The following is a 57671-nucleotide window of genomic DNA, read 5'->3' on the forward strand; positions in this document are numbered from 1 at the left end:
CTCGGTGGAGACCGCACTGGCCGGATACGGGGCGCGGGCGTGGCAGGTGGAGCTGGTGACGCCGGTGCTGGTCGCCGCGCTGGCCAAGAACCAGGGTCCCTGACCGCCCTAGGGCTTGAGCGCGTTCGGCGCCCGCACGTCGAGATCAAGCCATACCGCATGCCGCGGCGGTGTGACGTTCGCCGCTCCAGCGGAGGGGACTGGGCAGCAACATTACCCATGAGTAGCATGGGCTTAAGCAAGCGCTCAGCGTCCCGCACCCTGGAGGAGAGCCATCGTGCCTCGTACCGTCAGGGACGTCGTCTTCGTCGACGGCGTCCGCACCCCGTTCGGCAAGGCGGGCCCGAAGGGCATCTACCACGAGACCCGCGCCGACGACCTCGTCGTGAAGGCGATCCGGGAGCTGCTGCGCCGCAACCCCGGTCTGGACCCGAAGAAGATCGACGAGGTCGCCATCGCCGCGACCACGCAGATCGGCGACCAGGGTCTGACCCTGGGCCGTACGGCCGGCATCCTGGCCGGGCTTCCGCAGTCCGTGCCCGGCTACTCGATCGACCGCATGTGCGCCGGCGCCCTGACCGCCGTGACGACCACCGCCGGTTCGATCGCGTTCGGTGCCTACGACGCCGTCATCGCCGGTGGTGTGGAGCACATGGGCCGCCACCCGATGGGCGAGGGCGTGGACCCGAACCCGCGGTTCGTCTCCGAGAAGCTGGTCGACGAGTCCGCCCTGTTCATGGGCATGACGGCGGAGAACCTGCACGACCGCTACCCGCACATCACCAAGCTGCGGGCCGACGAGTACGCGGTGCGCTCGCAGGAGAAGGCCGCCAAGGCGTACGCCAACGGCAAGATCCAGCAGGACCTGGTGCCGATCTCGGTGCGCCGCACCAGCCCCGAGGCCGGCGAGACCGGCTGGGGCCTGGTCACCGCCGACGAGCCGATGCGCCCGGGCACCACCCTGGAGAACCTGCAGGGCCTGAAGACGCCGTTCCGTGTGCACGGCCGGGTCACCGCCGGCAACGCGGCCGGTCTGAACGACGGCGCCACCGCCTCGATCATCGCCTCCGAGGACTTCGCCCGCGAGAACGGCCTGCCGGTCAAGATGCGGCTCGTCTCCTACGCCTTCGCGGGCGTCGAGCCGGAGGTCATGGGCTACGGCCCGATCCCGGCCACCGAGAAGGCCCTCGCCAAGGCGGGCCTCGGCATCTCCGACATCGGCCTGTTCGAGATCAACGAGGCCTTCGCCGTCCAGGTCCTGGCCTTCCTCGACCACTACGGCATCGCGGACGACGACGAGCGCGTCAACCAGTACGGCGGCGCCATCGCCTTCGGTCACCCGCTGGCCTCCTCCGGCGTCCGTCTGATGACGCAGCTGGCCCGCCAGTTCGAGGAGCAGCCGAACGTCCGCTACGGCCTGACCACCATGTGCGTCGGCTTCGGCATGGGCGCGACGGTCATCTGGGAGAACCCGCACTTCGAGGGGGACAAGTGAGCACCACCGCCGAGCTTCTGAAGCAGGCCGCGCAGCAGTTCCCCGACGAGGTCGTCACCAGTGCGCACGTACGCCACTTCGACCTGCCGTTCGGCGCCGGCCGCTTCGCGCTGATCACGCTGGACAACGGCTTCGACCACACCAAGCCGACCACCTTCGGCCCGGGCTCGCTGGCGAACCTGAACACCGCCATCGACCAGGTCGAGAAGGAGGCGGCGGACGGCGAGATCGTCGGCGTCGGCATCACCGGCAAGCCGTTCATCTTCGCGGTCGGCGCCGACCTCAAGGGCGTCGAGGTCCTCAAGGAGCACGAGCACGCGCTCGCCATCGGCAAGGGCGGCCACGACGTCTTCAAGCGTCTGGCGGGCCTGGCCGTCCCGACCTTCGCCTACTACAACGGCGCGGCGATGGGCGGCGGTGTCGAGGTCGGTCTGCACTGCACCTACCGCACGGTGTCGAAGGCCGTGCCGGCGTTCTCGCTCCCCGAGGTCTTCCTCGGCCTGGTCCCCGGCTGGGGCGGCTGCACCCTGCTGCCGAACCTGATCGGTGCCGACAAGGCCGTCTCGGTCATCATCGAGAACTCGCTGAACCAGAACAAGCAGCTGGGGGGCAAGCAGGTCTTCGAGCTCGGCATCGCCGACGCGATCTTCGAGGGCGCCGACTTCCTGGAGCAGTCGCTGCTGTGGACCGCGCAGGTCCTCAAGGGCGACGTCCAGGTCGAGCGCCCGGTGATCGACCGCGGTGAGGCCTGGGACCAGGCCGTCGAGCGGGGCCGGTTCATCGCGGACTCCAAGGTGCACGGCGCGGCCCCGGCCGCCTACCGCGCCCTCGACATCATCGCGGCCGCCAAGAACGGCGACCTGCAGCAGGGTTACGACGCCGAGGACCAGGCCCTCGCGGACCTGATCATGAGCGGCGAACTGCGCGCCGGTCTCTACGCGTTCAACCTGGTCCAGAAGCGCGGCAAGCGTCCCGCCGGCGCCCCGGACAAGAACCTGGCCCGCCCGGTCACCAAGGTCGGTGTCGTCGGCGCCGGTCTGATGGCCTCCCAGCTCGCCCTGCTCTTCCTGCGCCGCCTGGAGGTGCCGGTCGTGCTGACCGACATCGACCAGGAGCGCGTCGACAAGGGTGTGGGCTACGTCCACTCCGAGATCGACAAGCTGCTCGGCAAGGGCCGGATCAACCAGGACAAGGCCAACCGTCTCAAGGCGCTGGTCACCGGTGTGCTGGACAAGGCCGAGGGCTTCTCAGACGCGGACTTCGTCATCGAGGCCGTGTTCGAGGAGATCGGTGTCAAGCAGCAGGTGTTCGCGGAGGTCGAGGCGGTCGCCCCGGCGCACGCGATCCTCGCGACCAACACCTCCTCGCTGTCGGTGACGGAGATGGCGTCCAAGCTCAAGCACCCCGAGCGGGTCGTGGGCTTCCACTTCTTCAACCCGGTCGCGGTCCTTCCGCTGCTGGAGATCGTCCGCGGCGAGCAGACCGACGACGCGTCGCTCGCCACCGCGTTCGCCGTCGCCAAGAAGCTGAAGAAGACCGCGGTTCTCGTCAAGGACGCCCCGGCGTTCGTCGTGAACCGCATCCTGACCCGCTTCATGGGCGAGATCCAGAACGTCATCGACGAGGGCACCCCGGTCGAGGTGGCCGAGAAGGCCGTCGAGCCGCTCGGTCTGCCGATGTCCCCGCTGGTGCTGCTGGAGCTGGTCGGTCCCGCGATCGGCCTGCACGTCTCGGAGACCCTCAACCGGGCCTTCCCGGACCGCTTCACGGTCTCCCCGAACCTCAAGGCGGTCGTGGAGGCGGGCAAGCGCGGCTTCTACGTCTACGACAGCGGCAAGCCGGAGCTGGACCCGGAGGTCGCCGCGCTGCTGAAGCAGGGCGATGTCGTGCTGACCGAGGAGCAGGTCCGCGCCCGGGTCCTGGACGCGGTGGCGCAGGAGATCGGGCTCATGCTCGACGAGGGCGTCGTCGCCGAGGCACAGGACATCGACCTCTGCCTCATCACCGGCGCCGGCTGGCCCTTCCACCTGGGCGGCATCACGCCGTACCTGGACCGCGAGGGCGTCTCGGAGCGCGTGAACGGCAAGAAGTTCCTGGCGCAGGGCGTGGCCAGCGTCCCGGTGTAGGGCACCGCATACGGTCATGGGATGCCCGGCACACCGACTGGTGTGCCGGGCATCGGCGCTGTCAGCCCGCGCCCTGGCGGCCGTCCTCGACATGGACGACGTGCAACTCCGTGCCGTCCAGGTCGCGCCGGGAGCGGCCGAGGATGCCGACGGCCAGGTGCGTGGGATCGTCAGGGTCGTCCAGTGGAACGAAGGTGACGACGTCCGGGTGGTGGCCGGTCACCAGCCAGCCCTCGCCGTTGTGCAGTTCCAGCACCCGGAAGTCGCCCGCGGGGCCCCCGACTCGTACCGGCCCGAACTCCCGCAGGATCTCGGTGGCTTGGGCGGCGAGGTCCCCGGCGGGCCGTTCGAGCACCACACAGGTGCCGTGCTCGAACAGCACCCACGTCTTTCCGGAGCCGGCGAGGAGAGGCCGCCAGGCGTCGATCAGAGTCTCGGTGTCCACGCCGGCCATCATGGCGCACTCAGACCTGCCGCCACGCCTCCAGGGCCAGTCCCGGCTCCGACTTGCGGCGGGTCAGCAGGAGTTGGCCGGTCGACGGAGACAACGTTGCCGCCGCCACCCGGCCGTCCGCGTCCGTGGTCAGGGACACCGTCGCGTCCACCGGCAGTCGCGGGCCCGACTCGGTCCACCAGGCGCCCGCCGACTCCGCCTCGGTGGGGTACGCGGCGAAGGCGACGCGGCCGCTCGCCGAGCGCTGGGCGAGCAGGGTGCAGGCGTGGCCGTCGAGTTCGCAGCGGACCGCCGAGACCGGGCCGGAACCGGCCGAGGGCAGCAGAGTGACCGGATTGCCACCGGGGCGCCAGGCGCACAGGTCGCACTCATGAATGCGGTCCGGGCGCGCCGATGGCAAGACTCGGCAGCCCGAAACCTCAGACAGATAAGAGGAGGTTAAGTTGCAGTAAGCCCGACGTGATCTGGGCAACATCGCGCAACCAGCGGACAATTCCCGAAGAACGCCCTGCCTATTCCGGCAGCGCCGTGAGCGGCTTCAGCCCGTCCTGGCCCGCGCCGCGGTTCAGCAGCGTGCCCTCGGTGCGCTCGAAGGCCAGCCGCAGCCGGGACCTCTGAGCGTCGGTGAGGCCGTGGTCGTCGCGGAGCGCGGCCGGCACGTCCAGCAGGCGGTAGTCCCGTACGTCGTCGTCGGTATACGCGGCGGTGCCGCCGTCCCGTACGTTCTCGGCGTCCGGCGGGATTGTCAGCAGGGTCGGCTCGAACCGCGGCTGGACGTCCCAGTGGCCCTTGCCGCGCTCGGTGAACGTGAACCAGGCGATCACGCCCTCCTCGGTCAGCCCCGTGGGCACCTCGTGCCGGGCGATCTGGTTGCCGAGGCCGTAGGAGATCCAGGTCCCGTCGACCTTCTCCATCGGCTCCACGACGTGCGCGTGATGGCCGATGACCAGGTTGATGCCGGTGTTCCGGGCGATCTGCCGGGCAAAGGAGATCTGCGAGCCCGACGGCTCCGGATGGTGCTCACGGCCCCAGTGCAGGGAGAGGATCACCACCTCGGCACCGGCCTTGCGGGCCCGCTGCTCGGCGGCCTCGATCCGGCCGAGGTCCTGCAGATTGGCCAGCCACGGCTTGTCCTTGGGGAGCTTGTGCGGCTCGTTGAAGCCGTAGGCGAAGGAGATCTGCGCGACCTCGACGCCCTTGACGTCCGTGATCAGCGGGGTGTTCGCCTCCTTCGCGGTGCGGGCGGAGCCGGTGTGCTTCAGGCCCGCGGCGTCCAGGGCGTCGAGGGTGCGCTTCACGCCGCCGTAGCCGTGGTCGAGGGTGTGGTTGGAGGCGGTGGAGCAGGTGTCGTAGCCGATGTCCTTGATGGTCTTCGCCTGCTGCGGCGGCACCTGGAAGTCCGGGAAGCCCTCGAACGGCCCCCCGCGCCGGGCCCATCACCGGCTCGAAGTGGCAGATCGCCAGGTCGGCCTTGCTGATCAGCGGCTTGATGCCGGCCATCATCGGCCCGAAGTCCAGCCCGTCCACGCCCTTGCCCGTGCGCCCCGCGTCCTTGCGCGCCTGGTCGACCAGTTCGGGGTGCATGAGGATGTGCCCGGCGGCCGCGACGGTGAAGGAGCGCCCGCCGCCCAAGGCACCGGCGTCGTCCGAGAGGAGTCCGCAGCCGGAGACGGCGACGAGGAGGAGAGCGGGATCAGCAGGGACAGCAGGGTCCGGCTACGGCGTCTGCTCACCGGGATATCTTGGTACAACCATGAGAGCCCATCGCTCACGCCTCATAACGATCGCAACACTGCTGCTGGTCGTCACCGGTCTCGCGGCCGGTCTCACCGTCCTCCTGCGTACCCCGGGCGGTGCCGTGGAGGATGCCCGCCGACCCGCGCCGAAGGGGGCCGAGCAGATCGACCTGGCCCGCGAGGTGGCGGACTACACGAGCCGGTTCGGCCCCGGCCGGGGCTATCTGCCGCCCGGCCGGGCCGACCGCGAGGACATCGCCGCGGCCATCAGCCTGTTGCTCGACGGTCACCGCTCACAAGCGGAACAGCGGCTCTCACAGCGGGACTTCACCGTGCGCACGGTCTTCGACCGGCCCTCCGGCCGCCGCTATACGGAGGTGGCCGACCGCACCGACTCCGCTGTGAGACCGCGCGGCTGGGGCCGGATCTACCTCGATCTGGACCACCGCCCGAGCTGGTCGGTGCAGGTCCCGCATCCCGGGTTCGATCTGGGCACCGAGCAGCTAGGCGTGCGGGTGCTGCGCGGCTCGCCCGGTGGGGTCCTGGTGATCGCAGGAGCACATCGCAAAGCCGGAATCGGTAACGCGGCGGACGTGGCACACCGGGAGGACACCGTTTTCCACGCCGTCTGCGCCGAGCTGGCCCGCCGCGGGATGCCCGGGATCCAGTTGCACGGCTTCGCCGCCTCCGCCGCGCCCGGCTACGACGTCATCGCCTCCACCGGCGCCGGGTCGGCGGGCCGGCAGGACGGCCGCGACCTGGCCGACGCCCTGAGCGGCCATGGTTTCCGGGTGTGCCGGGCCTGGGCCCGCTCCTGTCCGCTGGAGGGCCGGACGAATGTGCAGGGCCGGGCGGCCGACGCCGACCATGTGCCGTTCCTGCACGTCGAGTTCTCCCCCCGGGGTGCGCGGGGGCGGGCGGCCCGCCGAGCGCGCGGCCGCCGCGATCGCCGGGATCACGGGCCGCTGGGCGAGGAACCCGTGACAGACTGGGTCCGCCAGGGACACGGCAGAACAGGGCTGTCACTGATATGACGGACACTTCGGGTGTTGCGCGCGGAGCGCTCCCGCTGCTCATCGTCGACGGCGCGAACGTCGTCGGGTCGGTGCCGGACGGCTGGTGGCGGGACCGCCGCGGTGCCGCCGAGCGCCTGCGCGACCGGCTGGCGCCCCTGGCCCGGTCCGGCGTGGCCGGCCTGCCCGGTCCGCTGGAGCTGGTCCTGGTGGTGGAGGGCGCGGCCCGGGGCGTGGAGTCGGTGCCCGGAGTGCGCGTCGAGGACGCGCCCGGCAGCGGCGACGACCACATCGTGGCCCTCGCCGCGGCGGCCCGCGACCGCCCGTGCCAGGTCGTCACGGCCGACCGCGCACTACGGCACCGGGTCACCGAACACGGCGCACAGGTCACCGGGCCCCGCACAGTACTGGCCTGACCGGCCCGGCCACACGATCCGGCGCCCGGCAGCGGCGACAACCACATCACGGTCCCCGCGGCAGCGGCCCGCGACCGCCCGTGCCTGGTCGTCACGGCCGACCGCGCACTACGGCACCGGGTCACCGAACACGGAGCCTGTGGACGGTTACGGCGCGTTTCCGGCGGACGGCCGCTGGGGCTCTTTGGTGGCGGGCTGCCCGCCCGGGGCCAGTCGGCTGTGGGTGCGGCCGTAGAAGAAGTAGACGGCGAAACCGATCACCATCCAGATGGCGAACCGCAGCCAGGTCTCGGCCGGCAGATTGAGCATCAGCCACAGCGAGGCGCACACCGACAGGATCGGGATGACCGGAACCCACGGGGTACGGAAGGCGCGGGGCAGGTCGGGGCGGGTGCGGCGCAGGATGATCACGCTGATCGCGACGACGACGAACGCGAAGAGCGTGCCGATGTTCACCAGCTCGGCCAGCGCGCTGAGGCTGGTGAAGCCGGCGACGATCGCGATGATCACGCCGAGCAGGATGGTCGGCCGGTGCGGGGTGCGGAAACGCGGGTGGACGCGGGAGAAGAAGCGCGGCAGCAGTCCGTCGCGGCTCATCGCGAAGAACACCCGGGTCTGGCCGAGCAGCAGGATCATGCACACGGTGGTCAGGCCGACGGCCGCGCCGAAGCTGATCACACCCGCGAACCAGGGGTGTCCGATGGCCTTGAAGGCGTCGGCCAGCGGGGCCTCCACGGACAGCTTGGAGTACTTCTCCATGCCGGTGACGACGATGGAGACGGCGACGTAGAGCACGGTGCAGATGAACAGGGAGCCGAGAATGCCGCGCGGCATGTCCCGCTGCGGGTTGCGGGTCTCCTCGGCGGCCGTGGCCACGATGTCGAAGCCGATGAAGGCGAAGAACACCACCGAGGCGGCCGTGAAGATGCCCATCACACCGAAGTTGGCCGGTGCCCAGCCGAACATCAGCTGGATCAGCGGGGCCCTGAGGTTGCCGCCGGCCGGCACCGGCTGGGGCTTGGGGATGAACGGCGAGTAGTTGCTGCCCGTGATGAAGAAGGCACCGGCGACGATCACGATGAGCACGACGATCACCTTGATGGCGACGACGAGTGAGGTGATCCGGGCCGAGAGTTTCATGCCGAGGACGAGGATGCCGGTGAGCACCAGCACCAGGGCCGCGGCGAGGATGTCGAAGCCGAAGCCGGAGGCCGTGTCCCGGCTGGCCAGATAGTCGGGCAGATGCCAGCCGACGTTGTCCATCAGGGAACGGATGTAGCCGGACCAGCCGACCGCCACCACCGCCGTACCGAGCGCGAACTCCAGGACCAGGTCCCAGCCGATGATCCACGCGGGCAGCTCACCCAGGGAGGCGTAACTGAAGGTGTACGCCGAGCCCGCCACGGGGACCGTGGACGCGAACTCGGCGTAGCAGAGGGCGGCGAGCGCGCAGACCACGCCGGCCACCACGAAGGCCAGGGACACCGCCGGGCCGGCGTTGTTCTTGGCGACCTGTCCGGTGAGGACGAAGATGCCGGTGCCGATGATGACGCCGACGCCGAAGACGGTCAGATCGAGCGCGGAGAGGGACTTCTTGAGCGAATGCTCGGGTTCCTCGGTGTCCTGGATGGACTGCTCGACGTTCTTCGTCCTGAACAACGCGCTGCTCACGTACCTGCCTCCCACGCTTGGGGCCCCTCGCCGTGGCCCGTCATGATCGAGAGGGTCGGGATGCGTATGCCCCGGCACAGGCAGGTTCACGCAAACGGGCCGGTTCCGCCACCGCAAGAGTGGCGTGACCGGCCCGTGAAGGGCGTGTTCCCGGTCAGTCGCACGCGGGCTCGACCGAGTCCACTTCCGCGGCCGTGCGGTCGAACCGGCCGTCCAGCCTGGCGACGAGCCCGGTGACCTGGCGGGCGATGTCCGGGGCGGTCAGGCCGATCTCGGCGAGGACCTCGCCGCGGGAGGCGTGGTCGAGGAAGCGCGGCGGGATGCCGAAGTCGCGCAGCGGCACGTCCACCCCGGCGTCACGCAGGGCCTGCGCGATCGCGGAGCCGACACCGCCGGCCCGGCTGTTGTCCTCGACGGTGACGACGACCCGGTGCCGCTCGGCCAGCGGGGCCATCGCCTCGTCGACGGGCTTGACCCAGCGCGGGTCGACCACGGTGGTGGAGATGCCCTGCTTGTCGAGCAGGCCGGCGATCTCCAGGCACATCGGGGCGAGGGCGCCCACGGAGACGAGCAGCACGTCCGGCCGGTCGGTGCCGGGCTCGCGCAGCACGTCCATGCCGCCGATCCGGCCCACGGCGGGTACGGCGGGGCCGACGGCGCCCTTGGAGAAGCGCACCACGGTCGGGGCGTCGTCCACCGCGACGGCCTCCCGCAGCTGGGCCCGCACCTGCTCGGCGTCCCGCGGGGCGGCCAGCCTGAGGCCCGGCACGACCTGCAGGATCGACATGTCCCACATGCCGTTGTGCGAGGCACCGTCCGTTCCGGTGACACCGGCCCGGTCCAGCACGAAGGTCACCCCGCACTTGTGCAGCGCCACGTCCATGAGGACCTGGTCGAATGCGCGGTTGAGGAAGGTGGCGTAGACGGCGAAGACGGGGTGCACCCCGGCGTACGCGAGGCCCGCGGCGGAGACGGCGCCGTGCTGCTCGGCGATCCCGACGTCGTACACCCGTTCGGGGAAGCGCTTGGCGAACCTGTCGAGTCCGACCGGCTGGAGCATGGCGGCCGTGATGGCCACGATGTCCTCGCGCTCCTCGCCGAGCCTGACCATCTCGTCGCCGAAGACGGAGGTCCAGTCGGCGCCCGAGCTGGCGATCGGCAGACCGGTGTCCGGGTGGATCTTGCCGACCGCGTGGAAGCGGTCCGCCTCGTCCTGCAGGGCAGGCTGGTAGCCGCGGCCCTTCTCGGTGAGGCAGTGCACGATCACCGGTCCGCCGAACCGCTTGGCGCGGGCCAGGGCGGATTCCAGCGCCTCGATGTCGTGGCCGTCGATCGGGCCGACGTACTTCAGGCCCAGGTCCTCGAACATGCCCTGCGGTGCGATGAAGTCCTTGAACCCCTTCTTCGCCCCGTGCAGGGTCTCGTACAGCGGCCGGCCGACGACCGGGGTGCGCTCCAGGAGTTCCTTCGTGCGGGCGAGGAACCGCTCGTAGCCGTCCGTCGTGCGCAGGGTCGCCAGGTGGTTGGCGAGGCCGCCGATGGTGGGGGCGTACGACCGCTCGTTGTCGTTGACGACGATGACGAGCGGGCGGTCCTTGGCGTCGGCGATGTTGTTCAGCGCCTCCCAGGCCATGCCGCCGGTGAGCGCCCCGTCGCCGATGACCGCCACGACATGGCTGTCCCGCTTCTTCAGCTGGTTGGCCTTGGCGATGCCGTCGGCCCAGCCGAGCACCGTGGAGGCGTGGCTGTTCTCGATGACGTCGTGCTCGGACTCGGCCTGCGAGGGGTAGCCGGACAGGCCGCCCTTCATCTTCAGCCTGGAGAAGTCCTGCCGGCCGGTGAGCAGCTTGTGCACATAGGACTGGTGGCCGGTGTCCCAGAGCACCTTGTCCTTCGGCGAGTCGAAGACCCGGTGCAGGGCGATGGTCAGCTCCACCACACCGAGGTTGGGGCCGAGGTGGCCGCCGGTCTTGGAGACGGCGTCGACGAGGAAGGTCCGGATCTCCTCTGCCAGCTGGTCCAGCTGCTCCAGGCTGAGCCGGTCCAGATCGCGCGGTCCCCTGATGCGGGTCAGCAGCGGCACCCGTGCCTCCTTGCAGTAGAGCTGATCGAGCTTTCGCCGGGCTCGCCAGAGTCTAATGTTCCGGCTTTACACGACACGACAGCGCCCGGCACGTTTCGATGTGCCGGGCGCTGGTCAACCTGTGAAGACCAGGCGTTATGCACGCCCTGCTGTCTTCTGGGTCTTGCGCGTCACCGCGTCGATCACGACCGTGGCCAACAGCACACCACCGGTGATCATGTACTGCACCGGCGAGGCGATGCCCTGCAGCGCGAGGCCGTACTGGATCGAGACGATCACCAGCACGCCGAGGAGCGCGTTCCAGGTGCGGCCACGGCCACCGAAGAGGGACGTGCCACCGATCACGGCCGCCGCGATCGCGTTCATCAGCAGGTCACCGCCGCCGGCGCCCTGGTTGGCAGAGGCGATCTTGGAGGCGATGAACAGACCGCCGATCGCCGCGAACGTGCCGGAGATGGCGAACACCGAGATCCGGACCATGTCCACGTTGATACCGGCACGGCGGGACGCCTCGACGCTGCCGCCGAGCGCGAAGACCTTGCGGCCGTAGGAGGTGCGGCGCAGCACGAAGTCCGTGATGAACAGCACGGCGACGAAGACCACCACGGCCAGCGGCAGGCCCTTGTACTGGTTGAAGACGACCGCGGCGGCGAAGGCCACGACGGCCAGCAGCACGGTGCGCAGGATGGTCTCGCTCAGCGGGCGGGACGGCACGCCGGCGGCCTCGCGGCGCTTGTTGCCGAAGTAGGAGCTGAGGAAGAACAGCACCGTCACCGCGATGGCCAGGCCGTAGGCGGCGGCCACGTCGGAGAAGTAGTAGCTGGTCAGCTTGGCGACCAGGCCGTTGTCGTTCAGGTTGATCGTGCCGTTGTCGCCCAGGATCTTGAGCATGAGGCCGTTCCAGAACAGCAGACCGGCCAGGGTCACCGCGAAGGCCGGCACGCCGATCTTCGCGAAGAAGAAGCCCTGCACCGCGCCCGCGACCGTACCGGTGAGGATCGACAGCACCAGGGCCAGGATCTCGTTCATGCCGTGGGTGACGTTCAGCACCGCGAAGGTGGCGCCCGCGACACCGGAGAGCGAACCGACCGACAGGTCGATCTCGCCGAGCAGCAGGACGAACACGATGCCGACGGCGATCATGCCCGTGCCGACCATGGCGACGGAGATGTCGGAGAGGTTGCCCGCGGTCAGGAAGTTGGAGTTCAGGCTCTGGAAGATGATCCAGATGACCGCCAGGCCGATCACGACCGGGATGGAGCCGAGGTCACCGGCCTTCATCTTGCGCTTGAACTCGGTGACGTAGCCCGCGAGGCCCTGCTCGCGCACCAGCAGACGGGGGTCGACGGCGACGTCGGAGCCGCGTGCCGCCTCGGGGTTCTCCACGGGGGTGTCCTCGGGGGGCGTGGAGGTCTTGTCGATGCTCACTTCTTGATCTCCCCATTGCTGCGCGCCGCACGACGGGTCACGGCGTTGTCCGTGGCGCCGGTGATGGCGGAGATGATCTCTTCCTGCGAGGTCGACTTGACCTCGAAGACGCCGTTGTTCCTGCCCAGACGCAGCACGGCCACCTTGTCGGCGACAGCCTTGACGTCGGCCATGTTGTGGCTGATGAGGATCACGGCGTGACCGCGCTCCCGCAGCCTCTCCACCAGGTCGAGGACCTGGGCGGTCTGCTCGACGCCGAGCGCGGCGGTGGGCTCGTCGAGGATGACCAGCTTGGGCTCGCCGAGCATGGAGCGGGCGATCGCCACGACCTGGCGCTGACCGCCGGAGAGCGAGGCGATCGGGATGCGGACGCTGGGAATGCGGATGGAGAGCTGGTCCAGCAGCTCGCGCGAGCGGCGCTCCATCTCGACCTCGTCCAGCACACCGCGGCGGCGGATCTCCCGGCCGAGGAACAGGTTGCCGACGACGTCGATGTTGTCGCACAGCGCGAGGTCCTGGTACACCGTCGCGACGCCCAGGTTCTGGGCGTCGTGCGGCTTGTTGACCTGGACGGCCTTGCCTTCCCATTCGATGACGCCCTCATCGATGGGGTGCACGCCGGCGATCGTCTTGACCAGCGTGGACTTTCCGGCACCGTTGTCGCCCACCAGGGCGACCACCTCACCGGCGTGGACCTCAAGCTCTACGTCGGTGAGCGCCTGAACGGCACCGAACCGCTTGGAGACCCGGCGCAACGCCAGCACGGGCGTAGCGGACACGTGAACCATCTCCTTCGCCGCCTGACCCGGCGGGAGGTTGTGCAGAAGTTTGGGGGGTAGTTCCGTCCGGCGCCCCGCACCGAGCTTGCGGGGCTGGGTGTGTGCGCGGGGCGCCGGAGGAGCCTGTGGGCGCCTTCCTCCCGCTAGGGAAATTCAAGGGTGAATTCCCCTAGTTGGAAAGGCGCGTGCGGCTGCTTACTTCAGACCGATCTTGTCGCAGGCGGCCTTGTACTGCGAGGTGCAGATGTCGGCGACCGTGTAGACGCCGTCCTTGATGACGGTGTCCTTGATGTTGTCCTTGGTCAGCGCGGTGACGGGCACCAGGACCGAGGGCACCTGCTTGGTGGTCGGGCTGTCGACCTTGTCCTTGGCGACGGAGTCGAGCGACTTGCCCTGGGCGAGGTCCACGGCCATCTCGGCGGCGGCGGCGGCCTCGGGAGCGTACGGCTTGTAGACGCTCATGTACTGGTCGCCGGTGACGATGCGCTGGACACCCGCGAGCTCCGCGTCCTGGCCGGTGACCGGGACCTTGATGCCCGCCTGCTTGAGGGCGGTGATGATACCGCCGGCCATGCCGTCGTTGGCGGAGTAGACGCCGATGATGTTCTTCTTGCCCAGAGCGGAAATGGCGCCCTCCATGTTGGAGTTGGCGTTCTCCGGCTTCCACTCCTTGGTGTCGTACTCCTTGCCGACGTTCACCTTGCCGTCGAGCACCTCGTGGGCGCCCTTCTTGAACTGCGCGGCGTTCGGGTCGGTGGAGGAACCGTTCATCATGACGATCTTGCCGGACTTGGCCTTGGAGCCCAGGGCCTTCAGCAGGGCCTCGCCCTGGGTCTTGCCGACCGTCTCGTTGTCGAACGAGGTGTACGCGTCGATCGGGCCCTGCGCCAGGCGGTCGTAGGCGACGACCGGGATGCCGGCGTCCTTGGCCTTCTGGACCGAGTTCTTGATGGCCGCGGCGTCCACCGCGTCCACGATCAGGACGTCCACCTTGTTGGTGATCATGGTGTCGACCTGCTGGTTCTGCAGCGTCGCGTCCTGCTTGGCGTTGGCGTAGACGATCTTGCCCTTGCCGCCCGTGAGCTCCTGGACCTTCTTCTCGATCAAGGGCTTGTCGAACTTCTCGTAACGAGCGGTCTGGTTCTCCGGCAGGAGCAGACCGACCGTGATCGCGTCGCCCTTCTTGGGGCTGGACGACTTGGAGGAGCCGCCACCGGACTGCTTGGCGCTGCCACAGGCAGCGAGCGAGACGGCCATGGCACCAGCAGCAACGGCGAAGGCCGCACGACGCATACGCATGTTCACTTCAGAAACCTCCCTGACGAGGCCGCGTCGTTGCGGCCGAGGTGGCTGGAAGTCAACTCGGCCACACGTGCGACGTCAAGAAGTAAATCCTTAACGAGATGGCAACGGTGCCATCCGTTTTCTAAGTGAAGGCAGGGGCCGCCATGGACAGCGAACCGTCCAAAAGGGTCGAATCACCCATCTCGCTGAGGGCGAGGGCGAGCGCTCCGAGTACCTCGGCACGACCGCCAAGTGCCCCCGGGAGAACGGTCAGTTGGCGCGCCGCGCTGGGAATGGCGTAGCGGCCGACGGACTCCCTGATCGGCCCGAGCACCAGCTCACCGGCCTCGGCGAGATCACCGCCGAGGACCACCCGGCTCGGGTTGAGGAGATTGCAGAGATTGGCCACTCCACTGCCGATGTGGCGGCCGACGTCGGCGATCACCCGACGGCAGCCCGGGTCTCCGTCCCTGGCCAGCCGCACGACGCCCTCCATGGTCAGGTCCGGGCCATGACTGGGCTGGAGCAGCGGCAGCACATAGCGTGCGGCCGCGAACGTCTCCAGACAGCCGCGGTTCCCGCAACGGCAGACCGGGCCGGATTCATCGAGTGTAATATGTCCGATTTCCCCGGCCGTGCCGCCCGGACCCCGGTAGATCTTCCCGTCGATCACCAGACCGGCACCGACACCGCTCGCGACCTTGATGTACGCAAGGTCACGGACCCCCTTGCCGGCCCCCCAGACCAGCTCGCCGAGAGCGCCGAGGTTGGCGTCGTTGTCCACGTGCACGGGCACACCGAGCCGCTCGCGCAGCTCCTCGGCGGGCTTGGCGCCGGTCCAGCCCGGCAGGATCGCGGTGGAGCCCAGCGTCCCCGACTCCACGTCGATCGGGCCCGGCACACCGAGCCCCACGCCGGCCACCTTCGACCGGCTCACGCCCGTGACCGCGATCAGGCGGCTGACCAGCTCCTCCGCCCGGTCGAAGCCCTGCGCGGCGGAGGCGTCGACGTCCAGCGGCTCGGCCTCCTCGGCCAGCACCTGGTGAGCGAGGTTCCCGATCGCGACGCGCAGATGGGTGTGCCCGAAGTCGACGCCGATCACAATCCCGGCGTCCCCGCTCAGACTGACGCTGCGGGCCCTGCGCCCGCCCGCCGACGTGGGCGTGACCTCGACGGTTCCGCCGTCCTTCAGCTCCCGCACGATGTTGGAGACCGTCGCGGCGGACAGGCCGGTCGTCCGCGCGATCTCCGCCTGCGTGAGGGACCCGGCCAAGCGCACGGCCCGTACGACCCGCTCCAGGTTGGCTCGGTGCAGCGACGACTGCGACCCTGGAGTCTCCACGACGACCTCCTGAGCGCGAGGCCGCTCCGGCGAGGCCCCGCGTATGTCCAACTAGTGAACTCTAAGCTGAGCCGTTCGGGGTGTCTTACGTCAAGAGGTTGAACCGCATCCGGGTACCCGGACACACGTGTGCACACCACTCCGAGGCCCGGAACGGCGTGCACACGGACGGATGCGAGGCGTCACCCCAGTAGTGGGGAGGGGCTACTTCAGCGCCCCTGCGGTGAGCCCCTGAACCACCTGCCGCTGGAAGACGATGTACGCCCCGAGCACCGGCAGCATGGCCATCACCAGGCCCGCGAAGAGCCCGGACCAGTCGCCCTTGTAACCCTGGCTGACCGCCAGCTGTACCAGGCCCTGGGTGAGGACGCGCTTGTCGGGGTCGGTGTTGAGAACCGTGGGCAGCATGTACTGGTTCCACTGCCCGAGGAAGTTGAAGATCCCCACGCTGATCAGGCCGGGCTTGGCCATCGGGAGCATGATCTGGAAGAACGTACGCGTGTGCGAAGCACCGTCCACGAAGGCTGCCTCCGCCACCGAGGTGGGCAGCGTGCGGAAGAAGGCCGTCAGGAAGAAGACAGTGAACGGTAGCGAATATGCGATGTAGACCAGGATCAGGCCGTGGATCGTGTTCAGCAGCCCCATGTTGTTCACCACGTAGAACAGCGGGACCAGGGCGAGCATGATCGGAAAGCTCATGCCGCCGATGAACAGGTAGTAGATGAAGCGGTTGCCTGGGAAGTCGAAGCGAGCGAGGACATAGGCGGCCATGGAGCCGAGGACCAGGGTGCCGATGAGCGAGCCGCCGACCACCAGGACGGTGTTGAGGAAGTAGTCGCTCATGTTGGCCTGGGTCCAGGCCCGCGACCAGTTGTCGAAGTGCAGCTTGTCCGGCAGGGACCAAGGCGAGTCGAAAATGGACCTGTCGTCCTTGAAAGACGTCATCACCGCCCACAGCAGCGGCGTGACCACCATGATCGCCCAGATGATCAGCACGCCGTGAGAGAAGACGTTGAGGACACCGCCTTCCTTCTTCTCCCGGGCGGGCTTCAGGGCCGGTACGTCGACCTTGGAGACGCTGGCGCCGGACTCGGCCGGCAACGGTGCGGGTGTCTCGGTCGTCTTCATCGCTTCAGAACTCCAGCCGCTCGCGACGCCCCAGCCGCATCACGACCGCCGCGAAGGCGAGCGTGACGACGAGCAGGGCGACGCCGATGGTCGTGGCGTAGGCGGCCTGACCGTCCCGGAACGCCTTCTGGTACACGTACAGGACCATCACCGTGGTCGAGTAGTCGGGCCCGCCCGGCCCCGTCGTCATGATCTGTACGACCGCGAACGACTCGGCGCCGAGCGCGAGGATGCCCATGTAGACCCAGCCGGACTGCACGGTGTCCCACAGCAACGGCAGGGTGATCCGGAAGAAGGTGGTGGCCCGGCCGGCGCCGTCGAGCAGCGCCGACTCGTAGAGCTCGGTCGGGATCGAGGCCATGCCCGCCGAGAACAGGACCACGAAGAAACCGACCGTGGACCAGACGAGCACCGCCATCACGCACCACAGCGCGAGGCTCGGGTCGCCCAGCCACAGGGGCTGGACGTGGTCCAGGCCGATGCCCCGCAGGATCGAGTTGATCGCGCCGCTGTCCGGATTGTATGCGAAGGCGAACAGCAGTGAGACGATCGCGATCGACAGGACCTGCGGGAAGAAATAGACGATTTTGTAGAAGGACGAGCCCCGGACACCCGAGATGACGGGGCCCCCCCTTCTCCGGCGTCCGCCCACATTGATCATGAAGGCGAAGAACAGCGCCAGACTGATCGTCACCAGTGGCAGAACCAGGGCGAACAGCAGACTGTGCTCCAGCGACTTCCAGAAGATGTCGTCGTGGAACATCCTCCTGTAGTTGTCGAAGCCGACCATCTTGAATTCGGGGCTCAGGCCTGTCCAGTCCGTGAACGAGTAGTAGATGGACTGGATGAACGGCCATACCACGAAGAGCGCGTACAGTCCCAGGGGCAATGCCAGAAACCCCACAATGAACCGGTACTTGCCGTGCTGCATCGCCACTCCGGTGCGGTCAGGGGTGCTGGCTACTGGTGCTTGTAGTGCTTGATCGAGCTGTCCTTGGCCGTCTCGTCGGCAAATCCCTGGATCTTCTTGATGGCCTCGGCCGGGGTGAGCCGGCCCGCCATCATCTCACCGAGACCGGCCACACCGATCTTCTCTTTCTGCAGCTGCACATACCAGTCCTGCAGCCGCGGATTCACCACGTTGGATCCGGCCAGCTGCAGCGCTGCCACGCCCGACTTCAGCCCCGGGGTGAGCGAGATGCCGGTGGTGCCACCGTTGTAGGCGGTCAGTGACTTCACCTTGGTGGTGAAGTTCTTCGAGGACGCCTCGGAGAGCATGATGCGCAACTGCTCCATACCGCCCTCGGGGTTCGCGGCCTTGGCCGGCACGATGAACGGCTCACCGCCGGAGGCCCAGATGGTGCCGAACGGCATCTTGTCGCTGTTGTCGATGCCGGTGGGCGCGGAGACGGCGAGGTTGAAGTCCTTCGGGATGACGTTGGCCGACTCGTTCTCCACCCAGGAACCGTTCGGAATGAACAGCGCCTTGCCCTGGGCCCAGGCGGTCTGCGACTGGATGTGGTCCAGGCCCGGGGTGCCCTGGAGGATGTATCCCTTCTTGTACAGCTCGTAGTACGCCTCGAAACAGGCCTTGACGGCCGGGTGCTTCCAGGCGTTGGGCTCCAGGTTGTCGATGGCGTCGAGCACCTCGCGGCCACCGACCTTGCCGATCATCGGATAGAGCGAGAACGGGATGTAGTAGGGGTACTTGCCCGCGTACGTCCAGCCCGCCATGCCCTTCTTCTTGGCCTTCGCGCAGACCTGCAGCATCTCGTCCCAGGTCTTCGGGTACTCGACCCCGAGCGAGTCCAGGGCCTTCTGCGAGTACCAGACGCCGTACACCGTGTAGGCGTAGTACATGATCCACACCGGGTTGCCGTCGAACTGGCCCATCTCCACGATGCCCGGGCGCAGCGTGTCGCGGACCTTCTTGTTCGGGTCGTCGTACGACGGCGCGTCCAGCAGGGGGGTGAGGTCGGCGAGCTGGCTCTTGCCGACGAGCACACCCATGTCCATCTGCTCGGCACCGGAGTTGTCGATGAGGTCCGGGGGGTTGCCCTGGTTGAAGCGGGGCTGGAGCGTGGACTGGATCTTCTGGGTGGCGGAGAACTTCACCGTGGCCTTGGGGAAGTCCTTCTGGTAGATCTTCACCGCGTCCTGGGCGTACTCCTTGCCGAAGCCGCCGTCGAAGAGGACGAATTCCATCTTGGCGGTCTCGTTGACGCCGAGCGGGTTCTTGGCGGTCTTCTTCCCCGCCTTGTCCTTCTTCTGCCCGCCCCCGCCACTGCTCGCGCAGGCGGACAGCAGGCCCATTCCGGGAACCGCCACCAGGCCCAGCGCTGCCGAACGCTTGATCAGATTGCGGCGGCCGACGCCTTCGGAACCGGTGTTCTCGGCGGAAGTGAATTCCATCAGATTCCTCTCAAAGGGACGACCGGCCGCAGCCGGTAGGGGTATCGCATCGTCCGCCGCGCCACGGCCTGGTGCCGTACACGGCAGGCGACAGTCACGAAACGTATGCGAGTGAACACGCAGTGCCTATACAGTGCGGGCTGAGAGTGCCGGTCGTCTCGTGATCCCGGTGAACGCCCTCAACACCTCCCGCACATGCCCCGTATGCGGGCACATCGCGAAGGGGAACCGCGTCACCCAGTCGAGATTCGAGTGCGCGTCCTTCGCCGTGAACGCCGACCACGTAGGCGCTCTCAACATCCGCAACAGGGGTGGGCCGGCCCTCTGCGACGCTGGTCCGGCGGCGGCGTAGGAAGCCCGCGCGGTGACGCATGGGTGGAGTCACGCTCAAGTCCTCGCCTTCTCCAGGACTCAGGCGGTGAACCGGATCCTCCCCGGCACCGCGGTCGGGTAGTGCTGGGTCGTGCAGAGTAGTGCTGGATCGTGCTGGAAGTGCCGACAGGTATAGTCCACTTCCCGTCAGCGGAGCAAGATCGAATGCACGGTTCGCGATGGGTCTTTTCCGAGTTGAGACCTGGCGGAAATATGAGCCCCCTGTGGAGCGCCTGGTGGAAAACCCGCGCCATAAGCGCCTGAATGCCACACCCAACACCCTTGACACCACGGGTCACTTGACGCACTACTGGTTCCTGCGCACCGAAGTTGACAACGTTGTCCAGAGCGGTCGCAGGAGGGGAATCCGTAGATGCAGCGGAGAACTCGGCACAGATGGGGTCCGGCGGTCGTCCTCACGGCCGCCTTTGTCATGGCCGTCGGCGCTCAGGGCGCGGCGGTCGCCCTGCCCGCCAAGGCTCCGGCAACCGACCGGGAGTTCGCATCCTCGTTCGAGACGGGCGATCCGGCGCCCGACTGGCTCAATACCGTCGACACCGCGCCGGACGGCACCAAGCGCGCCTCGGGGGTCGACGGCGGCTACAGCACCGGCATACCGGGCAATGTGAACGACCATGTCACCGAGGTCCGGGCGAGCGGCGAGAACACGGGTGCGGGCGAGGTCAAGGAGAATCTGGTCGACGGCGAGTCCGGCACCAAGTGGCTGACCTTCGAGCCCACCGGCTGGGTGGAGTTCGACCTCGACAAGCCCGTCAAGCTGGTGACGTACGCGCTCACCTCGGCCAACGACTACGCCGAGCGCGACCCGAGGGACTGGACGCTGCTCGGCTCCACCGACGGCAAGGACTGGAAGACGGTCGACACCCGGGCGGGCGAGACCTTCTCCGAGCGGTTCCAGACCAAGTCCTACGGCCTGACCGAGCCCGTCGAGTACCAGCACTTCCGGCTGGAGATCACGAAGAACTCCGGCGCCGACATCCTGCAACTCGCCGATGTGCAGTTCTCCACCGGTGGCGGAGGCGGTCCGGTGCCGCAGGACATGCTGACGCTGGTCGACAAGGGTCCGACCGCCTCGCCGACGGCCAAGGCCCGGGTGGGCTTCACCGGGAAGCGCGCGCTGCGCTACGCCGGGCGGCACACGGCGGGCGGCCGGGCGTACTCGTACAACAAGGTCTTCGACGTGAACGTGAAGGTCGGCGGCGACACGGAGTTGTCGTACCGGATCTTCCCGCAGATGGCCGACGGCGACCGGGACTACGACGCCACGAACATCTCCCTGGACCTGGCCTTCACCGACGGCACGTATCTGAGTGATCTGGGCGCGCTGGACCAGCACGGGTTCCCGCTGTCGCCGCGCGGGCAGGGCGACTCGAAGTCGCTGTACGTGAACCAGTGGAACAACGTTGTCGCGCGGATCGGTTCGGTGGCGGCGGGCAAGACGGTCGACCGGATCCTGGTGGCCTACGACTCCCCCGCCGGGCCGGCGAAGTTCCGGGGCTGGATCGACGACGTGGCGATCAGGCCGGTAGCGCCCGAGAAGCCGAAGGCGCATCTGTCGGACTACGCGCTGACCACGCGCGGCACCAACTCCAGCGGCAGTTTCTCGCGCGGCAACAACTTCCCGGCGACGGCCCTTCCGCACGGTTTCAACTTCTGGACGCCGGTGACCAACGCGTCGTCCCTGAGCTGGCTGTACGAGTACGCACATGCGAACAACGACGACAACCTGCCCACGATGCAGGCGTTCAGCGCGAGTCATGAGCCGAGCCCGTGGATGGGTGACCGGCAGACCTTCCAGGTGATGCCGTCGGCGGTGTCCGGCACTCCGGACACCGGCCGCGAGGCGCGTGAGCTGCCGTTCCGGCACGAGAACGAGACCGCGCGGCCGTATTACTACGGGGTCCGCTTCGAGAACGGTCTCAAGGCGGAGATGACGCCCACCGACCACGCGGCGATGCTGCGCTTCACCTATCCCGGCACCGACGCGAGCGTGCTGTTCGACAACGTCACCGAGCAGGCGGGCCTGACGCTCGACAAGGAGCACGGGATCGTCACCGGTTTCTCGGACGTGAAGTCGGGCCTGTCGACCGGTGCGACACGGCTGTTCGTGTACGGCGAGTTCGACCGGCCCGTGACGGACGGCGGATCGAGCGGGGTGAAGGGTTACCTGCGCTTCGACGCGGGCGCGGACCACACCGTCACGCTGCGCCTGGCGACCTCGCTGATCAGCGTGGACCAGGCGAAGGACAACCTGCGCCAGGAGATCCCGGACGGCACCTCCTTCGACACGGTCAGGGAGCAGGCCCAGCGCACCTGGGACAAGCTGCTCGGCAAGGTCGAGGTGGAGGGCGCGACCCCGGACCAGCTGACCACGCTGTACTCCGGCATGTACCGGCTGTACCTGTACCCGAACTCGGGCTTCGAGAGGGTGGGCGGCAAGGACCAGTACGCCTCGCCCTTCTCCCCGATGCCGAGCCAGGACACCCCGACCCACACCGGCGCGAAGATCGTCGACGGCAAGGTGTACGTCAACAACGGTTTCTGGGACACGTATCGGACCACGTGGCCGGCGTACTCCTTCCTCACGCCGTCCCAGGCAAGTGAGATGGTCGACGGGTTCGTGCAGCAGTACAAGGACGGCGGCTGGACCTCGCGCTGGTCCTCCCCCGGCTACGCCGACCTGATGACCGGCACCTCCTCGGACGTGGCGTTCGCCGACGCGTATGTCAAGGGCGTGAAGTTCGACGCGAAGGCCGCCTATGACGCGGCACTGAAGAACGCGACCGTCGTGCCGCCGATGTCGGGCGTGGGGCGCAAGGGCATGAGCACCTCGCCGTTCCTCGGTTACACGAGCACCGCCACCTCCGAGGGCATGTCCTGGGCGATGGAGGGCTACGTCAACGACTACGGCATCGCGAAGATGGGCGACGCCCTGTACCGGAAGACGGGCGAGAAGCACTACAAGGAGGAGTCCGACTACTTCCTCAACCGCGCCCAGGACTATGTGAACCTGTTCGACCCCAAGGCGTCGGGCGGCTTCTTCCAGGGCCGTGACGCCAAGGGCGACTGGCGGGTGGACTCCGCGTCGTACGACCCGCGCGTGTGGGGGTACGACTACACGGAGACGAACGGCTGGGGGTACGCCTTCAGCGTCCCGCAGGACAGCCGGGGCCTGGCCAACCTCTACGGCGGCCGGCAGGGTCTCGCCGAGAAGCTGGACGCGTTCTTCTCCACCCCGGAGACCGCTTCCCCGGACTTCGTCGGCTCCTACGGCGGTGTCATCCACGAGATGACCGAGGCGCGGGACGTCCGGATGGGCATGCTCGGGCAGTCCAACCAGGTCGCGCACCATGTGTCGTACATGTACGACGCGGCCGGCGAGCCGTGGAAGACGCAGGCGGCGGTCCGGGAGATCCTCTCGCGGCTGTACCTCGGCAGCGAGATCGGGCAGGGCTACCACGGCGACGAGGACAACGGCGAGCAGTCGGGCTGGTACCTCTTCTCCGCGCTCGGCTTCTATCCGCTGGTGATGGGCAGTGGCGAGTACTCGATCGGCTCCCCGCTGTTCAAGAAGGTCACCGTGCACCTGGAGAACGGCCGCGACCTGGTGGTCAAGGCGCCCGCCAACAGTGCCAGGAACGTGTACATCCAGGGCGTGAGGTTCAACGGCAGCCCCTGGACGTCGACTTCGCTGCCCCATTCGCTGCTGTCCAAGGGCGGGGTGCTGGAGTTCTCCATGGGTGCCGAGCCGTCGACCTGGGGCACGGGCAAGAACGCGGCCCCGGTCTCCATCACCCGGGACGACAAGGTGCCGGCGCCCCGCTCGGACGTGCTGAAGGGTGACGGCGCGCTGTTCGACGACACCTCGGCGACGGACGCCACGGTCACCTCGGTGGATCTGCCGGTGGACGGGGCCGTGAAGCCCGTCCAGTACACGCTGACGTCGTCGGCGGACCACACCAGGGCGCCGACCGGCTGGACCCTCCAGGGCTCCACGGACGGCACGACCTGGCGGACCCTGGACCACCGCTCCGGCGAATCGTTCACCTGGGACCGTCAGACCCGGGCGTTCACCATCGCCGCGCCGGGGACGTACTCGAAGTACCGGCTGGTGCTGGACGGCGAGTCGACGCTGGCGGAGGTGGAGCTGCTGGCCTGACCCGGGCGCATGACAAGGGGGCGGGCCCGTTCGGGTCCGCCTCCTTGCCGTGTGATCGGTCAGCCGGTGGCGAGGGTGAACACGTGCAGGTCGCCGTTCTGCGGGAGCCGGACGCTCGCGACGGTCTTCCCGTCCGGTGCGGTGAAGGGCCTGGTGGCGAAGACGTAGGTGGCCACCGGGTCCTTGTCGGCGCCCGCGACATTGCGGTACGTGGTTTTGGCGACGACCTCGTTGCCGTACTGGACGGTGCCGCCTCCGCCGCCGATGGTCCAGTCGGTGAAGGAGAGGTCGACGGTGTCGGTCGTGCCGTTGGTGTGGGTGACGGTCGCCGTGGCCCGCTGGTTGCCGTTGACCGCGCTGTCGATGAAGGACAACATGCTGGCGGGGTTGGTGAGTTGGATGGTTTGGCCGGTTCCCGAGGCGTTGTCCGGGCGGCCGTCGGGTGAGTTTGGCCAGGTGAAGGCGAGGCCGTCGACCGTGCCCGGCCCGCCGGGCGTCAGGCCGGCCGCGGCGAGGGCCTGGCGGGAGTAGCTCCAGCCGCCGCCGTCGTAGTCGGCCTCGTCGTGCTCGCCCGTGTCGTCGGAGATTCCGGTGTCGTCGTAGGCGGCGAGCGGGGTGCCGGGGGCGGCCACGGTGAGCGTGACCGGCTGCCGGTAGGAGGTGTCGCCCGAGGTCACCGTGATCGTGACGGCGGCGAAGCCGTGTGCGGCGGTCCTCGCGGCGGTGAGGGTGATCTCCTGGACGCCGTCGGTGACCGTGCCCTCGGCGGGCGTGGCCGTGACACCGGCCGGGGTGTCCACCCGGAAGCGCACCTCGGGGCCGGTGCCGCCGTTCAGGGACAGCGCGCGGACGACGGTCCTGGTGCTGTCGCCGGGGGCGAGCGTGGCGGCGGTGGGGCCGACACCGATCTGGTACGGCTGCTCGCCCTCGCGGAAGGACGGCGGGGCGGACCCGGGGTCGCTGCCCCAGGTCCGGTTCGGGGTGCCGGAGAGGGTGTAGTCCAGGGTGCCGCCGTCCCGGACGAAGGCCGCCGGCAGCCAGGGGCGGTCGCTGTTGCGGCCGGTTGGCGGTGCGCACCAGCAGCGCGGCGGGCTTGCCGGGCGGGAAGGCGAGGCGGGCCGAGCCGGTGCGCGCGGTGGCGGTCAGGTCGGCGGTGACCCCGGAGGCGAGGCCCACCTTGTAGTGGGCGGGCTCGGCGGTCTCGTCGGCGTGGCCGAAGACGGAGGCGTAGACGGCGTCCTCGCTGAAGCCCCGGATGCGGGTGGCGTCGTACTGGTAGCCACCGGGGACGGCGGTTCTGGTGGCGCCCCTCTGCTGTTCTCGGGGCTCCAGGAGAGCATGCCGAAGGGCACGACGGCGCCCGGGAAGACATCGCCGCCGTTTCCTGGTGCCGATCAGCGGATCGACATACGCGCTGGGGTCCTTGACGAGGCCGGGAGGTGCGGTGGTCGCCGCGGGGGCGGGGGTGGCGGCGGCGCCGGTGGTGAGAAGCGCGGCCAGCGACAGCGACAGGGGGCGGAAACGCATACGCGGCCCTTCCTCCTTACGGACGGGTCGCGCACCACGGGTCGCACAAGCCGCAGTGACGGTTAGGCGCCCCAGCGGTACCACGGAAGGCCGCCGAAGAACGCGTTTGCCTGGGCAGGCGCACGCCTGGATCACTCGGTCGGGTTACCACAAGTGGGTTGACATCGTTGTCGGTTGCCGCGGTAGAGTCATGTACAGACCATAAGACAACGTTGTCGCGCACTCGGTACACCTTACAAGCCAGCACCACCCGGGCGGGTTCCCAACACCCCCCTCACCCGCCCGGCTCGCGGACCCGGTGCACGAACACCGGGTCCGCCCAGAGCGGTTCGGGCACCGAATCCCCCGGCCACCTCCGGGCCCGCCCCGACGGCGTGACCAGGGACGATCCGTGCCTCTGGGGAGGCGACACGCGTCCGACTCGTGGAACGGCCATAGCCACCCGGGTGAAGCCGGTGCTACAAAGGCCGCATGTCGGACATGACTGACCGGCTCAGGCGTCACTCCTGGCGGTCTGTGATCGGCAAAAGCCCGCGGAGCGTCGCCGGGCAGGTCTTCGTGCTGCAGGTGGCGCTGGTCGTGGCACTCGTGCTCTGCGCCGTCCTCGCCCTCGTCCTGCAGTCGCAACGGGACACGAGCACCGAGGCCAGGCGACGGTCGATCGCCGTCGCCCAGACCTTCGCGCACTCCCCCGGCGTCCTGCAGGCGCTGCACGCGCCCAACCCTTCCAAGATCCTCCAGCCGCTCACCGAGGCGGGGCGCAAGTCCGCCGGCGTCGACTTCATCGTCGTCATGGACACCCACGGCATCCGCTACACCCACCCGATTCCCAGCAAGATCGGAAAGCGGTTCGTGGGCCGGATCGGTCCGTCACTGGCCGGCAAGGTGTACACGGAGAGCGTGCACGGCCCGCTGGGCCACGAGGAACAGGCGACCGTGCCGATCGACGACCCCCACGGCAAGGTGGTCGCGCTCGTCTCCGCCGGGATGAAGGTCAAGAACGTCACCCATGAGGTGAACCGGCAGCTGCCGATCATCCTCACCGCCGGGGCCGCGGCGCTCGTGGTGTCGACCGGGGGCACGGCGCTGGTGGGCAGGCGGCTGCGCAGGCAGACCCACAGCCTGGCCCCGGACGAGATGACCCGCATGTACGAGCACCACGACACGGTGCTGCACTCGGTGCGGGAAGGCGTGCTCATCGTCGGCGCCGACGGGCGGCTGATGCTGGTCAACGACGAGGCCAGGCGACTGCTGGAGCTGCCCACCGAGGCCGAGGGGCACCATGTCTCCGGGCTGGCGGGCCTCGATCCCGAATTCGCCGACCTGCTCGCCTCCGGGCGCATGGCCACCGACGAGGTGCTGTTCGCCGGGGACCGGCTGCTGGCGGTCAACCAGCGGCCCACGGACCGGGCCGGAGGCCCCAGGGGCACCGTGGTGACCCTGCGCGACACGACCGAGCTGCAGGCACTGTCCGGACGGGCGGAGGTCGCCAGGGAGCGGCTCAAGCTGCTGTACGACGCCGGTCTCGGCGTCGGCACCACGCTGGACGTGGAGCGTACGGCGGACGAGCTGGCGCGGGTCGCCGTGCCGCGCTTCGCGGACTTCGTCACCGTGGATCTGGCGGACGCCGTGCTGCACGGCGAGGAGCCCGCCGCCACCGCCACGGACATGCGGCGTATCGCCGTCCACGGCGTCCGGGACGACCATCCGCTCTACGAGAAGGACCGGCTGATCGACTTCCTGCCGTCCACGCCGCAGGCCCGCGGGTACGGCAGCGGCCGCTCGGAGCTGGTGATCGATCTGTCCGCCGCGCAGGGCTGGCAGGCCCAGGATCCGCGGCGCACCAGGGAGATCCTCGACTACGGCATCCAGTCGCTGATCGTCGCCCCGATCCGGGCCCGCGGTGTCGTGCTGGGCATGGCGAACTTCTACCGGGCCAAGCGGGACCCCTTCGACGAGGAGGACCTGTCGCTGGCGGAGGAGCTGGTGGCCCGCGCCGCGGTGAGCATCGACAACGCCCGCCGGTACGCCCGTGAGCACGCGGTGGCGGTCACCCTGCAGCGCAGCCTGCTGCCGCGGGCGCTGCCCGAGCAGAGCGCCCTCGACGTCGGTTACCGCTATCTCCCCGCGCAGTCGGGGGTGAGCGGGGACTGGTTCGACGTGATCCCGCTGCCGGGGAGCCGGGTGGCGCTGGTCGTCGGTGACGTGGTCGGCCACGGTCTGCACGCGGCCGCCACCATGGGACGGCTGCGCACCGCGGTGCACAACTTCTCCACCCTCGACCTGCCGCCCGACGAGCTGCTGGGCCATCTGGACGACCTGGTCGGCCGCATCGACCAGGACGAGGGCTGCGCGGGGGCGACCGGGGAGATAGCCGGTGCCACCTGTCTGTACGCGATCTACGACCCGGTGACCCGCTGCTGCACCATGGCGCGGGCGGGGCACCTGGCACCGGCGCTGGTCCGCCCCGACGGCAGCGTCGCCTTCGCCGACCTGCCGGCCGGGCCCCCGCTCGGCATCGGGGGCATGCCGTTCCAGACGGCGGAGTTCCAGCTGGCCGAGGGCACCGAGCTGGTGATGTACACCGACGGTCTCATCGAGGACCGCGCCCGCGATCTGGACGTGGGCATGGAGCTGCTGGCGCAGTCCCTCGCGGGCCATCCCGGCCGGGCACCGGACGCGAGCTGCCAGGCGGTGCTGGACGAGCTGCTGCCCGGGCGGCCCACGGACGACGTCGCGCTGCTCGTCGCGCGCACCCGGGCACTGATGCCCGACCAGGTCGCCGAGTGGGACGTGCTGCCCGATCCGGCGGCCGTGTCGGACATGCGCCTGGCCGTGTCCGGGAAACTGGACGAGTGGGGCCTTGCCGAGCTGGGCTTCGCCACGGAACTCGTGCTCAGCGAGCTGATCACCAACGCCATCCGCTACGGCGGCGAGCCGATCCGGGTGCGGCTGATCCGTGACCGCACGCTGATCTGCGAGGTGTCCGACGGCAGCAACACCTCGCCGCATCTGCGGTACGCCGCGACCACCGACGAGGGCGGCCGGGGTCTGTTCCTGGTCTCGCAGATGACCGAGCGCTGGGGCGTTCGGTACAGCCCGCAGGGCAAGGTGATCTGGGCGGAGCAGGCACTGCCGTAGGCGCACGGCCGGGCGGGTCAGGCCGGGCTGCGCAGCGGACCGGGCCGGCACGCCGAGGACCCCACCGCGGCACCGGACGGCGGCTCGGCGGCCGGGAGTCCGACGCGGAACTCGGTGCGGCCAGTCCCGCCAGGACTCGGATGCCGCTCGCGTCGAGGGCGGTGACCCGGTAGGCGCCGCGTCCGGGGACCGTGCGGTGTGGGCCGCGCGCCGTCGTCGGGGAGCCCGGCGAGGGCGACGCGCTGGGCCGCGGTGAGCGGAGCGGGCTGGGCGTCCCGGCGGACGACGGCGGCCGCGAGAATGTGCCCGCCGGTGTCGAACCGGGCGGCGTGCAGCCCTGACGGATGGCCGCCGGTGCCGAGGAAGGCGAGGTCGGCGGGGCGTTCGGGGTGCCGCGCGGCCCCGGTCACCCCGTGCACGGCGGCGTCACTCACCCGGTTCCAACTCACCCATTACATAGGCGCGTTGGGCGAGGACGGTGGTGAGCACGAGCGCGGCGCACACGCAGTCGAGGACGGCGGTGAGGAGGAGCGGCAGGCGGGTGCGCAGGGGGCGCCGAGTCATCCGGACCTCCCCGTCGGCGGGGTGGGTCCGGTGGGGGCCGGTCCGTCGTGGCTGTGTTCCGGCTGAGCCGGGCCGATGACCCGGTCGCGGGACGGACGGCGAAGGGCCGCACCCCCGGTGCCGGGGGTGCGGCCCTGAACCGCTGTGCCTGCCGCCTACTTGCGGATCAGGTTGCGCAGCACGTACTGCATGATGCCGCCGTTGCGGTAGTAGTCGGCCTCACCGGGGGTGTCGATGCGGACGACCGCGTCGAACTCGACACCGGTGTCGGTGGTGACCTTGACCGTGCGCGGCGTGGTGCCGTCGTTCAGCTCGGTCACGCCGGAGATGGAGAAGGTCTCCTCGCCGGTCAGACCGAGGGACTCGGCGGTGGCGCCCTCCGGGAACTGCAGCGGCAGGACACCCATGCCGATGAGGTTCGAGCGGTGGATGCGCTCGTACGACTCGGCGATGACGGCCTTGACGCCGAGCAGCGCGGTGCCCTTGGCGGCCCAGTCGCGGGACGAGCCGGAGCCGTACTCCTTGCCGGCCAGGACGACCAGCGGGATGCCCTGCTCGATGTAGTTGCGGGAGGCGTCGTAGATGAACGACACCGGACCGCCGTCCTGGGTGAAGTCGCGGGTGTAGCCGCCCTCGGTGCCCGGCGCGATCTGGTTGCGCAGGCGGATGTTGGCGAACGTACCGCGGATCATGACCTCGTGGTTGCCGCGGCGCGAGCCGTAGCTGTTGAAGTCGCGGCGCTCGACGCCGTGCTCCGTGAGGTACTGGCCGGCCGGGGTGTCGGCCTTGATCGCGCCGGCCGGGGAGATGTGGTCGGTGGTGACCGAGTCGCCCAGCTTGGCCAGGACCCGGGCGCCGGCGATGTCCTCGACCGGGGCCGGCTCCATGCCCATGCCCTCGAAGTACGGGGGCTTGCGGACGTAGGTGGACTGCGGGTCCCACTCGAAGGTGTTGCCGGTCGGGACCGGGAGGGACTGCCACTGGGCGTCGCCCGCGAAGACGTCGCTGTAGGACTTGGCGAACATGTCCTCGCCGATGGCGCCCGAGACGACGTCGTTGACCTCGGCCTCGGTCGGCCAGATGTCCTTCAGGTAGACCGGGTTGCCGTCCTGGTCGGTGCCCAGGGCGTCACGGGTGATGTCCACCTTCATGGAGCCCGCGATGGCGTAGGCGACGACCAGCGGCGGGGACGCCAGGTAGTTCATCTTGACGTCGGGGTTGATCCGGCCCTCGAAGTTCCGGTTGCCGGACAGGACCGAGGTGACGGCGAGGTCGTGGTCGTTGACGGCCTTGGAGACCTCCTCCGGCAGCGGGCCGGAGTTGCCGATGCAGGTGGTGCAGCCGTAACCGACCAGGTTGAAGCCCAGCTTGTCCAGGTACGGGGTGAGGCCGGCCTTCTCGAAGTAGTCGGTGACGACCTTCGAGCCCGGGGCGAGGGTGGACTTGACCCACGGCTTGCGGGTCAGGCCCTTCTCGACCGCCTTCTTGGCGACCAGGGCGGCGCCGATCATGACGTACGGGTTGGAGGTGTTGGTGCAGGAGGTGATGGCTGCGACCGTCACCGCACCGTGGTCCAGCTCGTAGGTGGTGCCGTCGGGGGCGGTGACCGGAACCGGGTTGGACGGGAAGCCGTTCGGGTGGACGGCCGGGGCGTCGGAGGCCGGGAAGGACTCCTTGCCCGCCTCGTCGATGTCGTCCACGTAGTTGCGGACGTCCTGCTTGAACTGCTCGGCGGCGTTGGCCAGGACGATGCGGTCCTGCGGGCGCTTCGGGCCGGCGATGGACGGAACGACGGTCGACAGGTCCAGCTCGAGCTTCTCGGAGAAGTCCGGCTCGGCCTTCGGGTCCAGCCAGAGGCCCTGCTGCTTGGCGTAGGCCTCGACCAGGGCGACCTGCTGCTCGGAGCGGCCGGTCAGGCGCAGGTAGTTCAGGGTCTCGTCGTCGATCGGGAAGATCGCGGCGGTGGAGCCGAACTCCGGGGACATGTTGCCGATGGTGGCGCGGTTCGCGAGGGAGGTGGCGGCGACGCCCTCGCCGTAGAACTCGACGAATTTGCCGACCACACCGTGCTTGCGCAGCATCTCGGTGATGGTGAGCACCAGGTCGGTGGCGGTGGTGCCGGCGGGCAGCTCACCGGTGAGCTTGAAGCCGACGACGCGCGGGATGAGCATGGAGACCGGCTGGCCGAGCATGGCGGCCTCGGCCTCGATGCCGCCGACGCCCCAGCCGAGGACGCCGAGGCCGTTGACCATCGTGGTGTGCGAGTCGGTGCCGACCAGGGTGTCCGGGTAGGCCTTGCCGTCGCGGACCATCACGACACGGGCCAGGTGCTCGATGTTCACCTGGTGGACGATGCCGGTGCCCGGGGGGACGACCTTGAACTCGTCGAAGGCGGTCTGGCCCCAGCGCAGGAACTGGTAGCGCTCCTTGTTGCGGCCGTACTCCAGCTCGACGTTCTGCTTGAAGGCGTCGTTGGTGCCGAACTTGTCGGCGATGACGGAGTGGTCGATGACCAGCTCGGCCGGCGCCAGCGGGTTGATCTTGGCGGGGTCGCCGCCGAGCTCCTTCACGGCCTCACGCATGGTCGCGAGGTCCACGACACAGGGCACGCCGGTGAAGTCCTGCATGATCACGCGGGCCGGCGTGAACTGGATCTCCTGGCTGGGCTGGGCCTGGGAGTCCCAGTTGCCGAGGGCGCGGATGTGGTCGGCGGTGATGTTCGCGCCGTCCTCCGTGCGGAGCAGGTTCTCCAGCAGGACCTTGAGGCTGTACGGCAGGCGGGCCGAGCCCTCCACCTTGTCCAGCCGGAAGATCTCGTACGACTCGTCGCCCACCTGCAGCGTGCTGCGGGCGTCGAAGCTGTTCGCCGACACGACAGTCTCCTTCATTGATGTGCGCGTACCACCGTCAATCGTGCCGCCACCCCGGCTGGGCCGATCCGCTAAGGTAAGGCTAAGTTAGGTAACCCTTAGTGGGTGGCGGTTGCGGTGCGCCTGGCAGATATCTCGATGTCGAGATAACTCTAGTACATGGGCGCTGGCTGGTCATGCCCGGCCGGGCCGGACCGTGTCGTTTTTCCTCGGCCGCACGGGAATGGCGGACGGTACACACGGGAAGCCGAATAACGGGACACCCGGGGATGAATCACCCACATGTACGACATCCCCCGTGAACCCGCAGGCCACTGACGTGCCGTCACCCGAATGGACCCCCCGGCGGGCGCCATCTCATATCTGAGATAACCTCAACCTCATGGCAGACGACTACCTCGTACGCATCGGCAAGCTCATCCGTGACGCCCGGCAACATCGGGGCTGGACACAGACGCAGCTCGCGGAGGCGCTGGGCACCAGCCAGAGCGCGGTCAACCGGATCGAGCGCGGGAACCAGAACATCAGCCTTGAGATGATTGCCCGCATAGGAGAAGCCCTGGACAGCGAGATCGTGTCGCTGGGGTACGCGGGCCCGATGCATCTGCGCGTGGTCGGCGGCCGCCGTCTGTCGGGCGCCATCGACGTGAAGACCAGCAAGAACGCGTGCGTCGCGCTGCTGTGCGCCTCGCTGCTGAACAAGGGGCGCACGGTGCTGCGCCGGGTGGCCCGCATCGAGGAGGTGTACCGCCTGCTGGAGGTCCTCAACTCCATCGGCGTGCGCACCCGCTGGATCAACGACGGCGTCGACCTGGAACTGGTGCCGCCGGCCCAGCTGGACATGGCGGCGATCGACGCGGAGGCCGCCGTACGCACCCGCTCGATCATCATGTTCTTCGGTCCGCTGCTGCACCGCATGGACCACTTCAAACTGCCGTACGCCGGCGGCTGCGACCTCGGCACGCGGACCATCGAACCGCACATGATCGCGCTGCGCCGGTTCGGCCTGGACATCGCGGCCACCGAGGGCCAGTACCACGCGCAGGTCGACCGCGCGGTCCGTCCCGACCGTCCGATCGTGCTGACCGAGCGCGGCGACACCGTGACCGAGAACGCGCTGCTGGCCGCCGCCCGGCACGACGGCGTGACGGTCATACGCAACGCCTCCTCCAACTACATGGTCCAGGACTTGTGCTTCTTCCTGGAGGCCCTGGGCGTCAAGGTCGAGGGCATCGGCACCACCACGCTGACCGTGCACGGCGTGCCGAACATCGACGTCGACGTCGACTACTCCCCCTCCGAGGACCCGGTCGAGGCGATGAGCCTGCTGGCCGCCGCGGTGGTGACGGAGTCCGAACTGACCGTGCGCCGCGCCCCCATCGAGTTCCTGGAGATCGAGCTGGCGGTCCTGGAGGAGATGGGCCTCGACCACGACCGGTCGCCCGAGTACTTCGCGGACAACGGCCGCACCCGCCTGGTCGACCTGACCGTCCGCCCCTCCAAGCTCGAAGCCCCGATCGACAAGATCCACCCCATGCCCTTCCCGGGCCTGAACATCGACAACGTCCCGTTCTTCGCGGCGATCGCGGCGGTGGCGCAGGGCAAGACCCTGATCCACGACTGGGTCTACGACAACCGCGCGATCTACCTCACGGACCTCAACCGCCTCGGCGGCCGCCTCCAGCTCCTCGACCCGCACCGGGTCCTGGTCGAGGGCCCCACCCGCTGGCGCGCCGCCGAAATGATGTGCCCGCCCGCCCTGCGCCCCGCGGTGGTCGTCCTGCTGGCGATGATGGCGGCCGAGGGCACGTCCGTGCTGCGGAACGTGTATGTCATCAACCGGGGTTACGAGGATCTCGCCGAGCGGCTGAATTCGATCGGGGCGCAGATCGAGATCTTCCGGGACATCTGAAGGCTCTAGGAAAAAGCAGCGTGAAACCCTCCTGGCTTGCACACATGCGAGGCAGGAGGGAACTCATGGGCGCCTCTGGGACTTTCCTGGGACTTCTGGCCGGGCGCGGAGCGTTGGGAGTGACAGGCACTTCACGTGATTCGTCATCGGAAACATGTCGCCCTGGACGCAGGCGGTAAAACATCAGGTCAGAGAGGCTTTCGGGTCCCGAATGAGGGCCAGCGGGCGCCCGGAGCGTCAAATGAGCGTCACAGCCGTACGTGGGTTCGGCACCAACAATCTGGCGTGGGCATGGCTACCCGCAGTACGGCAGCACCTCCCGGTACGGAGCCTCACGCGGTGGAGTCGTGTCGGTGCGCCCAATGTGGACCCGCCGCGCATCAGTCGGCGGGGGGCTCTGTCCCCTGCATGTCGTGATCGATCCCGGCATGCAGGGTGCGGCCGCCCGACGGGATCACCTCGATGAGGCGTTCCTCCTCCGCGAGGGATAGATCCGTGAAGAGTCGAATGGACGTGTTCACGAGCTCCAGCAGGGGGACACTGCCCCGGGGTGGTTTTACCGAGGCGGTCCGGGTGGAGAAGTTGTACCTCACCGGTACGCCACTTGGCGGCAGGGCTGCTTCGAGTGTCCTGACCAGGGTTCCCGGTCCGAGAGATTCGCTGAGGTGGCGGAGCCGGTCCCCATGCATGGCGCCCACGTCTCCTTCGTACGCCACCTTTCCGCCACCGTTGACCAATGTGATGGCCTTGAGGCTCAGCCCTAGGAGCGGCAGACGATCGCCGACCTCGTCGAGGGCCGGCAGTTCGTACGCCGCCCGTGCTGCCGACGATGTCAGGTGGTCGACCTTCTGTGCGAGCGTGAGAACGAAGCCGGGCGCGTCGAAACTGAGGACTCCCTCGCCCTTAGTCCAGTGCGGGGGGGCTGCGTCACGGCGAGCGGCGACGGAGGAGGGGGCTACGCCGCAAACCCGGGCGTTCCATGTGCTCAGCGCGGCGCGCATGAGGTGCTGGAGATTGTCGGTGGCGGTGATCCCGCCGTGCCGCAGCAGATCGGTCAAAGTGATCTCACTGGCGATACGGCTCCAAAAGTTCCCATCAGGGATCTCCTGGCCTTCGAGGAGGTAATCGAGCGACGACTCGTCCAGTTGCTGCGGATACCTGGGAGCGCGTTCGAGCGCGGCTGCCGGTGCACCACTAGCGCGCCATAAGGTACCCAAGAAGGCCGTCAGGCGGCGCGCGATCGGTGGGGACAGCGTGTCCGAGGCATTATTGACAGTTGATCTGCGGCGCGAGGCCGACTGGGATCCAGGACGCCTGGTTGGTTCCACCTTCGCTTGGCCGACAGCGGCGCCGGTGGTCCCATTGCGTGAACTCGTTACCACTGTCCGGGCGGGGAGTGTCGCGACCGCTGGTTCCCCAGTCATCACGCCCGCCGGCCTGGTGGCGCGGACGGGGGCGATTCGGCGGCGGAGCACCAAGTACCAAGGCAAGGCATTCACCGTCGGAACGCGCGGCCTTCGGGGTGGTGATGTCCTGGTGCCGCCCTCGCCGTCCGGGCCGGCCGTTCTTGTCGACGACCGGCTGAACGGTGCGCTCCTCTCATCCCGGTTCACAGCCCTCCGGCCTCTCAATCCGGTGTTTTCCCGGTGGATCTGGGCCGTGTTGAACGCCCGGGCGGGACAGGCTCGTCGGGCGTCGCTGGCGACAGGTACCACTATGGCGTCCGTGAAGACGCCGGATCTGCTGGAGATGGGCGTGCCCCTGCCGCCCCTTGTTGAGGTCCAGCGGCTCGACAGAGTGCTGGCTTCGATCGAGGCGGGAACGCATCGCGAGGAGGAGCCGTCGGAGTCGACGTGGTGGGTCACGGCTGACCTCCGGCGCCGGGGCGACTGGGGGATCATGCTCGCCACTCCTCGTCCCGAGCTCCTGGAGGACGGCGAACCGCTCGGTTCCTTCGTACGGGAGATGAAGCCGTCCCGCTCAACCCGCGGCTTCGAGGTGCCGACGGAACTGCCGGGCACGCTACCGGTCGTGGACGTGAGTGTCCTGGGGGGCCGTCCGACCCGGCGATGGGCCGCGCCGCAGTCCACCACCGTCACCCTCATCGCCCCGGGCGACCTCCTGATCGCCCGCGTGGGCGAGTACTCGTACGCCACCGTCGCGCAACGCCCGGCCGTCGCGGATCCGGGCATCTTCGTCCTCCGGCTGCATGAGCAGTCACAAGGGCCTGCGCTCGCGCACTTCCTGAACGGGCGCGCGGGGCAGACCAGGAGGCGCATGTTCTTGCGGGGCGTGACGGTTCCCTCCTTGCGGAGGGCAGACATCGAGAGATTCCCGATCCCAGCAGAAGCCCTCGAGTTCGAAGGAGACGTTGAGCCGGACGTGGGGTTGGCGGACCAATTGGAGCAGGTCTTGTGGACCGCATGAGCTGCACGCTTTCGCCCCTCGTCTACGCCGAGCTGTACCGGTTGCTTGCCGCGGACAAGCAGCGGTACGACGACATCGAGGAGCGGCTGAGCGAGATCGGGTACGCCCCCGCGTGGCTGCGTACCGCTGCCGACGCCTACGACGAGTACTGGGCGGTGCAGCTGGAACTGGCCGGTGCGGACGGCGTCGGGACCATCTGGGTCGGGAGTGCCGAGCATGCCCTCCTGGCTACCTGGGTACTCGCCGGCCTTCGCAACACAGGCGACGACAACACGCTGAGTTCGGCGCTCAGGGCGAACGTCCATAGGCGTGCGGTGAGCGAGGTCCCCGATCTAAAGATGCCTTTGCCATCGGTCCTCAACCCGGTTATATACGGGTGGACTCTCGGCAAAGTAGTGAGTCTGAGTTCGACTGACGTACCACTGGTCGGCGCGCTTGCTGCTGCGGCCGATCGTGGCGAGGAAGGTGTGCACGTCGGCCTCGGTGAGACCGACGCCGTCGTCCTCGACACGTACCACCGAACCGTCGGCGTACAGGCGGATACCGAAGGCGTCGGCGGGTGCGGCCGGTTCGAGGCCGTGCCGCGCGGTCAGCGCGTCCACCGCGTTCTGCAGGAGTTCGCGCAGGTAGACGCGGGGGCTGGAGTAGAGGTGGTGGGAGAGGAGATCGACGAGGCCGCGCAGATCCACCTGGAAGGTGCGGTCGGCGCCGGCCGGGCTCGAAGGGGTCGCGGGCAGAGTCATCGGGCAGTCCGGGGTGAGGTGAGCGACGAACGGCGGACGGGGTGGCGGGTTCAGGCGTTGCGCCGGGCGCGGGCGTACATCTCTTCCGGCTTCGCCATGTACCTCCAGGGCCATGCGGTGTAGGCGCCCTGCAGCTCGCGGAAGACGCGCGGCAGCACGAGGCGTTCGGAGGCCAGGGACAAGGCCATGGCGAAGACGTTGAAGTCCTGCTGCCAGCCCGGGCGACGCACGTAGGCGGGGTGGAGGATGCTGCGCTCGGCCGTTTCCAGCAACTCGTCCTGGATCTCGGGGGTGATGAGGCCGTTCCTCTATGTGCGCGATGGCGATCACACAGCCGAGGCGGTGGCCATCGGGCGCCCCGGCGAACGCGGCACGGGCGAACGCCAGGGCCTGGCCCGGCTCGCCGCCCCAACGCGGCTGCAACTGCGAAACCCACTCGACGTGGGTCTCCAGGTCCAGCGGTTCGCGGCGCAGGGCGGCGTCGAGCCGGGTCTCGTTGACAGCTTGGCCCAGCGACATGCCGCGGCCGGAGGTTAGGAGGCGGCGCCATGGTGTGACCCATTCCGGCCGCAACTCGGCTGCCTCCAGCAGCTGCTGCTCGGCGATGTGGAGCCGCTCGTGGAAAACCCGCCACTGCTCCGGCTTGACATCCGCGGCACGCGCGCGGGTGCGGGCCTCCCAGCCCCAGTTGATGTGGCGCGCCCCGGATATCAGCAGGGCAGTCGCCCGGTGCTCCTTGTCCTCCTCGACGGCCCGGCCGATCCAGTCCTGCACACCGTCCAGGTCGGCCAGCTCACCGAGGACCTGATCGTCGCGGCCGAGATCGAAGGGGGCCAGCGCCGCCTTGACCGCCGCCCAGTCACCCGCGCCGGCCGCCTCGACCAGCGCGAGCACCCGCGAGTCTCCGAGCGCGCGCAGCGTGTACATCCCGTGCTTCTGCCTGCGCGGGACGGGAAGGGCGTACGGATCCGCCGCCGGCCTCTCCCCGCCCCTGCCGAACAGGCTGCCGAACATGCCGCGCCCTCCCCGGGTTCCGCGTGATCGTTCGGTGCAGCATAAGCGGCACCACCGACACCGCTTCCACAGGGTTTTCCACCGGTGGTTCACGGGGTCGGTCCCGGCCTCGCGCGCGGCGGTGGGCAAGGGCCAGGACGGTTCGGGTGTGGCGCTTGCCCTCGGAGCGTCCGCGGTCGTGGAACTGACGCGCCTCCGTTCAGTGTCGGACCCCAGGCGTGCCGAAGACCGTCATCGCCGGGCAGCCTGGGTCAGGTCGGCCATCCGGTGGCCGCGTACTCCTCCGCCGCCCGCAGGAAGACGTCGTTGTGCTCGCGCGCCCCGACCGTGACCCGTACTCCCTCGTCGCCGAAGCGCCGGACCAGCGCACCGCGGTCCGCGCAGAACTCGGCGAAGCTCTCCGACCGACCGCCCAGCGGAAGCCAGAGGAAGTTCGCCTGGGAGGCGGGGACGGACAGACCGGCCTTCAGCAGCCGGTGCCGGACGCGCTCCCGCTCCGCGGCCACGGCCAGGCAGCGCTCGGTCACCTCCGCGATGTGGTCGAGCGCGGCCGTCGCCGCCGCCTGCGCCGGACCACTGACCGCGAAGGGCACCGCCACCTTGTTCACCGCCGAGACGACGGCGGGCGAGCCGACGCAGTAGCCGACCCGGATCCCGGCGAGCCCGTAGGCCTTCGAAAAGGTGCGGAGGACAGCCACGTTCTCGCGCTCACGGGCGAGCAACAGGCCGTCGGGCACATCCGGGTCCGTCACGAACTCCCGGTACGCCTCGTCCAGCACCACGAGCACGTCGCCCGGGATGCGCTCCACGAAGTCTCGTAGTTCCCGGGTGCCCACCGCGGTGCCGGTCGGGTTGTTGGGGTTGCAGACGAAGACCACGCGGGTCGCCGGGGAGACGGCGTCCGCCATGGCGGCCAGGTCGTGCCGGTGCCCGGGGTCCAGCGGAACGGTACGGGACTGCGCTCCGGCGACCCGCGCGAAGACGGGATACGCCTCGAACGAACGCCATGCGCAGAGCACTTCGTCGCCCGGTGCGCAGTAGGCCTGGATCAGCTGCTGGCACAGGCTCACCGAGCCGCAACCGATCGCGACCCATGACTCGGGAACCTCCATCTCGGCAGCCAGCCGTGCCACCAGGTCCTCGGAGAACCACTGCGGGTACCGGTTCCCCTGGGAGGCCGCCCGGGCGACCGCCTCGACGACCGCGGGCAGCGGAGGAAGAGAGCTCTCGTTCGAGTTGAGCAGGATCGCGCCGGGCGGGCGACCCGGGATGATGTAGTCGGGGATGCCGGCCAGATCGGCCCGCGTGGGCACACCCATGGGGCAACTTTCCTTTCGGACGGGCGTTGAGGGAAGCGGCGCCCGCGTCAGCGCGCGGCTTCGTCGGACGGGACGAGCCGGAAGAGCGCGTCCTGCAGGCCCTGGATCCGCCGGTGATCGGCGAGCAGGTCCTCGTGGCGGTCCCCCACCAGGAAGACCCGCAGCGGGCTGGAGAGCAGATCGGTGGTGGGGCGCATCCGGTCGCCGGGGCGGAGCCGGGGCACGGCCAGCCGGACCGTGCGAAGGGCGGCGATCCGGGCCAGGACCTCCTCGTCGATCTCCTCGACGATCCCCTTCCGGGTGGTCTGCCCGTGCACGACGAGGGCTTCTCGACGCTTGCGGTACATCGTGCGCCCCGCGTAACGGCGCTGGAACTCCTCCGGCCGTACGCAGGCCAGGGCGAGCAGGTCCGCCTGGTTGCCGTCCATGCAGGTGTCGTGCACGGCGGGCACCATGTCTCCGTTGAGCCGGGCGCCGACCTCGACCAGTGCGGGGCCCTCGGGGGTCAGCACGACCTCTGCGTGGGCGGCGCCGAAGCGGATGTCGAGGGCGTCGAGGACGCGGTCCGCGTAGTCGACGAGGACGGGCACCTCGGGGCTGTCCGGGTCGAGCAGGATGTCCTTGTCGTAAATCCGCTTGGTGCCGGTCTCCGTCTTCTCGTACCGCCATACCCCGCACACGTGGCGCCCGCCGCCGGGGCCCCGGACGACGTCCACGATGTACTCGGGGCCCAGCAGGAAGGACTGCGCGAGGACCTCGGTGTTCCGGCGCTCGAAGATGTCGTACGTGCCGAGGACGGCGGCCACGGCCCTGCGGATCTCCTCGGCGCTGCGGCAGATGGAGACGCCGTCGGTGGAGGCCGAGCTGAGCGGCTTGACCACCACGGGGTAGCCGGCCTCGCGCTGCGCCCAGGCGACGATCTCGGCGGCGTCCGCGGACTTCAGCTGCCGGGCGCAGCGGAGCCCGGAGGCTCGCAGCGCCTCGATCATCCGGTACTTGTCGCGGCGCACGGCGGAGGTCGCGGCCGGGTTGCCGGGCAGGCCGAGCCGCTCGGCGACGGCGTCGGCCGGGGGAACGCCGGTCTCCTGTCCGGGCAGGACGCCGACGGGGGCGTAGGCGGCGAGCTCCTTGGCGGTGCGGTCCCAGTCGCCGGTGCTGTGCACCACGTTCGCGACGTAGGGCTCGAGGTCCGGGGGCGGGACGGAGGCGAGGAACTCCGGGGTGGACTGCAGGTGGACGACGTCGGCGCCGAGCCGCTGGAAGGCGGCGGGCAGGAACTTGCCGATCGAGTACCCGTCGACGACAACGCCGACGGGACGGCTCGGGGCGGGGTGGCTCATGGGAGGTCTGGTCCTTTCGCGCGCTGCCGGTCAGGCGGCGGCGACGCTGATGCGGTGCACGGTCCGGCCGACGCCCTCAGGAAGGTCGGTCGCCCGGTGGTAGGTGGTGGCCGTCTTCCAGATCAGCAGGTCGTCGTGCGTCCAGCGGTGCTCGTAGACGTGCGCGGGGTCCTGCACCAGGGAGTCGACCAGGTCGAAGAACTCCTCGTTGCCGTTGGCGTCGAGACCGACGACCGAGTCCATGTACTCGCGGGCGGCGTAGAGGAAGCGCCGGCCGGTGAAGGTGTCGCGGCGGACGACGGGGTGCTCGACCGCCGGGAACTCGTGGGCGACCAGAGCCCGCATCTCGGCGATGGACAGGCCCACGTGGCGGGGCTCGATGCGCTGCTGCCTGGTCAGGGTGTGCAGTCCGGTGAGGCCCTCCAGGCGGGTCTTCCATTCCTCGGGCAGCCGGTCGTAGACGTCGGCGGCGGAGGTGAAGAGGGTGTGGCCGTGTTCCTCGGGCACGTTCACCCCGTGCAGCACCGTGTACTCGGCGGGACGCGCGTTGTACGACGAGTCCTGGTGCCAGAAGTTTCCGACCCGGGGGACGCCGACGGGCCTGTTCTTCCGGCGTTCGTTGGAGGAGACGAGGATCTCGGCGAACTTCGGGTGGCGCCAGTCGCTCAGCAGGAAGGGCACGGGGTTGCCGAGGCGGGCGGCGAGCCCGATGTGCTGCTCGGGTGTCAGCCGGATGCCGCGCAGCACCACCAGGTCCCGCTGGTGGACGGAGTCGACGACGTCCGCGAAGAGCTCCTCGCTCCGCAGGTCCTCGTGGGTGACTCCGGTGTACTCGACGCCGATGAACGGGGTCAGATCGCGTCGGTGCATGAGGGTTCCTCCTTGTACCAGGTGTAGGGGCTGCTGCGGGCCACCGTCAGCAGGACCCAGGCGACGCACAGGGCGCCGCCTGCGACGGCCCACGGGATGCCGGGGGCGGAAGGCCGGGTGAGCAGCAGGGCGAGGTGGGGAGCCAGAATGAAGGCGATGTTGACGCCGGTGGAGTAGAGGCTGAGATTGCGGTCCGCCGAGGCCTCGCTGGACAGCTCGCTGACGTAGCCGAGGAGCGCCGGGAACACGACGATCTCCCCGGCGGTCCACACGAGCGTGGACAGGACGAGTGACGGACCCGATCCGGACAGCGCCATCAGCAGGAAGCCGCTGCCCGCGAGGCCGTAGCCGAGGAGCAGGGTGGGCAGGTGTCGGGTCCTGGCCATCAGCACGTTGAGGGGGACCTCGAACAGGACGATGCCCACCGCGTTGACGGAGAAGACGACGCCCGCCCAGTACCCGGCCAGGCCCAGTCCGACGATGACGTAGGTGGAGAGGAAGACGGACGGCAGCGAGTAGGCGAGCTGGACGGGCAGCGAGAGGCCGAAAATCGTCCAGAACCGGGCCCGTTCGTACGGGGTGCGGCGGACGATGCCGCTCTTCGGCGCGTTGCGCCCCGAGGGGAGAGCGGCCGGCACTCCGCGGGAGCGCAGCGCGAGGTGTCCGGCGGCGGCCAGGGCGCAGCCGGCGTTCGCCCAGAACACCAGCCGCGCGTCGACGGCGAAGAGCAACCCGCCGACGACGGGTCCGGCGGCCATGCCGAGGTTGATAGCGAGCCGGTAGCAGGAGAAGGCGACTTTCCGCTCGTCGGGGTCCGCGGCGGCGACGGTCGCCGAGTACGCGGCCGGCGTGACGATCTCGTACGCGAACCCCCACACCAGGACGGCGGCGACCAGCGGCGCCACGCCGTGCAAGAAGGGGAACACGGCCGGCACCGCCGCGCTGAGGCCCAGGCCGCCCAGCATCAGCGCATGGGCGGTGACCCTGCCGAGCAGGACGCTCGCCGCCAGGTCGGCGGCGAGGGCGCCCACGCCGAAGCAGGCGAGGACGGTGCCGGTCGGGCCCTTGCCCAGCCCCTCGTGCACCAGCAGGTGGGCGGCGAGGAACGGATAGGCCATCGTGCCGGTACGGAAGATCAGGGTGGTGAGGAACAGGGTGCGCAGCGGCGCGGGGAGCCCCGCGACGGTGCGGACGGTACGGGTCACGGCGTGCGCCCGCCCGCCGGGCGCCGGGCGAACAGGGCGCCCGGGTTGAAGAGACCCGCGGGGTCGAGGGCGTTCTTCAGCTGCCGGTGGACCCGCATCGAGACGGGGCCCAGCTCCCGTTCCAGCCACTCCGTCTTGAGCTTGCCGATGCCGTGCTCGCCGGTGACGGTGCCGCCGAGGGACAGGGCCAGGGCGAGGATGGCGTCGAAGGCCTTCCGGGCACGGGCGTACTGTGCCGTCGACGCCCCGTCGTACAGGACGGTGGGGTGCATATTGCCGTCGCCCGCGTGGCCGACGACGGCCACGGTCAGCCCCGCCTCCACCCCGATCTCCTCGCATCCGGCCATGAGTTCGGCGATCCGGGTGCGGGGCACCGCCACGTCCTCCGTCATGCAGGCTCCCCGCGCCTCGAGGGCCGGGAGGGACACCCGGCGGGCCTTGAGCAGCAGACCACCCTCGGCCGGGTCCCGGGTGGCGTGCGTCCAGTCGGCGCCCGCCTCCTTGAACAGCCCTTCCATGGCGTCCAGTTCGGCGGCGGCCGGCTCTCCGCCGGCGTCCGACTGGCACAGCAGCAGGGCGCTGCCGTCGCCCGCGCCGAGGTCCGCCCGCAGGTACTCGGCGGAAGCCCGCAGGGAGGTGGCGTCCATGATCTCCATCAGGGAGGGCACCAGACCGGCCCGGACCACACGGTTGACGGCGTCCCCGGCCCGCTCCACGGAGTCGAAGGCGGCGACGATCGTGCCCGGCGCGGCCGGCAGCGGACGCAGCTTGAGCGTCGCCTCGGTGATGATGCCCAGCGTGCCCTCGCTGCCGACGAACAGCCGGGTCAGGTCGTAGCCCGCCACGCCCTTGACGGTCCTGCGGCCCGTGGTGAGCAACGAGCCGTCGGCCAGGACGACTTCGAGGCCGAGGACGGCGTCGCTGGTCACGCCGTACTTTCCGCAGCACAGGCCGCCGGCGTCCGTGGCGAGGTTGCCACCGAGCGTGCACCATTCGAGGCTGGAGGGATCGGGCGGGTAGAAGAGGCCGTGTTCGGCGGCGGCGTCTCGGAGCGCCCGGTTGATCACCCCGGGCTGGACGACGGCCAGCCGGTTGTCCGCGTCGAGTTCGAGGATCCGGTCCATCCGGGTGGTGACCAGGACGACGCACCCGTCCACCGCGTTGGCGCCGCCGGTCAGACCGCTGCCCGCGCCGCGTGGGACGACGGGCACGGCGGCCTCGGCACAGGCGCGGACGCACGCCTGCACCTCGGCGGTGCCGGCGGGCAGCACCACGGCGCGCGGGCGGCCCGCCGGGGCCATCGGCATCATGTCGCGGGCGTAGCCCTCGGTCACGTCCGGATCGGTGAGCACGGCAGCACTGCCCACCGCGTCCCGCAGCCGGTCGATCAGGCTCACGCGGTGCCGTCCTCGGCATCGACGAGGATCGCCCGGGCCGGGCAGAGGTCCGCCGCCTCGTGGACGGCGTCGGTGAGCGCGGCGCCCGGCTCGGTGTCGAGCAGCACGACGATGCCGTCGGCCTCGTCCTGGTCGAAGACCTCGGGTGCCGACAGGACACAGTGCCCGGCTCCGACACATCGCTCGGGTTCAAGGGTGATCTTCACGGTGGTTGGCTCCTTGGCGGTCAAGAGGGCGGACGGGTGCTCCGGGAGCGGCGATTCACCAGGTCACGGGCAGTTCATGGACGCCGTAGACGGCCATGTCCGACTTGAAGCGGATCTCCTCGACGGGCACGGCGACCCGCAGCTCCGGCAGGCGGTGGGCGACGGCGTGGTAGGTCTCCTGGAGTTCGACCTTCGCCAGGGACTGGCCCAGGCACTGGTGGGGGCCGTAACCGAAGGCGAGGTGGCCGTGGGCGCGTACGCCGGGGTCGAAGTCCTCGCCGGAGGGGAAGCGCGAGGGATCGCGGTTCGCCACGTTGATTGCCGCGATCACCCCGTCTCCCGCCTTCACCAAGCGGCCGTTGACGTCGACGTCCTCGGTGGCGATCCGGCGAATGCCACGCTGGACGATGGTGAGGTGACGCAGCAGCTCCTCCACCGTGCCCGCGAGCTGCCGGGGGTCCTCGTGACTGCGCAGGGCGGCGAAGCGGCCGGGGTGCCGCAGCAGGGTGAGGATGCCGAGAGAGATCATGTTGGCCGTGGTGTCGTGCCCCGCCGTGAGCAGCAGCAGGGCCATCGCGCTCAGTGTGCGGCGGTTCATCGCCCCGGTGCGCACATGCCGGACCACCATGCGCCCGATGAAGTCGTCTCCCGGGTCCTTCTCCCGTACGGCCACGAGGGATTCGAGGTAGTCCTGGAGTTCCTGACGGGCTGCGGCGGCGGTCTCGGTCGTGCCCGAGACGGCGTTCATGGTGTGGGTGAGGGAGCGGAACAGCTCCCGGTCCTCCAGGGGCACGCCGAGGAACTCGCAGATCACCGAGAGCGCGACGGGCAGCGCGAGACCGGCCACGAGGTCGGCGCGACGCGGTCCGTCCAGCATCCGGTCGAGGCAGCCCGCGACGACGGCGCGCACGGCCGGGCGCCAGGACTCGGCACGCCGCACGGTGAACTCGCCGAGCACCAGACGGCGCAGCGCGTCGTGATCGGGGTTGTCCATGATGAGCAGCGTCGGTTCGACGGCCGTCTCGGCGGCCGCGACGGCGCTGGAGAGCGGATAGCCGGGACGGCGCTTGTCGGCGCTGAACCGGGGGTCGCTCAGCACCACCCGCGCGTCCTCGTAGCGAGTGAACAGCCAGGGACGCACCCCGTTCCAGATCGGGACGCGGGGCACCTCCGGCTCGTCGCGCAGCCGGGTGACCTCCTCGGGCGGGGCGAACGGGCACTGGCGGGCCATGGGATACAGCACTTCCGTCATTCGCTGGTCTCTCCGGTCGGTGCGAGGCACTGCCACCAGCGGTCGATCACGGCGTCGTCCCAGTCGGGCGGGGTGATGCCGTGGGCGTGCAGGGCGGCGAGAGTGGCTTGGTTGCGGTAGCGGGCCGGTCGCGCCGGGCCGGGTGTGTCGCACAGCTCGCGCAGGTGCTCCCGGTAGGCCAGGGCGGGCAGTTCGGTGCCCCGGGCCACCGCGTCGTCCAGCCGCTCGAGCCAGGTGCGCAGGCCGACCGGGCGGGTGCGGGAGCCGGTGCGCCGGTCGTGGCCGGCGAGGAAGACACCGAGCCCCGTAGGGCGGGGGTGGTGCAGGTGGTGGACGGTGCCCGGCGGGGCGTCGGCGAAGGCCAGCGCCACCAGAGCACGGGCCATGACGTCGACGGGCAGGGCGTCGGAGGCCAGGCCCGGGTGGTCGGGGTAGCACCCGAGGGCGGCGGAACTCACCATCAGCCGGGTCAGCATGTCGTCGCGGCTGACCGCGCCGGTCGTCGCGCTGCCTGCGGCCCGGCCCAGCCGGTACGTCCGGGCGTCGGCCCCGCGCGCGACGGCCTGGCGGACGAGGTGTTCGGCCGCCCACTTCGCCGCGGCGTAGCCGCGTCCGCGCGGATGGCGTTCCTGCTCGGCCGGTGTGGACTCGCTGAGGGTGCGTCGGCGGCCGTCCGGGGCGTGCTCGCGCAGCACCGCGAGGGTGGAGATGTGGTGGAAGCGGGCGGCCGGGCCCTCGGCGGCGATCCTCAGCAGCTCCTGCGTGCCGCCGACGTTGGCCGCGGCCAGGTGCTGGTAGCCGGACAGGTGGTGGACCTCCGCGCCCAGGTGCAGGACGGTGGCCGCCGAACGGGCCGCGTCGTGCGCGGGAGTTCCGGTCAGTCCGAGGCCGGGCAGGGTGAGGTCGCCGGGCAGCGGCACGATCCGGGGATCGGCGGCGTCCAGGGCGAGTGCGTTGCGGCGGGCCGCCTGCGCCAGCCGGGCGCGGGCCGCTTCGGGCGTCGCGGCGCGTACGACGCACAGCACCGGTCCCTCGGTACGGTCCAGCAGCTCGCTCAGGACGTGGATGCCGACGAACCCTGTGGCACCGGTGAGCAGGACGGAGTCCGCGCGGCGCGGGGCGGCGACGGGGCCGGCGAAGGTGATGCCGGGGTCGAGCACGACGTCCTCGGGGAGCACCGTCGCCGTCTCGGTGCCGACGTCGGGGCGGGCGAGTGCGCGCGCGGTGGCCCTGACCGTCGGCTCGGCGAGGAAGTCCCGGACGGGTATCCGCACTCCGTACTGTCTTTCGATCTCGCCGAGCAGTCGGATGACGCGCAGCGAGTGCCCACCGAGCGCGAAGAAGTCGTCCGACAGCCCGATGGACGGGCCCGTGCCGAGGACCTGACGCCACAGGGCCGACAGCCCCCGCTCCAGGGGGCTCGCGGCGGAGCCGCTCTCCTCGACGGGGCCGTGGTCCCGCGCGTGGGCCGCGAGGCGGTCGGCGAGCGCCGTGCGGTCGGCCTTGCCGTGGCTGCTGGTGGGGATGAGCGTGACCGGCACGATGAGCCGGGGCACCATGTGGCCGGGCAGGTGGCGGACGAGATGGGCGCGCGCCTCCTGCTCGTCGGCGGTGCCCACGTAGGCGACTCCGAGATCGGCGTCGGGTCCCTCGCCGACCAGCACGGCGACGGCCTCACCGATCCGCTCATGGCGGGTCAGTGTCGCCTCGATCTCGCCGAGTTCGATGCGGAAGCCGCGCAGCTTGATCTGCCCGTCGAGCCGGCCCAGGTAGTCCAGGGTGCCGTCGGGCAGCCGGCGTGCCCGGTCCCCGGTGCGGTACAGGCGCCGGTCGCCGAGGACGGGCACCGTGGTGAACGAATCGCGGGTACGTTCGGGGTTGTTCCAGTAGCCGAGGGCGACCCCCGCGCCGCCGAGCCAGAGTTCCCCTGGGACTCCGGTGGCGGCGAGCCGGCCGTGGCGGTCGATCACATGCGCGGTGGTTCCCGGCAGCGCCCGCCCGATCGGGATCCTGCCGCGGTCCTCGTCGGGACCGGCCTCGTGGGTCGTGGCGAGGATCGCCGCCTCGGTGGGGCCGTAGCCGTTGATGACGACGCGACCTTGGGCGTAGTGGCGGGTGTCGTGCGGGTCGGCGGGTTCCCCGGCCACGACCAGTACCCGTACCGACGCCAGGTCCGGGCGACCCAGCGCACGCAGCAGCGAGGGAACGATGACCATCACGGTCACACCGTTGTCGCGCAGCGCTCGGCCGAGTGCGGCGGCGTCACCGCGGGTGGCGTCACCGCAGTACACCAGGGTGCCGCCGGAGACGAGCGGCATGAACTGCTCGTAGGCCGCCACGTCGAAGCCGGGCGAGGTGAGCTGCAGCCAGACGTCGTCCGACGTGAAGGGGTGGCGGGCCAGACTGGCGTGCAGGGTGTTGACGACCGAGCGATGAGAGACCACGACGCCGCGCGGCCGCCCGCTGCTGCCGGACGTGTAGATGATGTAGGCGGAGTCGGTGGCGCGGGCCGCCTGCCGCGCGGGCGGGGTCTCGGCCGAGGGGCGCACGAGCCGGTCGATGTCCAGGACGGGTGGCAGGCCGTCGGCGTCCGGACCGGGGCGGAACAGCCGGTCGGAGATGTCCTTCGCGGTCACGAGGATCCGGGCCCCGGCGTCCGTGAGAACGTACCGCAGCCGCTCGGCCGGGTACGCCGGATCGAGCGGGACATAGGCCGCCCCGGTCTTGAGCACGCCGAGAACGGCGACGATCAGCAGGGGCGTGCGCTCCAGGCAGAGGGCGACGCGCTCACCGGGTCGTGCCCCCTCCGCGAGGAGCCGGGTGGCGACGTCGTCGGAGAGCCGGTCGAGTTCGCGGTAGGTGAGGGAGGTGTCGTCCCCCACCACGGCGGTCCTGCCGGGGTGGGCGGCCACCGTGCGGGCGAACAGCGAGGTCAGCGTGGCGTCCGGACGGGCCGGCGGCCCCTCGGTGACCGGTGTCGCCAGGAGCCGTCCCTGCTCGCCGGGTTCGAGCAGCTCGATGTCGCGCACAACGGTGTCCCGCTCGGCGTCGGCGAGCCGGCCCAGCACGGCGACGAGCTGGCCCGCAAGTCGCTCGACGGTGTCCCGGCGGTAGAGGTCGGTACTGAACTCCACCTCCAGGTCGAGCCCCCGCGGCGACTCCTGGAAGGTGAAGGTCAGCTCGAACTTGGCGGTGTCGTCGTCGGCGGGCGGCCAGGGCTCGGCCGGGGCGGTGCCCAGGCGGAGCGGGCGGGGCGGGCGCTGCTGGTGGTTGACGACCACGCGGAAGGGGCTGGACCCGCGGGAGACACCCGCGGCGCCCAGTTCCCGGCACACCGTCTGGAACGGCACGTCGTGGTGGGCGTGTGCGGCGGCGCAGGCCTCCCTGACCCGCCGGAACAGGGTGGCGACCGGTGTGTCCGCGGTGGCCTCGACCCGGATCGGCAGCAGGTTGACGAAGTAGCCGACGAGGTCCTCGGTGCCGGCCCGCCCGCGGCCCGTCGCCAGGCTGCCGAGGCACAGGGAGTCGCGTTCGGCGTGCGCCGCCAGGACGGTGTACACACCGGCCAGGCAGAACATGAAGCGGCTGATGCCATGACGGCGTGCGGCCTCGCCGTACCGGGTGGCCTCGGCGGCCTCGATCCGCAGCCGGACCCGGTCACCGGCCCCGCTGAGTACGGCCGGCCGCGGATGATCGGTGACGAGGTCGGGGGCGGCCGCGCCGCCCTCCAGGGCGCCCCGCCAGAACTCCAGCGCGGCGTACTCGCGTTCCGGCAGCCGGGCCAGGGTCTCGCGCACATGGTCGGCGAACGTCAGCCGCAGCGGTGGAAGGGGTGCTGCCGGATCGTCGTAGAGAGCCGACAGCTCGGTGAAGAAGAGGTCGAGGGACCAGTCGTCGGCGATGACGTGGTGGATGTCGAAGTGCACGACGGTGGCGGACCCGTCGAGGGTGACCACCAGGGTGCGGACGAGCGGGGAGGCGTCGTCGGCCGCTGCCGAGGCGGCGACGAGCGCGCGAATCCGGTGCTGCTGCTCCGCCGGCGGCATCCGGGTCATGTCGTGGTGGTCCACGGCGGCACCGGGATCCGCGTCCGGCGTCTGCCACCAGCCGTCGGCGTCCTGTCGGACGACGGTGCGCAGAACCGTCTGGCGCTGCCCGAGCAGGGTGAGCGCGCGACGCAGCCGGGGTACGTCGACCTGCCCCTGCACCAGAAAGGTGCGGGAGATGACGTACCGCTTGCCGGGCGTGGCCTGGTGCTCGAACCAGATGCCCTCCTGCCCCGGCAGCAGCGGAACCCGGGCGGGCGTGCCCGACCGCGGCTCGGCGGTCGGTGCCGTTGCGTTGCCGTCGGGTTGCCGCTCCACGGCGGGTGACGCGCCGGCCCCGGCCGGAACGGCGGCATCGAGGAGTGCGGCGAGCCCGCGCACCGTGGCCGCCCGGAACAGGTCCCCGACCGACAGGGCCACGCCGGTGGCGCTCTCCAGGCGAGCCAGTACGACCATGGCGGTGAGCGAGTCGCCACCCGCGGCGAGGAAGTCGGTGTCGGTGCCGACCGGGGCGCCGAGCGCGTCCTGCCACAGGTCCGCTACGAGGTGCTCGACGGGCGTGTCCGGGAGGTCGCGCCCGGCCGTGCCGTCCGTCCGCCCGGCCAGTCGAGCGAGGGCGGGGCGGTCGGTCTTGCCGTTCGGGGTGACCGGCAGCTGTGCGAGCAGCGTCACGGTGGCCGGGACCTGCGGCGACGGCAGGAGTGACGCCACGTGGGCGACGAGGTCCGCCTCGGTGGCGGGTTCCCGCAGGACGACGAACGCCGCGAGCCTGCGCCGTTCGCTGGTGCCGTGGGCCACCACGGCGGCCTCGCGGACCGCGGGAAGGCCGAGCAGGGCCCGTTCCGTCTCGGCTGGTTCCACCCGGTGGCCCCGGATCTTCACCTGGTCGTCGGTGCGGCCGAGGAAGGCGAGGTTGCCGTCCGGCAGCAGGCGGACCCGGTCGCCGGTGAGGTAGGCGGTGCGGCCGGGAGTGCCGGGCTCGGGGATGAAGCGGTCGGCGGTGAGGTCGGGCCGGCCGAGGTAGCCGCGGGCCACGCCCGGCCCGCCGACGCAGAGTTCGCCCTCCTCACCGGGGGCGACGGGGTGCCGGTCGCGGTCGACCACGTGGACGGTGGCGCCGGCGAAGGGACGGCCGATCGGCACGTCCGGCCAGTCGTCGGCGTAGGGGTTTTCCGCGTCGAGCACCAGCCAGCAGGCGTAGACGGTGGTCTCCGTGGGCCCGTAGCCGTTGACGACCCGGCAGCCGGGGAGCTCGCGCAGTGCCGTGCGCACGGCGTCGGCCGAGGCGCGGTCACCACCCGATATGCACAGCCGCAGTCCGCGCAGTGCGTCGGTGATGTACTCCATGGCGAGTCCGAACATCGGTGCGGCGAGCCTCAGCACGGTCACCCCGTGCCGCCGTACCTCCCGACCGATCTCGTGGACGCCGGGCCGGGCGGCTTCGGGCAGGACGAGTGTGGCCCCGTTCAGCAGGGCGCCCCAGATCTCGAAGACGGACGGGTCCACATGGAGGGGGGCGAGCTGGAGCACCGTGTCGTCGGGCCGGAACCCCGCCTCCGGGGCCCGGGCGAGCGACAGGACGCTGCGGTGTTCCACCTGCACGCCCTTGGGCCGCCCCGTGGTGCCCGAGGTGGCGATGACATAGGCGAGCGTGTCCGGGCGGCCCGGCGCGACGGCGAGCGGTTCCGGTGCGGGCAGCTCCTCGTCGACGGTCAGGATCCGCACCCCCGGCAGCAGCGTGCGCAGCCGGTCGGCCTCGGTGTGCGCCACCCACAGGGTGCGCAGCCCGAAGTCCTCCACCAGGCCGCACAGCCGAGCATCGGGCGCGTCCGGGTCCAGAGGCACGTAGGCGCATCCGGCGAGGACCGCGCCGAGGACCGTGGCGACAGTCCCCGCGGACCGCGGAGTGCGGATGCCGACCGGTTCGCCGGCCGCTCCGGCACGCCCGAGCCGGGCTGCGACGGACGCGGCCCAGCCGGCCAGGTGGCGGTACGTCAGGCGCAGGTCACCGTGGACGAGCGCGGTGTGCTCGGGGCGAGTGCGTACGACGTCGGCGAAGGCGTCGCCGAGGGTGTGGGCCATGGCTGCGTTCATGTGCTCTGCCTCAGTGCTCCCGGCCGAGGGCCTCGACCACGCTGGCGGTGTCGTAGAGGTCCAGGTAGCGGGAGATCAGACCGTCGCGCACGGTGAAGACGTTCATCCACTGGGCTTCGTAGCGTCGGTCGTTGGCCAGCACCCGGGTGCGGCTGACGCCCAGGACGACGACCCGGTCACCCGCGTCCAGGTAGTCGTACGGCACGCACTCCTGCACCTGGATCAGGTCACGGACGATGACGAAGAACTGCCGGAATCCCTCGACGCCCCGGTAGGTGCCCGCCCAGGGCAGGGACTTGGGGCCGTGGTAGACCCACTCGAAGTCGTCGGTGAGGAGGGCCTCGATGTCCGCCAGCCGTCCCTCGTCGAAGAGCTGGAAGAAACGGCGGACGACGTCGACGTTCTGCTGGCTCATGCGGCGCTCCTTGCGGTGGTCGGGGTGCGCACGAAGGCGCGTGCCCACTCTCCGAGGTGGAAGAGGCCCACCTGGGCGAGGAGGCGGTACGGGGAGGTGCGCGAGAGTTCCCGGGCCGCGCGCATCACCCGGCGGATCTCGTCCTCGGTGGCGACGAGCGGCAGCAGGAAGACGTCGTAGACGACGAAGGCCCTGGCCCGGGTGATCCACCAGATCATCAGGGCGAAGGTCATCCACTCGCCCTCGGGCTCGATGATGCGGCGCAGCGGTCCGGGCACGCGGGGCTCGAAGCGGCCCAGCAGGCCCTCGGCGAAGCGGCGCCCGACGACGCCGGCGGGGCCGGTGTCCATGGCGGCGATCCCCTCGTCCACCAGGGCGGACAGGGCCGCCACCCGTCGGTCCAGGTGCAGCGCGTCGACCTGGGCGACGGCCTGCAGCGAGAAGTGGGCGCCGAGCTGGTGGGCGTGCTTGGTGCGCAGCTCCTCGACGAGCTGCGGGTTGGCGCGGCGGGCGGCCTCGTGGACGGCGTCGGACACCAGGGCGGCCCCGGTGGGAAAGCAGCCGTAGCTGAGCGCCTTCGACAGGCTCATCAGGTCGACCTCAGGCAGCCTGCCCTGGTGCGCGAATCGGGTGCCGCAGCGGTAGTACGAGGTGAGGACCTCGTCGACGCCGACCAGGTACCCATGCCGCTCGCGGCCCTCGGAGACGGCCTCGAGCAGCGGGGAGGGGATGGGCGCGTAGGAATCGGAGCTGCCGTGGACCAGTTCGATCCAGACCAGGCCGACCTCTCCGGTCGCGGCCTCCTTGCGGAACTCCTCGGCGGCGTGCGGCGTGTACGGGTCGATGTAGCGGATGTCCTCGTACAGCGGCCCGAACGGGGCCCGGGTCCGCTCGGCCGCGGTGGCCAGCAGGGACACCAGGGTCTTGCCGCCGTAGTTGTGCTTGAAGACCACGATCCGGCGCCGGTCGGGGCGGGCCAGCCGGGCCAGGATGAGCGCGCTCTCCACCGCGGAGGCGCCACTGACGGCGGGAAAGGTATGGGGCAGCCCGGTGTCCCGGGCCAGGACGCGCTGGAGTTCGGCGACGTAGTCGCGCTCCGTGTCGTGTCTGCGGACGACGTCGGTGAGCGCGTCGACGGGATTGTGGCCGCCCACTCCGAGACCCGCCCCGCACAGCCCGTCGACGAGATCCAGGCGGCGGCCCGAGTCCAGCTGAACGGTGAGCCGCGAACCCTTGGCGCGTACGACGTGGAGGGCGCCGCGCAGCTTCCGGTGCATCCGGACGGTCATCGGGTTGACGTGCCGGGCGTACAGATCGAGGGTGCGCTGCCAGTCGCGGGCGGTGGCCGCCAGGACGCGGTGCACGGGGTGCCCTTCGTGCCAGCGGCCCAGCAACCGGGCCTTGACCGCGCGCATGGCGACGGTGTTGCCCCCGTAGGTGTTGGAGTGCAGGAATCCGGTCGAGGGGGTTGACCAGGGCGCGAACAGGTCGGGGCTGCCCGCGAAGGCGCCGAAGGGGACCTCGTAGCCGGTAAGCGACTCGCCGAGGACGAAGAGGTCGGGCCGCAGGGCGCGAACGGTGTCGGACGGCGAGGCCAGCGGGTCGACGTCCGACAGGTCCAGGGCGATGCGTGTGCCGCGGCCCCGGAGGTCGCGGACGAGCGCGGCCAGATCGGCCAGGTCGTCCGCGCCGAGTCGCTCCGTGCCGCGCAGCACCAGGGCGCAGTGGTCGGCACCGGCGGACGCCGTGCGCAGGGCGGCGACGGTGGGGTGGCTGTGGAGCCCGGGGGCGAGCGCTCGTTCGGGACCATCGCCGAGCGGGTCGGCGCGGCGGGTGAGGGTGCCGTCGGGGTCGAGCACTAGTACGCGCCCGCGGTGCCGGGCCGCGGAACCGGCCGCGCGGTGGCGCAGCAGTTTGACCGCTCCGTGGAGGGCCTCGTACCGCGAGTTGGCGAAGAAGCAGCGGTAGGCGGCGGGCTTCTCGGGCTCACCGAGTTCGCGCAGGAACTCGCTGACGAGGTGGCCCACGTGGGCGGAGTCGACGGTCACGAACCAGGAGGGCATCGCGAAGATCGGATGCTCCTGTTCGATGAGGTCGGAGAGGGTGGCGAGGGTGTCGCGGCCCGCTGGGCGGAACAGGGTGGTGGCCGTGGCGGATGCGACGTCGTGGTTCTGGGACAAGGCGACACCTGGGCTCGAAGCGGGTTCGGGCGTGTTCGTTGATCCACGGGCGGGCGGCGGGAGAGCGAGGTCAGGTGCGCTCCCCCGCCGCCCGCGTTCTCAGGAGACCGTCACGCGCAGCGCGTCGGCCTGCTCGCCGCCCCAGCTCAGGGTGACGGCGGCGGTGGCGGGTGCCGTGGGCGTCGCCAGCCAGCCCAGGAGTGTGTCGCCCTGGGAGACGGCCAGCGCCGCGGTCCCCGCGGGCAGCTCGACGGCCCAGTCGCCGTCGGCGCCGGTGACCCGGTCGTCCGCGCCGGTGGGATTGAAGACGCCGGTGAAGCGCGTGCCGTCGGGGGCCGTCCGGGTGATGGCAACGGCCCGCCGGTGGGCGGACGTCCAGCGGGGGGCGTCCGTGACCAGCCCGGCGACGAAGCCGGCGACGGCGCCGTGGGCGGCGACGCCCGCGGCGACCGTGAGTTCGCCGGGTGCGGTGCTCGCGCCGGGGTGGCCCGCGCGGAGCACACCGAGAGTTTCGGCGGCGTCCTGGGCGGTCCGCTGCGGGACCTCGTCGAGCCACCGCAGGCCGACCAGACGGTGGGTGTCGCGTAGCTGTTCGTGGACGGCCTCGGTGAGTTCCCGAAGGACGGTCCTGCCCTCCCGCTGCCACGCGCCCGCCTCCGCCAGGGCGCGGTCGACGAGCAGGTCCGCGTCGCGGTCGAGCCGGCTGCCGGCCAGGGCGGCGCCATGGCGTTCCAGGAACCGGGCGAGCAGACGCAAGCTCTCGCTGGTCGGGTTGTGGTCGCCGGCCTCCGTGAGGGGCGCTCCGGGGCAGTACGGCGGGGCGTGCAGGGCGGGGTCGACGCCTTCGGCGCGCAGCCCGTCCGGGTCCATGTCGATCAGCTCGCCCCAGGTGCCCGCCGCGCAGGCGGTGTAGACGCTGACGGTGGTGGATCCGAGCGTCAGGGCCAGCAGGGCGTTGAACAGAGGCGTGCGCGGACCGGCGAAGGTGTCGTCGTCCCAGGTGAAGCCCCAGTTGGCCTCGAGCACATCGGTGTCGCCGAGCAGGATCTCGCCGAGGTGCGTGGCGAAGGCCTCCGGGCTCTGCGCCGGGTTGCCCACCCACTCGGTGTGGCCGATCAGGTGCCGGGAGCCCTTGAGGGCGCGGTGGCGGGCGGCCCAGGCGTCGATGGTGGCGTCCGGTCCCGTGGCGCGGGCCAGGGGTACGTTGGCCACACGCGCGGGGCCCGCGGGGAACAGGTCGGAGATCCAGTCCCACAGGCCGGCGATGGCCTCGCCGGACCAGCGCGCCCACAACAGCCGCAGTCCACTGGGCCAGTCGGCGAGGTCGTCGCCGGTGCGCGCGGCCTCGTCGGCCAGTCCGCGGGCGGACAGCCAGCGGGCGAACTCCTCGCGGGCCGCCGGGGAGGCGTCCTGGGCGTCGATGGCGATGTGCACGTCGCCGGACATGCCCTCGTTGCCGAGCTGGAGCGCGACGACGGGACCCCGGGGGGCGGCCGTGGGGGACACGACCTCGTCGGCCACCGCCCGCAGCCAGGTGGCGACCTCCTCCTTGACGGCCGGGTCGTGGAGGCTGGGCAACGGCTTGGCCTGGGAGGTGAGCAGGTCGCCGTTCAGCCCCCGGTAGGGCGTGTGGCCCGGGCCGCACAACCGGTCGGGGAGCCCGCCGAGCTGTACTTCCGCGTGGATGAAGGGGCCGGGCTTGACCAGGACGGCCAGGCCGGCCTCGGCGGCGAGGCCGATCAGCCCGACGACGTCGCGCTGGGGGTCGGTCTTGCCGTGGAAGTCGAACGCGCGCTGTTCGCCGTCACCCGTCTCGTGGAACCGCCAGGGCAGGTAGAACGAGACGACGTCGACGCCAAGGGACCGCAACTCCCTCAGGTTGCCGGCCCAGTTGCCCGGCTCGGCCCGGTAGTAGGGGTACTCGCCGATGACGACGGGGCGGTCCGTGCCGGGTATCAGGGCCGTGTTCAACCGGGTGTTCACGAGGTGCTCCCGTCGTGGTCCGGGACGAGGACGACCTTGAGGGCGGCGTAGTCGGCGCCAGGTACGGCGGCGAGGGCCTTGAAGGCCTCGGCGTGATCTTCCAGCGGGAAGCGGTGGGTGATCAACCGTTCCAGCGGAATTGAGCGGGCCAGCTCCACTGCCTTGGGGAAGATCATGCTGTTGTAGTCGCCGGCACCGATGATCTGCAGTCCGCGCTGGAGGATCTCCAGCGGGCGCACGGTCGCGGTGGCATTGCTGTTGAAGCCCATGACGACGACCCGGCCGCGCTGGGTGGCGTAAGCGAGGCTCTGCTCGAGGAGGTTGCCCACGGAGTCGACGACCAGGTGCGCGCGATGGGTGAGCTCCACGTCGTCGGGGGCGTGGACACTGATCCGGGCCTCGAACTCGGGGGCGGCGAAGATCTCCCGGTCGAGTGACTGGCGGACCGGGTCGGGCTCGACGACCAGGACCCGGGCGCCGTAGCGGGCGGCGGCCATGGCGGTGACGGCGCCCATCGGCCCGCCACCGACGATCACCGCGGTCTCGCCGGGCTGCAGCCGGCCGGCCTCGATGTTGTTGAGGGCGCAGGCGAGCGGTTCGACGACGACCGCCCGGTCGAAGCTCATCCCGTCGGGTATCGCGTGGCAGAACAGCTCGGGCAGGCGCATGAACTCGGCGAAGGAGCCGTCGTAGTCGAGCCCGACCTCGGTTCCGGCCTTGTTGCTGCAGAAGTTCCAGTGCCCTTCGAGGCAGGTGGCGCAGCTACCGCAGTACAGGGTGGGGTTGACGATGATCCGGTCACCGGGTGCGAAGCGGGTCACGCCGGGGCCGGTGGTCTCGACGACGCCGACGGCCTCGTGTCCCATCACGACCCCCGGCTCGGCGGGGAACTTGCCGACGAGCACGCTGCGGTCGGTGCCGCAGATACCGCTCTGGACGATGCGGATGACGACATCGGTCGCCTCGCGCGGTTCCGGCCTGGGCCGGTCGACCAGTTCCAGAGAGCGGTCCCCGGTCAGCGTCAGCGCCTTCATGCGTCCCCCTTGGCGGCCGGGGCGGCGCCGCGGCCCAGTTCCCAGCGGATGGAGTCGAGCAGTTGCTTGTGCAGTTCGGGCGTCGCGGCGGCGATGCACGACTTCTGGTTCAGCGGCCCGAGGTCGACCAGCGAGGTCGGACCAAGGTCGTCGCCGTACGCGTCCGTGATCACGACACCAGCCAGCCGGGCCAGGTAGACCGCCGCGGCGATG

Annotated in this window: 38 protein-coding genes and 5 pseudogenes (2 of these 43 running past the window's edge); 10 read left to right on the forward strand and 33 right to left on the reverse strand. The window is 70.3% G+C overall.

Going from position 1 to position 57671, the window contains the following annotated elements; translation table 11 throughout:
* The 3 genes from ACFYOH_RS12395 to ACFYOH_RS12405 form a co-directional block, all read left to right on the forward strand.
* Positions 1 to 103, forward strand: partial view of a ribonuclease D gene (locus tag ACFYOH_RS12395; protein WP_388624386.1) — the end only. The gene continues 1190 nt to the left of window position 1, outside the view; only the last 103 of its 1293 coding nucleotides appear in the window; its start codon lies beyond the left edge, outside the window; the stop codon is at positions 101 to 103.
* A gap of 174 nt (positions 104 to 277) precedes the next feature.
* Positions 278 to 1495 (forward strand): thiolase family protein, encoded by a 1218-nt coding sequence (locus tag ACFYOH_RS12400; protein ID WP_388624388.1) that lies wholly within the window; start codon positions 278 to 280, stop codon positions 1493 to 1495.
* Positions 1492 to 3621 carry a 3-hydroxyacyl-CoA dehydrogenase NAD-binding domain-containing protein gene (locus tag ACFYOH_RS12405; RefSeq protein WP_388624391.1) on the forward strand — a complete coding sequence of 710 codons (2130 nt, stop codon included), beginning with the start codon at positions 1492 to 1494 and terminating at the stop codon, positions 3619 to 3621. Before ACFYOH_RS12400 ends, ACFYOH_RS12405 begins: the two co-directional genes overlap by 4 nt.
* A gap of 61 nt (positions 3622 to 3682) precedes the next feature.
* On the opposite strand, the gene ACFYOH_RS12410 is transcribed toward ACFYOH_RS12405, so the two are convergent.
* From ACFYOH_RS12410 to ACFYOH_RS12420, 3 genes and pseudogenes are all read right to left on the reverse strand, one after another.
* On the reverse strand, positions 3683 to 4075 hold the full coding sequence (locus ACFYOH_RS12410) for a hypothetical protein (protein ID WP_388624970.1): 393 nt from the start codon (positions 4073 to 4075) through the stop codon (positions 3683 to 3685).
* A gap of 10 nt (positions 4076 to 4085) precedes the next feature.
* Positions 4086 to 4439 (reverse strand): annotated as a pseudogene (locus tag ACFYOH_RS12415) (hypothetical protein); the annotation flags it as partial.
* Positions 4440 to 4587: 148 nt separating this feature from the next.
* Complete coding sequence (locus tag ACFYOH_RS12420; protein ID WP_388624394.1) at positions 4588 to 5466, reverse strand: CapA family protein; 879 nt, start codon at positions 5464 to 5466, stop codon at positions 4588 to 4590.
* 362 nt (positions 5467 to 5828) lie between these two features.
* Between ACFYOH_RS12420 and ACFYOH_RS12425 the strand changes: the two genes are divergently transcribed.
* Positions 5829 to 6845 carry a hypothetical protein gene (locus tag ACFYOH_RS12425; RefSeq protein ID WP_388624397.1) on the forward strand — a complete coding sequence of 339 codons (1017 nt, stop codon included), beginning with the start codon at positions 5829 to 5831 and terminating at the stop codon, positions 6843 to 6845.
* Complete coding sequence (locus ACFYOH_RS12430) at positions 6842 to 7240, forward strand: NTP pyrophosphohydrolase (RefSeq protein WP_388624399.1); 399 nt, start codon at positions 6842 to 6844, stop codon at positions 7238 to 7240. The genes ACFYOH_RS12425 and ACFYOH_RS12430 overlap by 4 nt, the downstream gene beginning before the upstream one ends.
* A 147-nt stretch (positions 7241 to 7387) precedes the next feature.
* Here the strand turns inward: ACFYOH_RS12430 and ACFYOH_RS12435 are convergent, their stop codons facing one another.
* From ACFYOH_RS12435 to ngcE, 9 genes are all read right to left on the reverse strand, one after another.
* Positions 7388 to 8911 (reverse strand): amino acid permease, encoded by a 1524-nt coding sequence (locus tag ACFYOH_RS12435; RefSeq protein WP_388624402.1) that lies wholly within the window; start codon positions 8909 to 8911, stop codon positions 7388 to 7390.
* A 154-nt stretch (positions 8912 to 9065) separates the two neighbouring features.
* Positions 9066 to 10994 carry a 1-deoxy-D-xylulose-5-phosphate synthase gene (dxs, locus tag ACFYOH_RS12440; RefSeq protein ID WP_388624406.1) on the reverse strand — a complete coding sequence of 643 codons (1929 nt, stop codon included), beginning with the start codon at positions 10992 to 10994 and terminating at the stop codon, positions 9066 to 9068.
* A gap of 135 nt (positions 10995 to 11129) precedes the next feature.
* Positions 11130 to 12422 (reverse strand): sugar ABC transporter permease, encoded by a 1293-nt coding sequence (locus ACFYOH_RS12445; RefSeq protein ID WP_388624408.1) that lies wholly within the window; start codon positions 12420 to 12422, stop codon positions 11130 to 11132.
* Positions 12419 to 13210: an ATP-binding cassette domain-containing protein gene (locus tag ACFYOH_RS12450; RefSeq protein WP_388624410.1), complete on the reverse strand. Its 792-nt coding sequence runs from the start codon at positions 13208 to 13210 to the stop codon at positions 12419 to 12421. The genes ACFYOH_RS12445 and ACFYOH_RS12450 overlap by 4 nt, the downstream gene beginning before the upstream one ends.
* 186 nt (positions 13211 to 13396) lie before the next feature.
* A complete protein-coding gene (locus tag ACFYOH_RS12455; RefSeq protein WP_388624972.1) occupies positions 13397 to 14494 on the reverse strand; it encodes a sugar ABC transporter substrate-binding protein in 1098 nt (365 codons plus the stop codon).
* A gap of 133 nt (positions 14495 to 14627) precedes the next feature.
* Positions 14628 to 15827, reverse strand: a complete 1200-nt coding sequence (locus tag ACFYOH_RS12460; RefSeq protein WP_388624412.1) for an ROK family transcriptional regulator — start codon at positions 15825 to 15827, stop codon at positions 14628 to 14630.
* A 204-nt stretch (positions 15828 to 16031) separates the two neighbouring features.
* Entirely contained in the window at positions 16032 to 16955 is a 924-nt protein-coding gene (locus ACFYOH_RS12465) for a carbohydrate ABC transporter permease (RefSeq protein WP_388624414.1), read from the reverse strand.
* Between the two features lie 4 nt (positions 16956 to 16959).
* Entirely contained in the window at positions 16960 to 17886 is a 927-nt protein-coding gene (locus ACFYOH_RS12470) for a carbohydrate ABC transporter permease (RefSeq protein WP_388624417.1), read from the reverse strand.
* A gap of 29 nt (positions 17887 to 17915) precedes the next feature.
* Positions 17916 to 19367 (reverse strand): N-acetylglucosamine/diacetylchitobiose ABC transporter substrate-binding protein, encoded by a 1452-nt coding sequence (gene ngcE, locus ACFYOH_RS12475; RefSeq protein ID WP_388624420.1) that lies wholly within the window; start codon positions 19365 to 19367, stop codon positions 17916 to 17918.
* Positions 19368 to 19500: 133 nt separating this feature from the next.
* Between ngcE and ACFYOH_RS12480 the strand changes: the two genes are divergently transcribed.
* Positions 19501 to 19719 carry a zinc ribbon domain-containing protein gene (locus ACFYOH_RS12480; RefSeq protein ID WP_388624423.1) on the forward strand — a complete coding sequence of 73 codons (219 nt, stop codon included), beginning with the start codon at positions 19501 to 19503 and terminating at the stop codon, positions 19717 to 19719.
* A gap of 393 nt (positions 19720 to 20112) precedes the next feature.
* On the forward strand, positions 20113 to 23919 hold the full coding sequence (locus ACFYOH_RS12485) for a GH92 family glycosyl hydrolase (protein WP_388624424.1): 3807 nt from the start codon (positions 20113 to 20115) through the stop codon (positions 23917 to 23919).
* A 59-nt stretch (positions 23920 to 23978) separates the two neighbouring features.
* On the opposite strand, the pseudogene ACFYOH_RS12490 reads toward ACFYOH_RS12485, so the two are convergent.
* Together ACFYOH_RS12490 and ACFYOH_RS12495 are read right to left on the reverse strand one after the other, a co-directional pair.
* Positions 23979 to 24980, reverse strand: a pseudogene (locus ACFYOH_RS12490) (glycoside hydrolase family 92 protein); the annotation flags it as partial.
* Between the two features lie 52 nt (positions 24981 to 25032).
* A pseudogene (locus ACFYOH_RS12495) lies at positions 25033 to 25446 on the reverse strand (glycoside hydrolase family 92 protein); the annotation flags it as partial.
* A gap of 471 nt (positions 25447 to 25917) precedes the next feature.
* On the opposite strand from ACFYOH_RS12495, the gene ACFYOH_RS12500 reads away from it, so the two are divergent.
* On the forward strand, positions 25918 to 28587 hold the full coding sequence (locus tag ACFYOH_RS12500) for a SpoIIE family protein phosphatase (protein ID WP_388624426.1): 2670 nt from the start codon (positions 25918 to 25920) through the stop codon (positions 28585 to 28587).
* Positions 28588 to 28604: 17 nt separating this feature from the next.
* Here the strand turns inward: ACFYOH_RS12500 and ACFYOH_RS12505 are convergent, their stop codons facing one another.
* The 3 genes from ACFYOH_RS12505 to acnA form a co-directional block, all read right to left on the reverse strand.
* A complete protein-coding gene (locus ACFYOH_RS12505) occupies positions 28605 to 29021 on the reverse strand; it encodes a hypothetical protein (RefSeq protein ID WP_388624429.1) in 417 nt (138 codons plus the stop codon).
* The gene (locus ACFYOH_RS12510; protein WP_388624431.1) at positions 29014 to 29151 is read right to left on the reverse strand and encodes a hypothetical protein; all 138 of its coding nucleotides are present in this window, start codon (positions 29149 to 29151) and stop codon (positions 29014 to 29016) included. The genes ACFYOH_RS12505 and ACFYOH_RS12510 overlap by 8 nt, the downstream gene beginning before the upstream one ends.
* A gap of 155 nt (positions 29152 to 29306) precedes the next feature.
* Entirely contained in the window at positions 29307 to 32024 is a 2718-nt protein-coding gene (acnA, locus tag ACFYOH_RS12515; protein ID WP_388624434.1) for an aconitate hydratase AcnA, read from the reverse strand.
* A 379-nt stretch (positions 32025 to 32403) separates the two neighbouring features.
* On the opposite strand from acnA, the gene ACFYOH_RS12520 reads away from it, so the two are divergent.
* On the forward strand, positions 32404 to 33933 hold the full coding sequence (locus ACFYOH_RS12520) for a helix-turn-helix domain-containing protein (RefSeq protein ID WP_388624436.1): 1530 nt from the start codon (positions 32404 to 32406) through the stop codon (positions 33931 to 33933).
* Between the two features lie 380 nt (positions 33934 to 34313).
* On the opposite strand, the gene ACFYOH_RS12525 is transcribed toward ACFYOH_RS12520, so the two are convergent.
* Positions 34314 to 34991, reverse strand: coding sequence for a hypothetical protein (locus ACFYOH_RS12525; RefSeq protein ID WP_388624438.1), 678 nt, complete (start codon positions 34989 to 34991; stop codon positions 34314 to 34316).
* Between the two features lie 667 nt (positions 34992 to 35658).
* On the opposite strand from ACFYOH_RS12525, the gene ACFYOH_RS12530 reads away from it, so the two are divergent.
* A complete protein-coding gene (locus ACFYOH_RS12530) occupies positions 35659 to 36360 on the forward strand; it encodes a hypothetical protein (protein ID WP_388624441.1) in 702 nt (233 codons plus the stop codon).
* Between the two features lie 422 nt (positions 36361 to 36782).
* Here the strand turns inward: ACFYOH_RS12530 and ACFYOH_RS12535 are convergent.
* The 15 genes and pseudogenes from ACFYOH_RS12535 to ACFYOH_RS12605 all read right to left on the reverse strand — a co-directional run.
* A pseudogene (locus ACFYOH_RS12535) lies at positions 36783 to 37103 on the reverse strand (HSP90 family protein); the annotation flags it as partial.
* Positions 37104 to 37153: 50 nt separating this feature from the next.
* A pseudogene (locus tag ACFYOH_RS12540) lies at positions 37154 to 38117 on the reverse strand (hypothetical protein).
* A 251-nt stretch (positions 38118 to 38368) separates the two neighbouring features.
* A complete protein-coding gene (gene hisC / locus ACFYOH_RS12545) occupies positions 38369 to 39436 on the reverse strand; it encodes a histidinol-phosphate transaminase (protein ID WP_388624444.1) in 1068 nt (355 codons plus the stop codon).
* A 47-nt stretch (positions 39437 to 39483) separates the two neighbouring features.
* A complete protein-coding gene (locus tag ACFYOH_RS12550) occupies positions 39484 to 40776 on the reverse strand; it encodes an ATP-grasp domain-containing protein (RefSeq protein ID WP_388624446.1) in 1293 nt (430 codons plus the stop codon).
* 30 nt (positions 40777 to 40806) lie between these two features.
* On the reverse strand, positions 40807 to 41646 hold the full coding sequence (locus ACFYOH_RS12555) for a TauD/TfdA dioxygenase family protein (protein ID WP_388624449.1): 840 nt from the start codon (positions 41644 to 41646) through the stop codon (positions 40807 to 40809).
* Complete coding sequence (locus ACFYOH_RS12560) at positions 41628 to 42851, reverse strand: MFS transporter (protein ID WP_388624452.1); 1224 nt, start codon at positions 42849 to 42851, stop codon at positions 41628 to 41630. The genes ACFYOH_RS12555 and ACFYOH_RS12560 overlap by 19 nt, the downstream gene beginning before the upstream one ends.
* Entirely contained in the window at positions 42848 to 44248 is a 1401-nt protein-coding gene (locus tag ACFYOH_RS12565; protein WP_388624454.1) for an FAD-binding oxidoreductase, read from the reverse strand. Before ACFYOH_RS12565 ends, ACFYOH_RS12560 begins: the two co-directional genes overlap by 4 nt.
* Positions 44245 to 44454 carry a ferredoxin gene (locus ACFYOH_RS12570; RefSeq protein ID WP_388624456.1) on the reverse strand — a complete coding sequence of 70 codons (210 nt, stop codon included), beginning with the start codon at positions 44452 to 44454 and terminating at the stop codon, positions 44245 to 44247. Before ACFYOH_RS12570 ends, ACFYOH_RS12565 begins: the two co-directional genes overlap by 4 nt.
* Before the next feature lie 55 nt (positions 44455 to 44509).
* Positions 44510 to 45706, reverse strand: a complete 1197-nt coding sequence (locus ACFYOH_RS12575; protein WP_388624458.1) for a cytochrome P450 — start codon at positions 45704 to 45706, stop codon at positions 44510 to 44512.
* Positions 45703 to 51846, reverse strand: a complete 6144-nt coding sequence (locus ACFYOH_RS12580) for an amino acid adenylation domain-containing protein (RefSeq protein WP_388624461.1) — start codon at positions 51844 to 51846, stop codon at positions 45703 to 45705. The genes ACFYOH_RS12575 and ACFYOH_RS12580 overlap by 4 nt, the downstream gene beginning before the upstream one ends.
* Positions 51847 to 51856: 10 nt before the next feature.
* Positions 51857 to 52261, reverse strand: a complete 405-nt coding sequence (locus ACFYOH_RS12585) for a nuclear transport factor 2 family protein (RefSeq protein WP_361781155.1) — start codon at positions 52259 to 52261, stop codon at positions 51857 to 51859.
* Positions 52258 to 54441 carry an aminotransferase class III-fold pyridoxal phosphate-dependent enzyme gene (locus ACFYOH_RS12590; protein ID WP_388624464.1) on the reverse strand — a complete coding sequence of 728 codons (2184 nt, stop codon included), beginning with the start codon at positions 54439 to 54441 and terminating at the stop codon, positions 52258 to 52260. Before ACFYOH_RS12590 ends, ACFYOH_RS12585 begins: the two co-directional genes overlap by 4 nt.
* Positions 54442 to 54540: 99 nt before the next feature.
* Positions 54541 to 56424 carry a beta-galactosidase gene (locus ACFYOH_RS12595; protein ID WP_388624467.1) on the reverse strand — a complete coding sequence of 628 codons (1884 nt, stop codon included), beginning with the start codon at positions 56422 to 56424 and terminating at the stop codon, positions 54541 to 54543.
* Positions 56421 to 57458, reverse strand: coding sequence for a zinc-binding dehydrogenase (locus ACFYOH_RS12600; protein WP_388624470.1), 1038 nt, complete (start codon positions 57456 to 57458; stop codon positions 56421 to 56423). Before ACFYOH_RS12600 ends, ACFYOH_RS12595 begins: the two co-directional genes overlap by 4 nt.
* Positions 57455 to 57671: the final stretch of an inositol monophosphatase family protein gene (locus ACFYOH_RS12605; protein WP_388624473.1), read on the reverse strand. It continues 737 nt past the right edge of the window; 217 of the gene's 954 nt are visible here — the last part of the coding sequence; its start codon lies off the right edge, out of view; the stop codon is at positions 57455 to 57457. The genes ACFYOH_RS12600 and ACFYOH_RS12605 overlap by 4 nt, the downstream gene beginning before the upstream one ends.

The sequence above is a fragment of the Streptomyces sp. NPDC007856 genome (assembly GCF_042868225.1).
Taxonomy (GTDB): domain Bacteria; phylum Actinomycetota; class Actinomycetes; order Streptomycetales; family Streptomycetaceae; genus Streptomyces.

Bases quoted from the DNA above. Each gene is read 5' to 3' on its own strand.
- ACFYOH_RS12600 (WP_388624470.1), bottom strand. From the start codon at position 57,458: ATGAAGGCGCTGACGCTGACCGGGGACCGCTCTCTGGAACTGGTCGAC.
- ACFYOH_RS12465 (WP_388624414.1), bottom strand. From the start codon at position 16,955: ATGAAGACGACCGAGACACCCGCACCGTTGCCGGCCGAGTCCGGCGCC.
- ACFYOH_RS12425 (WP_388624397.1), top strand. From the start codon at position 5,829: ATGAGAGCCCATCGCTCACGCCTCATAACGATCGCAACACTGCTGCTG.
- ACFYOH_RS12470 (WP_388624417.1), bottom strand. From the start codon at position 17,886: ATGCAGCACGGCAAGTACCGGTTCATTGTGGGGTTTCTGGCATTGCCC.
- hisC (WP_388624444.1), bottom strand. From the start codon at position 39,436: ATGGGTGTGCCCACGCGGGCCGATCTGGCCGGCATCCCCGACTACATC.
- ACFYOH_RS12410 (WP_388624970.1), bottom strand. From the start codon at position 4,075: ATGGCCGGCGTGGACACCGAGACTCTGATCGACGCCTGGCGGCCTCTC.
- ACFYOH_RS12580 (WP_388624461.1), bottom strand. From the start codon at position 51,846: ATGAACGCAGCCATGGCCCACACCCTCGGCGACGCCTTCGCCGACGTC.
- ngcE (WP_388624420.1), bottom strand. From the start codon at position 19,367: ATGGAATTCACTTCCGCCGAGAACACCGGTTCCGAAGGCGTCGGCCGC.
- ACFYOH_RS12500 (WP_388624426.1), top strand. From the start codon at position 25,918: ATGTCGGACATGACTGACCGGCTCAGGCGTCACTCCTGGCGGTCTGTG.
- ACFYOH_RS12510 (WP_388624431.1), bottom strand. From the start codon at position 29,151: ATGACTCGGCGCCCCCTGCGCACCCGCCTGCCGCTCCTCCTCACCGCC.
- ACFYOH_RS12430 (WP_388624399.1), top strand. From the start codon at position 6,842: ATGACGGACACTTCGGGTGTTGCGCGCGGAGCGCTCCCGCTGCTCATC.
- ACFYOH_RS12450 (WP_388624410.1), bottom strand. From the start codon at position 13,210: ATGGTTCACGTGTCCGCTACGCCCGTGCTGGCGTTGCGCCGGGTCTCC.
- ACFYOH_RS12520 (WP_388624436.1), top strand. From the start codon at position 32,404: ATGGCAGACGACTACCTCGTACGCATCGGCAAGCTCATCCGTGACGCC.
- ACFYOH_RS12550 (WP_388624446.1), bottom strand. From the start codon at position 40,776: ATGAGCCACCCCGCCCCGAGCCGTCCCGTCGGCGTTGTCGTCGACGGG.
- ACFYOH_RS12485 (WP_388624424.1), top strand. From the start codon at position 20,113: ATGCAGCGGAGAACTCGGCACAGATGGGGTCCGGCGGTCGTCCTCACG.
- ACFYOH_RS12575 (WP_388624458.1), bottom strand. From the start codon at position 45,706: ATGACGGAAGTGCTGTATCCCATGGCCCGCCAGTGCCCGTTCGCCCCG.
- ACFYOH_RS12555 (WP_388624449.1), bottom strand. From the start codon at position 41,646: ATGCACCGACGCGATCTGACCCCGTTCATCGGCGTCGAGTACACCGGA.
- ACFYOH_RS12585 (WP_361781155.1), bottom strand. From the start codon at position 52,261: ATGAGCCAGCAGAACGTCGACGTCGTCCGCCGTTTCTTCCAGCTCTTC.
- ACFYOH_RS12455 (WP_388624972.1), bottom strand. From the start codon at position 14,494: ATGCGTCGTGCGGCCTTCGCCGTTGCTGCTGGTGCCATGGCCGTCTCG.